The 57,333-nt window shown below is 42.5% G+C and carries 59 protein-coding genes and 3 pseudogenes; 26 read left to right on the top strand and 36 right to left on the bottom strand.

Translation table 11 applies throughout. The features are described 5' to 3' along the window. From L3J70_10810 to L3J70_10800, 3 genes are all read left to right on the top strand, one after another. On the top strand, positions 1-126 hold a 126-nt coding region (locus L3J70_10810; protein MCF6236841.1), incomplete at its 5' end, for a transposase. A 158-nt stretch (positions 127-284) separates the two neighbouring features. Beyond that, on the top strand, positions 285-545 hold the full coding sequence (locus L3J70_10805; GenBank protein MCF6236840.1) for a type II toxin-antitoxin system Phd/YefM family antitoxin: 261 nt from the start codon (positions 285-287) through the stop codon (positions 543-545). 26 nt (positions 546-571) lie between these two features. Next, entirely contained in the window at positions 572-856 is a 285-nt protein-coding gene (locus L3J70_10800; protein MCF6236839.1) for a type II toxin-antitoxin system RelE/ParE family toxin, read from the top strand. A 152-nt stretch (positions 857-1,008) separates the two neighbouring features. Here L3J70_10800 and L3J70_10795 read toward each other — a convergent pair whose 3' ends face one another. The 3 genes from L3J70_10795 to leuC all read right to left on the bottom strand — a co-directional run bounded on the left by L3J70_10795 (position 1,009) and on the right by leuC (position 4,205). Then, entirely contained in the window at positions 1,009-1,866 is an 858-nt protein-coding gene (locus tag L3J70_10795) for a hypothetical protein (protein ID MCF6236838.1), read from the bottom strand. Between the two features lie 287 nt (positions 1,867-2,153). Then, positions 2,154-2,798: a 3-isopropylmalate dehydratase small subunit gene (leuD, locus tag L3J70_10790; protein MCF6236837.1), complete on the bottom strand. Its 645-nt coding sequence runs from the start codon at positions 2,796-2,798 to the stop codon at positions 2,154-2,156. 3 nt (positions 2,799-2,801) lie between these two features. Next, on the bottom strand, positions 2,802-4,205 hold the full coding sequence (gene leuC / locus L3J70_10785; protein MCF6236836.1) for a 3-isopropylmalate dehydratase large subunit: 1,404 nt from the start codon (positions 4,203-4,205) through the stop codon (positions 2,802-2,804). Positions 4,206-4,312: 107 nt separating this feature from the next. Here leuC and L3J70_10780 point away from each other — a divergent pair, with 107 nt between their 5' ends. From L3J70_10780 to L3J70_10770, 3 genes are all read left to right on the top strand, one after another. Continuing rightward, entirely contained in the window at positions 4,313-5,176 is an 864-nt protein-coding gene (locus L3J70_10780) for a LysR family transcriptional regulator (GenBank protein ID MCF6236835.1), read from the top strand. 114 nt (positions 5,177-5,290) lie between these two features. Beyond that, the gene (locus L3J70_10775; GenBank protein MCF6236834.1) at positions 5,291-5,716 is read left to right on the top strand and encodes a putative toxin-antitoxin system toxin component, PIN family; all 426 of its coding nucleotides are present in this window, start codon (positions 5,291-5,293) and stop codon (positions 5,714-5,716) included. A 1-nt stretch (position 5,717) separates the two neighbouring features. Then, positions 5,718-5,942 (top strand): toxin-antitoxin system HicB family antitoxin, encoded by a 225-nt coding sequence (locus tag L3J70_10770; protein MCF6236833.1) that lies wholly within the window; start codon positions 5,718-5,720, stop codon positions 5,940-5,942. 106 nt (positions 5,943-6,048) lie between these two features. On the opposite strand, the pseudogene L3J70_10765 reads toward L3J70_10770, so the two are convergent. Continuing rightward, positions 6,049-6,809, bottom strand: a pseudogene (locus tag L3J70_10765) (IS1 family transposase). A gap of 36 nt (positions 6,810-6,845) precedes the next feature. Then, positions 6,846-7,370 (bottom strand): endonuclease, encoded by a 525-nt coding sequence (locus tag L3J70_10760; protein MCF6236832.1) that lies wholly within the window; start codon positions 7,368-7,370, stop codon positions 6,846-6,848. Positions 7,371-7,602: 232 nt separating this feature from the next. On the opposite strand from L3J70_10760, the gene folD reads away from it, so the two are divergent. From folD to L3J70_10735, 5 genes are all read left to right on the top strand, one after another. Beyond that, a complete protein-coding gene (gene folD / locus L3J70_10755) occupies positions 7,603-8,457 on the top strand; it encodes a bifunctional methylenetetrahydrofolate dehydrogenase/methenyltetrahydrofolate cyclohydrolase FolD (GenBank protein ID MCF6236831.1) in 855 nt (284 codons plus the stop codon). A gap of 124 nt (positions 8,458-8,581) precedes the next feature. Then, positions 8,582-8,965, top strand: a complete 384-nt coding sequence (locus L3J70_10750; protein MCF6236830.1) for a PilZ domain-containing protein — start codon at positions 8,582-8,584, stop codon at positions 8,963-8,965. A gap of 11 nt (positions 8,966-8,976) precedes the next feature. After that, a complete protein-coding gene (locus L3J70_10745) occupies positions 8,977-9,459 on the top strand; it encodes a CDP-archaeol synthase (GenBank protein MCF6236829.1) in 483 nt (160 codons plus the stop codon). A 15-nt stretch (positions 9,460-9,474) separates the two neighbouring features. Further along, positions 9,475-10,464 carry an ecdysteroid 22-kinase family protein gene (locus L3J70_10740; protein MCF6236828.1) on the top strand — a complete coding sequence of 330 codons (990 nt, stop codon included), beginning with the start codon at positions 9,475-9,477 and terminating at the stop codon, positions 10,462-10,464. After that, positions 10,461-12,977: a glycogen/starch/alpha-glucan phosphorylase gene (locus L3J70_10735; GenBank protein MCF6236827.1), complete on the top strand. Its 2,517-nt coding sequence runs from the start codon at positions 10,461-10,463 to the stop codon at positions 12,975-12,977. Before L3J70_10740 ends, L3J70_10735 begins: the two co-directional genes overlap by 4 nt. 81 nt (positions 12,978-13,058) lie before the next feature. Here the strand turns inward: L3J70_10735 and L3J70_10730 are convergent, their stop codons facing one another. From L3J70_10730 to L3J70_10720, 3 genes are all read right to left on the bottom strand, one after another. Next, on the bottom strand, positions 13,059-13,556 hold the full coding sequence (locus tag L3J70_10730) for a peptidylprolyl isomerase (protein MCF6236826.1): 498 nt from the start codon (positions 13,554-13,556) through the stop codon (positions 13,059-13,061). 176 nt (positions 13,557-13,732) lie between these two features. After that, positions 13,733-14,236 carry a methylated-DNA--[protein]-cysteine S-methyltransferase gene (locus tag L3J70_10725; GenBank protein ID MCF6236825.1) on the bottom strand — a complete coding sequence of 168 codons (504 nt, stop codon included), beginning with the start codon at positions 14,234-14,236 and terminating at the stop codon, positions 13,733-13,735. Between the two features lie 9 nt (positions 14,237-14,245). Further along, positions 14,246-15,004, bottom strand: coding sequence for an isocitrate lyase/phosphoenolpyruvate mutase family protein (locus L3J70_10720; GenBank protein ID MCF6236824.1), 759 nt, complete (start codon positions 15,002-15,004; stop codon positions 14,246-14,248). Positions 15,005-15,096: 92 nt separating this feature from the next. Between L3J70_10720 and L3J70_10715 the strand changes: the two genes are divergently transcribed. Then, positions 15,097-15,906: a helix-turn-helix transcriptional regulator gene (locus L3J70_10715; GenBank protein ID MCF6236823.1), complete on the top strand. Its 810-nt coding sequence runs from the start codon at positions 15,097-15,099 to the stop codon at positions 15,904-15,906. An 18-nt stretch (positions 15,907-15,924) separates the two neighbouring features. Here L3J70_10715 and L3J70_10710 read toward each other — a convergent pair whose 3' ends face one another. From L3J70_10710 to L3J70_10665, 10 genes are all read right to left on the bottom strand, one after another. Next, positions 15,925-16,821 (bottom strand): DMT family transporter, encoded by an 897-nt coding sequence (locus tag L3J70_10710; GenBank protein ID MCF6236822.1) that lies wholly within the window; start codon positions 16,819-16,821, stop codon positions 15,925-15,927. Positions 16,822-16,844: 23 nt separating this feature from the next. Then, a complete protein-coding gene (locus tag L3J70_10705) occupies positions 16,845-17,231 on the bottom strand; it encodes a hypothetical protein (protein ID MCF6236821.1) in 387 nt (128 codons plus the stop codon). 30 nt (positions 17,232-17,261) lie between these two features. Beyond that, positions 17,262-17,468 (bottom strand): hypothetical protein, encoded by a 207-nt coding sequence (locus tag L3J70_10700; GenBank protein ID MCF6236820.1) that lies wholly within the window; start codon positions 17,466-17,468, stop codon positions 17,262-17,264. Next, positions 17,458-18,261, bottom strand: coding sequence for a TatD family hydrolase (locus L3J70_10695; protein ID MCF6236819.1), 804 nt, complete (start codon positions 18,259-18,261; stop codon positions 17,458-17,460). The genes L3J70_10700 and L3J70_10695 overlap by 11 nt, the downstream gene beginning before the upstream one ends. Before the next feature lie 86 nt (positions 18,262-18,347). Beyond that, complete coding sequence (gene dnaE / locus L3J70_10690) at positions 18,348-21,818, bottom strand: DNA polymerase III subunit alpha (protein MCF6236818.1); 3,471 nt, start codon at positions 21,816-21,818, stop codon at positions 18,348-18,350. Between the two features lie 8 nt (positions 21,819-21,826). Then, positions 21,827-22,423, bottom strand: coding sequence for a ribonuclease HII (rnhB, locus tag L3J70_10685; GenBank protein MCF6236817.1), 597 nt, complete (start codon positions 22,421-22,423; stop codon positions 21,827-21,829). A gap of 17 nt (positions 22,424-22,440) precedes the next feature. After that, positions 22,441-22,929 carry a hypothetical protein gene (locus L3J70_10680; GenBank protein ID MCF6236816.1) on the bottom strand — a complete coding sequence of 163 codons (489 nt, stop codon included), beginning with the start codon at positions 22,927-22,929 and terminating at the stop codon, positions 22,441-22,443. Then, positions 22,926-25,079, bottom strand: a complete 2,154-nt coding sequence (locus L3J70_10675) for a YgiQ family radical SAM protein (protein MCF6236815.1) — start codon at positions 25,077-25,079, stop codon at positions 22,926-22,928. The genes L3J70_10680 and L3J70_10675 overlap by 4 nt, the downstream gene beginning before the upstream one ends. Positions 25,080-25,259: 180 nt before the next feature. Further along, complete coding sequence (locus tag L3J70_10670; GenBank protein ID MCF6236814.1) at positions 25,260-25,502, bottom strand: hypothetical protein; 243 nt, start codon at positions 25,500-25,502, stop codon at positions 25,260-25,262. A gap of 40 nt (positions 25,503-25,542) precedes the next feature. Further along, on the bottom strand, positions 25,543-26,649 hold the full coding sequence (locus L3J70_10665; GenBank protein MCF6236813.1) for an AAA family ATPase: 1,107 nt from the start codon (positions 26,647-26,649) through the stop codon (positions 25,543-25,545). A gap of 1,674 nt (positions 26,650-28,323) precedes the next feature. On the opposite strand from L3J70_10665, the pseudogene L3J70_10660 reads away from it, so the two are divergent. Then, positions 28,324-28,746 (top strand): annotated as a pseudogene (locus tag L3J70_10660) (methyl-accepting chemotaxis protein). A gap of 129 nt (positions 28,747-28,875) precedes the next feature. Then, positions 28,876-29,364 (top strand): bacteriohemerythrin, encoded by a 489-nt coding sequence (locus tag L3J70_10655; GenBank protein ID MCF6236812.1) that lies wholly within the window; start codon positions 28,876-28,878, stop codon positions 29,362-29,364. A gap of 23 nt (positions 29,365-29,387) precedes the next feature. On the opposite strand, the gene L3J70_10650 is transcribed toward L3J70_10655, so the two are convergent. Then, complete coding sequence (locus L3J70_10650) at positions 29,388-30,698, bottom strand: ATP-dependent 6-phosphofructokinase (GenBank protein ID MCF6236811.1); 1,311 nt, start codon at positions 30,696-30,698, stop codon at positions 29,388-29,390. A gap of 78 nt (positions 30,699-30,776) precedes the next feature. Between L3J70_10650 and ligA the strand changes: the two genes are divergently transcribed. Continuing rightward, positions 30,777-32,816 (top strand): NAD-dependent DNA ligase LigA, encoded by a 2,040-nt coding sequence (gene ligA / locus L3J70_10645; GenBank protein MCF6236810.1) that lies wholly within the window; start codon positions 30,777-30,779, stop codon positions 32,814-32,816. 22 nt (positions 32,817-32,838) lie between these two features. On the opposite strand, the gene L3J70_10640 is transcribed toward ligA, so the two are convergent. Beyond that, the gene (locus L3J70_10640; GenBank protein MCF6236809.1) at positions 32,839-33,228 is read right to left on the bottom strand and encodes a hypothetical protein; all 390 of its coding nucleotides are present in this window, start codon (positions 33,226-33,228) and stop codon (positions 32,839-32,841) included. 66 nt (positions 33,229-33,294) lie between these two features. Between L3J70_10640 and L3J70_10635 the strand changes: the two genes are divergently transcribed. Next, positions 33,295-33,975 carry a hypothetical protein gene (locus L3J70_10635; GenBank protein MCF6236808.1) on the top strand — a complete coding sequence of 227 codons (681 nt, stop codon included), beginning with the start codon at positions 33,295-33,297 and terminating at the stop codon, positions 33,973-33,975. 8 nt (positions 33,976-33,983) lie between these two features. Further along, a complete protein-coding gene (locus L3J70_10630) occupies positions 33,984-34,700 on the top strand; it encodes a sulfite exporter TauE/SafE family protein (GenBank protein MCF6236807.1) in 717 nt (238 codons plus the stop codon). Positions 34,701-34,798: 98 nt separating this feature from the next. Here the strand turns inward: L3J70_10630 and L3J70_10625 are convergent, their stop codons facing one another. The 10 genes from L3J70_10625 to L3J70_10580 all read right to left on the bottom strand — a co-directional run bounded on the left by L3J70_10625 (position 34,799) and on the right by L3J70_10580 (position 44,626). After that, positions 34,799-35,299, bottom strand: a complete 501-nt coding sequence (locus tag L3J70_10625; GenBank protein MCF6236806.1) for a hypothetical protein — start codon at positions 35,297-35,299, stop codon at positions 34,799-34,801. Further along, entirely contained in the window at positions 35,292-35,522 is a 231-nt protein-coding gene (gene ccoS, locus L3J70_10620; GenBank protein ID MCF6236805.1) for a cbb3-type cytochrome oxidase assembly protein CcoS, read from the bottom strand. The genes L3J70_10625 and ccoS overlap by 8 nt, the downstream gene beginning before the upstream one ends. Positions 35,523-35,543: 21 nt before the next feature. Beyond that, complete coding sequence (locus L3J70_10615) at positions 35,544-38,015, bottom strand: heavy metal translocating P-type ATPase (GenBank protein MCF6236804.1); 2,472 nt, start codon at positions 38,013-38,015, stop codon at positions 35,544-35,546. A gap of 15 nt (positions 38,016-38,030) precedes the next feature. Next, positions 38,031-38,573, bottom strand: coding sequence for a FixH family protein (locus L3J70_10610; GenBank protein ID MCF6236803.1), 543 nt, complete (start codon positions 38,571-38,573; stop codon positions 38,031-38,033). Positions 38,574-38,660: 87 nt separating this feature from the next. Then, positions 38,661-40,088: a cytochrome c oxidase accessory protein CcoG gene (gene ccoG / locus L3J70_10605; protein ID MCF6236802.1), complete on the bottom strand. Its 1,428-nt coding sequence runs from the start codon at positions 40,086-40,088 to the stop codon at positions 38,661-38,663. Positions 40,089-40,372: 284 nt separating this feature from the next. Further along, the gene (gene ccoP, locus L3J70_10600; protein MCF6236801.1) at positions 40,373-41,230 is read right to left on the bottom strand and encodes a cytochrome-c oxidase, cbb3-type subunit III; all 858 of its coding nucleotides are present in this window, start codon (positions 41,228-41,230) and stop codon (positions 40,373-40,375) included. Next, a complete protein-coding gene (locus tag L3J70_10595) occupies positions 41,214-41,432 on the bottom strand; it encodes a cbb3-type cytochrome c oxidase subunit 3 (GenBank protein MCF6236800.1) in 219 nt (72 codons plus the stop codon). Before L3J70_10595 ends, ccoP begins: the two co-directional genes overlap by 17 nt. Beyond that, entirely contained in the window at positions 41,432-42,097 is a 666-nt protein-coding gene (gene ccoO, locus L3J70_10590) for a cytochrome-c oxidase, cbb3-type subunit II (protein MCF6236799.1), read from the bottom strand. Before ccoO ends, L3J70_10595 begins: the two co-directional genes overlap by 1 nt. Positions 42,098-42,111: 14 nt before the next feature. Further along, complete coding sequence (ccoN, locus tag L3J70_10585) at positions 42,112-43,527, bottom strand: cytochrome-c oxidase, cbb3-type subunit I (protein MCF6236798.1); 1,416 nt, start codon at positions 43,525-43,527, stop codon at positions 42,112-42,114. A gap of 364 nt (positions 43,528-43,891) precedes the next feature. After that, positions 43,892-44,626 carry an SDR family NAD(P)-dependent oxidoreductase gene (locus L3J70_10580; protein MCF6236797.1) on the bottom strand — a complete coding sequence of 245 codons (735 nt, stop codon included), beginning with the start codon at positions 44,624-44,626 and terminating at the stop codon, positions 43,892-43,894. A gap of 104 nt (positions 44,627-44,730) precedes the next feature. Between L3J70_10580 and L3J70_10575 the strand changes: the two genes are divergently transcribed. The 9 genes from L3J70_10575 (at position 44,731) to L3J70_10535 (ending at position 53,568) form a co-directional block, all read left to right on the top strand. Beyond that, positions 44,731-46,002: an HDOD domain-containing protein gene (locus L3J70_10575; protein MCF6236796.1), complete on the top strand. Its 1,272-nt coding sequence runs from the start codon at positions 44,731-44,733 to the stop codon at positions 46,000-46,002. A gap of 295 nt (positions 46,003-46,297) precedes the next feature. After that, a complete protein-coding gene (locus L3J70_10570) occupies positions 46,298-47,086 on the top strand; it encodes a hypothetical protein (protein MCF6236795.1) in 789 nt (262 codons plus the stop codon). Continuing rightward, positions 47,083-49,902: a tetratricopeptide repeat protein gene (locus tag L3J70_10565; GenBank protein MCF6236794.1), complete on the top strand. Its 2,820-nt coding sequence runs from the start codon at positions 47,083-47,085 to the stop codon at positions 49,900-49,902. The genes L3J70_10570 and L3J70_10565 overlap by 4 nt, the downstream gene beginning before the upstream one ends. Beyond that, positions 49,874-50,506 (top strand): tetratricopeptide repeat protein, encoded by a 633-nt coding sequence (locus L3J70_10560; GenBank protein ID MCF6236793.1) that lies wholly within the window; start codon positions 49,874-49,876, stop codon positions 50,504-50,506. Before L3J70_10565 ends, L3J70_10560 begins: the two co-directional genes overlap by 29 nt. A 123-nt stretch (positions 50,507-50,629) precedes the next feature. Continuing rightward, positions 50,630-50,848, top strand: coding sequence for a hypothetical protein (locus L3J70_10555; protein ID MCF6236792.1), 219 nt, complete (start codon positions 50,630-50,632; stop codon positions 50,846-50,848). A gap of 75 nt (positions 50,849-50,923) precedes the next feature. Further along, positions 50,924-51,589: a MotA/TolQ/ExbB proton channel family protein gene (locus tag L3J70_10550; protein ID MCF6236791.1), complete on the top strand. Its 666-nt coding sequence runs from the start codon at positions 50,924-50,926 to the stop codon at positions 51,587-51,589. Beyond that, positions 51,586-52,074, top strand: a complete 489-nt coding sequence (locus L3J70_10545; protein ID MCF6236790.1) for a biopolymer transporter ExbD — start codon at positions 51,586-51,588, stop codon at positions 52,072-52,074. The genes L3J70_10550 and L3J70_10545 overlap by 4 nt, the downstream gene beginning before the upstream one ends. Further along, the gene (locus L3J70_10540) at positions 52,071-52,577 is read left to right on the top strand and encodes a biopolymer transporter ExbD (GenBank protein ID MCF6236789.1); all 507 of its coding nucleotides are present in this window, start codon (positions 52,071-52,073) and stop codon (positions 52,575-52,577) included. The genes L3J70_10545 and L3J70_10540 overlap by 4 nt, the downstream gene beginning before the upstream one ends. 7 nt (positions 52,578-52,584) lie before the next feature. Continuing rightward, entirely contained in the window at positions 52,585-53,568 is a 984-nt protein-coding gene (locus tag L3J70_10535) for an AgmX/PglI C-terminal domain-containing protein (GenBank protein MCF6236788.1), read from the top strand. Between the two features lie 111 nt (positions 53,569-53,679). On the opposite strand, the gene L3J70_10530 is transcribed toward L3J70_10535, so the two are convergent. From L3J70_10530 to L3J70_10505, 6 genes and pseudogenes are all read right to left on the bottom strand, one after another. Next, a complete protein-coding gene (locus L3J70_10530) occupies positions 53,680-54,420 on the bottom strand; it encodes a hypothetical protein (GenBank protein ID MCF6236787.1) in 741 nt (246 codons plus the stop codon). 204 nt (positions 54,421-54,624) lie between these two features. Further along, positions 54,625-55,338, bottom strand: a complete 714-nt coding sequence (locus L3J70_10525) for a c-type cytochrome (protein MCF6236786.1) — start codon at positions 55,336-55,338, stop codon at positions 54,625-54,627. A 466-nt stretch (positions 55,339-55,804) separates the two neighbouring features. Further along, positions 55,805-56,295: pseudogene (gene tnpA / locus L3J70_10520) on the bottom strand (IS200/IS605 family transposase). A 23-nt stretch (positions 56,296-56,318) separates the two neighbouring features. Then, positions 56,319-56,492 carry a hypothetical protein gene (locus tag L3J70_10515; protein MCF6236785.1) on the bottom strand — a complete coding sequence of 58 codons (174 nt, stop codon included), beginning with the start codon at positions 56,490-56,492 and terminating at the stop codon, positions 56,319-56,321. Positions 56,493-56,627: 135 nt separating this feature from the next. Further along, positions 56,628-56,999: a PIN domain-containing protein gene (locus L3J70_10510; GenBank protein MCF6236784.1), complete on the bottom strand. Its 372-nt coding sequence runs from the start codon at positions 56,997-56,999 to the stop codon at positions 56,628-56,630. Positions 57,000-57,066: 67 nt separating this feature from the next. Beyond that, positions 57,067-57,333, bottom strand: a 267-nt coding sequence (locus L3J70_10505) for an IS1 family transposase (protein MCF6236783.1), incomplete at its 5' end; no start/stop codon positions are given.

Below are 57,333 nucleotides of genomic sequence, written 5' to 3'. Positions count from 1 at the left end.
GGTCAGCATTTGTGGGCGAGAGGCTATTGGGTAGCTTCAAGCGGAAACGTGACAGACGAAGTCTGGAAAGCGTATATAGAAAACCAGAAGCCGAACGACCCCGATGATGATTTTAGTGTGCTGTAAGTCGCCTTTAGGCGAAATGACCGGCTTTCAGCCGTAACCTGAAACCACCTGCTTTAGCCGGTGGAGTATTCATTTGAAAAAAACAATATTAACGTATTTATCGTACCGATTAAATAGGCTAAAATAACCGAATCGAACGATATTAAAAGGTGATACTTATGCAAGCCATATCAGCAAATGATGCCAAAACACAATTTTGCGATATGTTATTGAAGGCACAACGTGCACCTATTCAAATCAACAAAAATGGTAAACCCGTTGCTGTCGTTATCTCCGTGGAGGAATATAAAAGCATCGAAGCTCTAAAGTTACAACTATTGCAATCCAAAGCGGCTAAAGCTAAAGACGACATTCATAATGGTAATATGGTAAACGGCGAATCATTTTTTGATGCGCTGGAATCCGGGCAACATGATTAATACGCCAATATACCGGCTTACTCCTGATGCCCAAGCAGATCTCATCAAAATTCGTCGCTATACCCTTAGTCAATGGGGGGAAAGACCAATCACAAAAATATCTCTCTGAACTGCGCCAAACTATCAAGCTTTTATCAGAAACACCAGCCATTGGAAAGCAACGTCACGAAGTTGGAACGGATGTTTCCAGCTTTCCTCACGCCAGCCATGTAATTTATTACACGCTACACGAACAACAGGTCGTGGTGTTTGGTGTGCTCCATAAAAGCATGATACCGCTCACTCATCTGGAAGACCGAAGTACAATCTAAACCAATCAAGTGGCTGTCATACAGCCACTTGACTGCCCAGTTCATGACATAGAAAACAACTAGGCCAAGGCTTTCTACGTTTTAGACTTTTCTCTCTGGGGATTGGGTATTCAGCCCTCGGCGGTGCCGCAGGGCTGAATTTCCCTAATTAATTAAAACTTATACAGCCCGACCCCTTGAATATCAATGACACCAGACTCTGTTCCATACATTTCCATATATTTATATTTTAAGGGCAACAGATCAAAGCCTATTTTTTTAGTCCAATAAGCCATGCATGTAATATCTCCCTGATCCCCTTTGGTGTTGAGTGGAAAGACAGAAGCAACCTTAACGGGATCTGACTCCATAAAATCAGAGTCTACATAAAAATCCACAGTCGCACCATCATCGCAACCACTAAAACCCACCTCTACTTCTACATCATCACCATCAAATTTAGCACTAAGTACCGTAGCAACACGGCCAAAATCCATAACTTTTAGGTCATCCACCCGTACAGGGGCACTATCACCGGATACAACACCTTCCAGAGTTCCACACTCGCCGTTAAAGCTTATTGCTGCTTTTTCCAAACCTGCAACACAAGCATTTCCAAAGGTTTTATAAACATGCGTAGGACAGGGCGCATTAATACACTCGATAGAAGTTTCTTGCTTGGCACAGACGGGATCATATTGCTTCGTGCAAGCCTCTAGACCTTCACACTCAACCTTAACATTCCTAACATCGCCATTAAAACTCCCCACACCATTACTCACATAGCAACTGTTCACACTCTCTGGCTGTTTAAGCACAGAGACTTGATAGTCACTTCGATATGAAAAATCCTTAGAAAATTCAAAAGCCCCATTTTGTTTAATAGCAACAGTAGAACCCGTGACATCCTCCATCAGTGTTATAGAGTCACCCTTTTCAAGACCGCTCACCTCCCCGCCTAATTTACATGCGGTTAAAAATAAAATGAGTATTAAAACTGCAGGTATTTTTATATATTTTAAATATTTCACAACAACCCCCTTATTAAAGGTTTAATGGAAATTAGATGTATCCGTCTATTATGAATATCCATGAAAAAGAAAGGCGTTCACGTAATGAATTAGACAGCACTATTCAAATTCATGAACTTTTTCATGTTAATAATATGACGCAACTAAAAATGTGTCGTACTGCACTATTCCAGCAACACTTTTACTCTAATGCTTGTAAACAGTGTATGTCCATTGAAAAAATGTATCACTATGTAGCACTAATCATTACTACACTATGAAATCAAATAAACCGATTTATAGATTGATTATGATAGTGCGAATAACCAAGGCGCATCCTTACCCCGCTTAGCTTCATAAATATCAATATCACTTACATGCTCCAAAGTCAGCGCAATATCATCCAGACCATTGAGCAAGCAGTATTTACGAAATTTATCAACCTCAAAAAGATAGCTCAACCCTTCTGGGGTCGATACAATTTGTTCAACCAGATTCACTTCCAGCTCGTACCCTTCATTGGGTTCTATATCGACAAACATCTTACCCACTGTTTCTGCATCAAGTACCACCGGTAAGATGCTATTTTTGAAACAGTTATTAAAAAATATATCCGCAAAACTTGGTGCAATTACCACTCGAAAACCATAATCAAACAGTGCCCACGGCGCATGTTCGCGTGATGATCCACAGCCAAAATTTTCCCGCGCCAATAAGATTTGCCCGCCTTGATAACGCTTTTGATTCAATACGAAATCGGGGTTCAAGGGGCGACCACTGTTATTCTGGTCCGGCTCACCGACATCAAGATAGCGCCATTCGTCAAAAAGATTCGGTCCAAAGCCACTGCGTTTAATTGATTTTAAAAACTGCTTTGGAATAATTGCATCGGTATCAACATTGGCACGATCCAAAGGCACAACAATACTTTTTAATGTTTTAAAAGGTTCCATATTTTATACCTGACTGATATCAACAAAATGACCTGCAATCGCTGCCGCTGCCGCCATCGCCGGACTCACTAAATGTGTGCGCCCACCCGCACCTTGTCGCCCTTCAAAGTTACGATTTGAAGTTGAAGCACAGCGCTCACCCGCTTCCAGACGATCTGCATTCATAGCCAGACACATCGAGCAACCCGGCTCACGCCATTCAAAACCGGCCTCAATAAACAGTTTATCTAACCCCTCATCTTCCGCCTGTCTTTTAACCAGACCAGATCCAGGAACAATCAGTGCCAATTTCACATTATCTGCCACACTTCTGCCTTGAATTACTGCCGCCGCTTCACGCATATCTTCAATGCGTGAGTTTGTACACGACCCGATAAAAACCTTATCTATCATTATATCTGTAATTTTAGTGTTCGCATCAACGCCCATATAAGCCAATGCCGCTCGAGTGCTCTCCTGCTTAACTGAATCTGTAATTTCATCAGGATTCGGCACACGACCATCGACTGCTAACACCATTTCTGGCGATGTTCCCCACGTCACTTGCGGTTTAATATCAGCTGCATCAAGCTCAACAACCTGATCAAAATAAGCACCTGCATCACTATGCAAAGTTCTCCACCACGCCATAGCAGAGTCCCACTGCTCTGCATTCGGAGCATAAGGCCGACCTTTGACGTATTCAATTGTCTTGTCATCCACCGCCACCATGCCCGCTCGCGCACCCGCTTCAATCGCCATATTGCACACCGTCATCCGCCCTTCGACAGACAACGCCTCAATCGCGTCACCGGCAAATTCAATCGCATATCCGGTGCCACCTGCGGTACCAATTTTGCCGATAATCGCCAAAACAATATCTTTAGCACCCACGCTGCTACGCACCTGACCATTGACTCGGATCAACATATTTTTCGATTTTTTCTGAATCAAACACTGCGTTGCAAGCACATGCTCCACTTCAGAAGTACCGATACCAAAAGCCAATGCGCCCAAAGCACCATGAGTTGAAGTATGAGAGTCACCGCAAACAACCGTCATACCCGGCAATGTCGCACCCTGCTCAGGGCCAATGACATGCACAATTCCTTGACGCGAATCATTCATATCAAATTCGGTAATACCAAATTCAGAGCAGTTTTTGCTCAATGTTTCTAATTGCAAACGTGCCACGGGGTCAGAAATTCCAGCACTGCGATCTGTCGTCGGAACATTGTGATCCGCCACCGCAAGGCTGGCATCACTACGGCGTGGTTTTCGCCCCGCCATACGCAATCCTTCAAAGGCTTGCGGTGAAGTCACCTCATGCACCAATTGGCGATCAATATATAAAAGTGTTGCACCGTTTTGATCTTCGCGCACCACATGCGCATCCCATAATTTATCGTAAAGTGTTTTTTCAGTCATTGATTGACTCCTCCTTGCCAAACATCATACGGCAACAAAAACACATTACACAAATTCATATTTTTTATATAATATATAACTATATTTCATAGATAGAATCTAAAGCCATGAATACGACTGACTTGAAAACCTTTGTAACGATTGCAGAGTGCGGCTCATTTTCAAAGGCCGCTTCGCTGCTTCACCTCACACAACCCGCCATCAGCAAACGCATTTCATCATTAGAACAATCACTCAACATTCGACTGTTCGATCGCATTGCACGTAAAACCAAGCTGACGGAAGCGGGACAAATGCTTTTGCAGCGTGCCCAGAAAATATTATTGGATCTGGAAGATACACGTCGCCTGATCACCAATATCAGCAGCCATGTGGGCGGTAAATTATCACTCGGTATCAGTCACCACATTGGCTTGCACCGTCTGCCGCCCATACTCAAACAGTACACACAGCAATACCCGGACGTTAAGCTCGATCTGAAATTTATTGATTCCGAAGCGGCATGTCAGGCGGTTGAAAAAAATGAGCTGGAAATCGCAGTAGTGACACTGCCTAACCAGCCATCAAACTCACTGAAATTGCTGCCTGTCTGGCAAGATTCACTGGCCTTTGTGACCGCGCCTGGTTTTCCACTGCAACATGCCACACCACAAACACTGGCCGCGCACCCCGCCATTTTGCCTGCTTACGACACCTATACGCGCGACATTTTGGAGCAACAACTCCACCCCTTTGGAATAAAGCTTAATGTGATGCTAGAAACCAACAATCTGGAAACGATAAAGATGATGGTTTCAATCGGGCTGTGCTGGAGTGTGTTACCTGAAACCATGCTGGATGAAACGGTCTGCGTTCATCCTGTAGAAGATATTGTTATAACGCGCACATTGGGGTTAGTGCACCACAAAGAACGAACACTCTCCAATGCGGCGAATGCATTTATAAAACTGCTGGAGAAAATAGAGGGTTAGCGGAATTTTTGTAGATTGCGCAAGGCGGCATCATATAGCACCTCGTCATCCGCAAGGCTATGATATGTTTCGGCAGCGGTTGCCACTGACTGCATATATGCTATCATTCAAAGTATGACAAAAATAGTAGTAATTGATACTAGCGTCGTAGTTAGTGCCCTGATTGGCGAAAGAGGACCCAGCAGGGTGGTACTTAGAAAGTGCCTCCATGGGGAATATAAACCCCTGATAAGTAATGCACTGTTTCGAGAAATTGAAGACGTAAGCCAACGAGAAAGAATACGGAAAAAATGCCCTTTGGCTGCCACTGAAATAAAAGAATTGCTTAACGCCTTTTACAGCGTTTGTAATTGGACTCCTATTTATTATCTGTGGCGACCAAATATTACAGACGAAGCCGATAATTTTTTGATTGAACTGGGGTTAGCCGGAAATGCCACACATATTGTTACCAATAACATTTCTGACCTGAGAAACTCCGAACTTAATTTCCCCGAATTGACTATTTTGAAACCTGAACAAATATTGAGAGGTGAGTGATATGGCCACATTAACCATTAGACTACCAGACGACAAGCACAACCGCTTAAAAGCGCTGGCTCAATACAGACATATAAGCGTTAACAAATTGGTTGAAGAGTTTTCAACCCAGGCACTCGCAGAATTTGATAGTGAAGTTCGTTTTAGAGCTCTTGCTTCTCGTGGCGATATCGACAAAGGCTTAAACCTGCTAGACAAGCTGGATAAACATTTTTCAAAAAGCTAATCGGGAATGAAAGATTGTACAGCATCACTAAAAACCCCCCACTACCCTCAAAATTTTTGTAGATTAGCGGTGAGCTTGCGAACCCCAACAAATTTATGGTAGTGGGTTAAACCTGAGAGTCAGCATGAATATCCCTGTTAAATTCCACTTTATTAATCAATAGCCCAATGACAATATCATGCATTTCGTCTGTTTTTGAAAAGCAGATTGTTTTGCGAGTCAGTCGTTTAATCCAGGTTCGAAAATTTAGATTTTTGCGTTCAATTTTTTGGGTGTTACGTTTGCCTACTTCATGGCTCTCCGGTTTTAGGTGACGTTCATAAGCGCCCCAGTCATCGGTGTAATAACGGCTGATTTCAAAAGGCTCCAACAAGACTTTAAGTTTTTTAAAAACGACATCTTTACGCCGACCCAACACATACGCCAGTATCGTATTGGTTGCGTGATCAACTCCATACCATAGCCAGCGTTGATTTTCTTTCTTCCCTACAAATGACCACTGTTCATCCAGTTCTGCCTCTTCACAGACAAGTTCAAGCCTCACTTCTCGTTCTTTGCTCACGTTAAATCTAGGATTCACTTGGACAAGCATTTTCGCTTTTTTTTTAGCGTACTGATCACTGTATTTTTATTGATTTTAAGGACTCGCGCCGTATCTCGAATACCGCTTCCATTCATCGCCATTTCTACCGCCTGTTCCTTGATGCCTGCCTCATACGCTCTATAGCGATAGGACAGCATGAATGTTTTTGTTTGACACTCATTATTCTCGCAACGATACCTGGGAATTCCGTGTACGCTTTCTCCCACCTTCTTGATTTCCGGGCTTTTGCACTTCGGGCATTTTATTTCTTCATAGCATTTCATAGCCTACATTATAAAATACTTTTCAAATTTAACCCACTACCATTTTTTACTCATGTAGAACATGGCACGGGCAATATCACCTCGCACTGCTGGACGCGGCTCTGCAAGCCTTTTTCTTTTATCGATTTCAAAATCACATGTGCCTTTTTTTGGCTCGCCAGGCAGTTCGGCAAATGCATATGCACTGCGCTGCCGATTGATTTTTGCCAGCGCCGGAAAAATATTGTGCATGTCAGCCACAATAACATTGAATTGGTGACTGTTACTGCGGCACTGCTTTCTTTTTCCGCATTTCAAGGATTTTGTGACCCAGGCCATCGGAAACACATGCTCAGCGTTAATATCGCGACCGTGACGACTACCGAATTCGCGTCCACAGTAGAGGGTTTTACCACCATTGGCATAGAGTGCTCCCCAAAATTTTGGCAGTGTTTTAAAGTATTCGGTATCTGGTTTTTTCCACGCAAAAGAGTTGCTACAGAAGAGCAGGAATAGTGTCAGCACAAGGATATGGGGTATATATTTAAAGGTGGAAATATAAAAAGGTGAAAAATTTTTCATGGTGTAACCATCCTTTTCTCCAAACCAGGTTTAGTCAATTATATAGCACTGAGCTCAATCTTTGGTGTTTGCAGATACATTCATAGGTTATGCACTTATTATACGAATTCAGGCAAATTATTCTAAAATAAATAAACAAATTGCTTCACCCTTAGAAGATATTGCTATTACATAAACATTAGGTATAGTAATTCACAAGGAATAAACACATTCATAAAATTGCTGGAAAAATATGACAGCCACTATTATTGACGGTAAAGCGATTGCTGAAAAAATCAAAAATGAAATTAAAGAAAAAATTGATCAGCGCTTAGCCAAAGCATTGCCACCACCAGGGCTGGCTGTGATCCTTGTGGGCAGCGATCCGGCATCTGAAATTTATGTTCGTAATAAGCGCAATGCTTGCGCTGCCACTGGTACGCTCTCTCGTGCTCATGATCTGCCTTCTGATATCACTCAAGAAACATTACTTGCGCTGATCGACGAATTAAACAATGACCCTGAAATTCACGGCATTCTGGTTCAATCTCCTTTGCCTGATCACATTGATGAAGAGATTGTTATAGAACGCATTCATCCTGATAAAGATGTTGATGGCTTTCACCCTTACAATATTGGCAGACTAGCAGTTCGTATGCCCACCCTGCGTTCATGCACTCCTTATGGCGTAATGATGTTGTTGGAAAATATCGGTTCAGAACTTAAAGGCAAACATGCGGTGATTGTCGGCGCTTCCAACCATGTGGGTCGTCCCATGGCCATGGAGCTGCTGCTCGCAGGCTGCACCATTACTGTTTGCCACCGTTTCACCAAAGATCTGGCCAAACACGTTGCTGATGCTGACATTCTCGTTGTTGCTGTCGGCAAGCCTGGCATCGTCAAAGGTGAATGGGTGAAGCCAGGAAGTATTGTTATTGATATTGGCATTAATCGCGCAGCGTCAGGGAAGTTAGTGGGTGATGTCGATTTTGATAGCGCCGCTGAACGCGCGGGCTGGATCACTCCAGTTCCAGGTGGAGTCGGCCCCATGACAGTCGCCATGTTATTAAGCAATACTCTGAAGGCTGCCGAACTTAATAGACTTTAGTATTGAAAAGCTATATAAGTTATTTGTGCGCATTCCTAAGTGAGTCGCGCCTAAGGTTGGGATCTAATCAGGACGCTAAATATCAGATCATATCAATTTAACTATCAAGACACGGATAATCACTATGACAAAAGAGTTTAAAGAGCAGCGCCATTTTCGAAGAATTCCCTTTGATACCCGAGTTATTCTTAAAAATGACCATCAGGAATGGTGTTGTCACCTCATTGATATTTCACTTCAAGGCGCATTAGTGGAAGTCAAAGACCCATGGACAGAAACATCCAGTGACCCATTCACTCTGGAATTTTTGCAATCAGGTATTGATGTGCTCATCCATATGGATGTATCCATCAAACATGTAACAGACAGGTTTCTGGGTTTGCAAGTCAAACATATTGACTTGGAAAGTATCAGTCACCTGAAACGCCTTGTCGAACTTAACCTCGGCAGCAGTGATGCAATTAACCGTGAGCTGACTGAACTTGGCAAACAGATGACCTCAGATTGATATAGAGGGCAATGTTATTAATACTGCAACTTCTCATTTTATTAATTGTTGCCAATGGCATACCCATTATTGCAAAGAATATTTTAGGGCAACATTTCAACTATCCAGTCGATGGAGGTATTCATTTTTTTGATGGAAAACCACTCTTTGGAAAATCAAAGACAATACGCGGAGTTGTTCTATCAATCATCATCACACCATTCTTTGCACTTCTTTTGGGACTCGACTGGTATATTGGTATAATCATTGCGAGCGCAGCCATGCTCGGAGACCTGTTCTCAAGCTTTATCAAACGCCGCATGAAAATGCCACCCAGCAGTATGGCACTTGGGATTGACCAAGTGCCGGAAACACTGTTTCCACTGTTAGCATGTCAAAGCCTGTTGAATCTGAGCGCTGAAGAGATAATTGCTATTGTCGTCATATTTTTTATTGTTGAACTCCTGCTCTCCCGTATTCTATATAAACTGAATATTCGTGATAGGCCCTATTAAATATTAAAGAGCCAAGTGAACCCGTATTTCAAAAATATCGTACTAGAATCTACCGGCGCTAAAAGTTTAACGCCTATTGAAGTCATACAAACACTCTGGAGTGGTTACGGAGAAATTGTGCGGGTCGCTCTTACTGGCACAGAAACAGAGTCCGCCGTACTGAAATATATTGTATTGCCTGAAAAGGCCGTACACCCCAGAGGCTGGAATACAAATAACTCTCATGAGCGCAAAATCAAATCCTATGATGTTGAAATGCACTGGTACAGAAACTGGAGCAAGCGCTGTCACTCGTCATGTAGAGTCGCTCAATGTTATGCGGCCACTTCAAAGAACCATGAACATATCATCGTACTAGAGGATCTGGACGCTGCAGGCTTTACTGCACGAAAAACTCGTTTAAACAAAGAAGAGACAAAAGTCTGCCTGAAATGGCTCGCCAATTTTCACGCTACTTTTTTAGGCGAAACCCCAGATGGACTTTGGAAAACAGGCACTTATTGGCATCTTGAAACTCGACCCGATGAACTTTCTGCAATGAAAAATGGCTCACTAAAAAAATCAGCCAAAATGATCGATGAATTATTAAATAAGTGCCGATACAAGACATTAGTTCACGGTGATGCCAAGGTGGCTAACTTCTGCTTCTCTGCAGATGGAAAGAACGTAGCCGCTGTAGATTTTCAATATACTGGCGGAGGGTGTGGTATGAAAGATGTTGTTTATTTCCTAGGAAGCTGCCTGAACGAAAACCAGTGTAAACAGTGGGAGTCTGAGCTATTGGAGTACTATTTTAAAGTGCTCAAGGCCGCATTATACACGACCCAAAAAGAGGTCAATTGGCATGAATTAAAATCAGAATGGCTGGCACTCTTTCCAGTGGCATGGACAGACTTTTACCGCTTTCTTTGCGGCTGGATGCCAACACACAGTAAAATCAATACATACACACAACAAATGGCCGAAAAATCACTCCATCAAATATCGAGAAATAACAACACATGAATAGTAAATTCACCCCCATACTCAACAACACCCATGTCCCTGAATTAACAGAGTTGCCTCCACTCAGCATGGACTGCAAAAGTATTACCGAAGATTTTCGGCGCTATTTTAACCATACGCTAGGAAGGGACAGACACTTCAAATACACACATTACCCTTACGATGCACTGGCTCTTACGTTACGTGATCGCCTCATGGAGCGCTGGAAACATACCCGTTATGCTCATGAAGAGGCTGATTGCAAACGTGCCCACTACATGTCATTAGAGTTTTTAATGGGCAGAGCTTTGGGTAACACCATGCTCAACCTCGACACCCATACCGCGTCCAGTCAGGCTTTGCACAGCTTAGGGCTTGACCTCGAAGAGATTGCCGAAGCTGAGCACGATGCAGGCCTTGGCAATGGTGGCCTGGGTCGTTTGGCGGCCTGTTTTCTTGATAGCTGCGCGACTTTAAATCTTCCTGTCATCGGCTACGGTATTCGCTATGAATATGGCATGTTCCGCCAAAAGCTTGAAAATGGCCATCAGATTGAAGAGCCTGACCATTGGCTGCGTGATGGCAGCTCATGGGAGCTCGAACGCCCTGAATACACTCAGCGCATCCAGTTTGGAGGCCGCAGTGAATATTACCGAGACGCTGACAACAAGATGCGGGTTCGCTGGGTTGATACTCATGATGTCTTCGCCGTTCCCTACGATGTTCCTATTCCAGGTTATCGTAATAATACAGTCAACACTCTGCGTCTCTGGAGCTCTACTGCAACGGATGAGTTTGATTTGGGTGAGTTCAATGCAGGAAGCTACCCTGAATCTGTTGCAGCAAAAAATCAGGCAGAGCATATCTCTATGGTGCTCTACCCCAATGATGCCAGCGAAAATGGCAAAGAACTCCGATTGCGCCAGCAGTACTTTCTCTCATCGGCCAGTTTGCAGGATGTCATGCGACGCTGGATCCGGGATCATGGTAAGGACTTCAGTCAAAATTTTACGGATAAAAACTGCTTCCAACTCAATGATACCCATCCAACCCTCGCCATTGCCGAACTCATGCGACTACTTATGGATGAATATAAACTTGACTGGGATGAAGCGTGGAGCATCACCAGTTCATCAATGGCCTATACGAATCACACACTTCTTCCAGAAGCACTGGAGAAGTGGCCCGTACGTCTGTTCCAGCAACTGCTACCCCGACTACTAGATATTATTTACGAAATCAACGCACGTTTTTTAGCCGAAGTGGCGACACAATGGCCCGGAGACACTGAACGCCAACGCCGTATGTCCATCATTGAAGAGGGTCCTGAACCACAAGTACGTATGGCCTATCTCGCCATCGTCGGCAGCTACTCAGTAAACGGTGTGGCAGAACTGCACTCCAAGCTGCTGCAAGAAGGACTATTCCGTGACTTTTACGATCTTTGGCCTGGAAAGTTCAATAACAAAACCAATGGTGTCACTCAAAGGCGCTGGATGGCCTGGTGCAATCCTGGTATGAGCGACCTGCTTAACGATACGATCGGTAAAAAGTGGATCACTGACCTTGCTCAAATCAGCAAACTAAAACCCTATGCCGATAAAGAAAGTTTTCGTAATCAGTGGCGGCAAATCAAACAAAACAATAAACAGCGATTAGTACAACTCGTTGAAAAAGAGTGTGGTGTCACATTCAAGACCAACGCAATGTTTGATGTTCAAGTCAAACGTATCCACGAATATAAGCGCCAACTATTAAATTTATTGCACATTATTCACCTGTACAAGCGCATCAAACAAGGCGATACAGCAAACTGGACACCCCGCTGCGTTCTTATTGGCGGTAAAGCAGCGCCAGGATACGCCATGGCAAAGCTTATCATCAAACTAACCAACAATATTGCCAACGTGGTCAACCATGACCCTGAGATTGGTGACCAACTAAAGGTGGCTTTTATACCGAATTATTGCGTTTCTGCCATGGAGATCATCTGCCCCGCGACAGACCTTTCTGAACAGATTTCCACGGCTGGAAAAGAGGCTTCAGGCACGGGCAACATGAAGTTCATGATGAATGGCGCAATCACCATTGGGACGCTGGATGGAGCCAATATTGAGATTCGTGAAGAGGTGGGCAATGACAACTTCTTTCTCTTTGGCCTCACCGCGTCTGAAGTTGAAGAAACACGCCATCATTACAACCCCAGCGCCATCATCAATGGTGACGAAGATTTCAAGCACGTCATGCAACTGCTGGAGTGCGGCCACTTCAACCAGTTTGAACCGGGCTTGTTTGATCCAATTATCCATGCCATCACCAGCCCTCATGACCCATGGTTGGTTGCGGCGGATTTCCGCAGCTTTATTGATGCACAAAAGTTAGCATCCGCAGCCTATCAAGATCAGGAACGCTGGACGCGTATGAGCATTCTCAACACCGCCAGCAGTGGAAAATTTTCCACAGATCGCACGATGAAAGAGTACAACGCTGATATCTGGAAATTGACCCCAATAGCGCCTCTTCCGATTAAATAAAAACTGCAGTCACAGCTCAAGTTGCACTATGAAACCCACTATTTCAGAGTGCAACTTGATCGTAACCGATTGAAATAAGTTTTAGTGATCGTGACCACCTTCACCATGTACATGTCTGTGTGCAATCTCTTCTTCACTGGCATCTCGCACGTTAACCACTTCAACGTCAAACTTTAATGTTTTTCCTGCAAATGGGTGGTTTGTATCAACGTCCAGATTTTTCAAGCCTACTTTAGAAACTACCACCTCGCGTGGCCCCTCATTTGTATTGAGTTGCACCACCATTCCAGGTTTGTATCTCACTTTCTTTTTCCCAGGATTCATCACATGTTTAATAGAAACACGTTGTATCGAATCATCTATTACGGAACCATAAGCCTTTTCAGGAGGAAGTATTGTAGTAAACTTGTCTCCAGACTGTTTGCCCGCCATCGCCTCTTCCAGCCCTGCTAACATCCCTTCATGCCCGTACAAATAAACCACAGCACTGCCTTCATAAGAGTCTTCAAGTACGCTCTCATCTCCCTCTTCTCTCAACCTATAATGAAAAGAAACCACTTTATTTACTTCAATAATCATAAATATATTCCAATCTGAATTCATATAATAAATGCATAACCGCTCATTGTGCATAAATACGATACTGTTTCAATAATAATTTGCATCACCAGCCAAAATCCTACCCCATCCATTCCACTAAAAATCCAGTGCCGATCATTGCAAATACACTTGGTTTTATGGTGGTGACTTTTTCATCATTCGTATTTGTAGTTAAGAGCTTTATCTTCTAAATCAAGCAAATATTTTTTATCACTCAAACCACTGGCATAGCCCGTTAATTGACCTGATTTACCGATCACTCGATGGCACGGCACAATGATTGAAATTGGGTTCAAGCCATTGGTTCGACCAATCGCCCTCACCGCTTTTGGATTCTTAACCATGTGTGCTTGCTCAGAGTAACTTCTCGTCTCACCATAAGGTATTTTAAGCAAGGCATTCCACACCGCCACTTGGAATGCTGTGCCTTCAAAATACAGTGGTAAATCAAAAATTATTCTCTGATGGGAAAAATATTCATCCAATTGCAGCTGTGTGCGCGATAAGACTTGATGTTCTTTCTCCACGACATCACTAAAACTACTTTTCAGCCGAGCCCAGTTGTTTCCATCAATTGCTAACACTCTCAAATTATCGCCATCTGTTGCGATATATATCGACCCTACAGGAGAGTTCAGTTTTTGATAGAACAGTGTCATACAGTTTCCTTAAAACAGAGAGTTAAACGATTGCTCTTCAACAATTTCATTGATTGTTTGCTCCAGGTTTCCCGCAATAAAGTGATGAATAAAATGCCCGGAACTGATGCGCCTCACCCCCAATTTTGTCAACGTACTGAAAGAGGGTAAATTTGGCATGCACAGAACATTAATGGGTAAAGAAGTTGATTGAACAACCTTGGCAATCTCCTTCTCATCAACAATACACGGTACAAAAACACCATCTGCGCCGCTCTCTTCATACCGTTTGATTCGCTCAAGCGTTTTTTCAAGTGGATGATCCAAACCCAAAATATAGGAGTCCGTGCGAACATTCAAAAAAATATTCATACCGTTTTTTAATAAATACGACTTCACTTTCAAAATCGTATCGCTAAAAATTTCAGCATCAAGAATTTCCCTTTTTTCGTACACTGCGGAATCTTCTATATTGATGCCTGCCACACCAATTTGGTGCAAAGTTTTGATATTTTCAATGATGTCATCAACATTTCGACTATATCCTCCTTCAATGTCAACGCTCAATGGAATATTGACTTTCGCATGGATTTTTTTCACCATCCACACCAAATCTTCAAAAGGCATATCTTCACCATCGTCATATCCTAATGATGCCGCAATAGCCGCACTTGAAGTGCCAACAGCTTTAAAGCCTAATTTTTGAAACAGCAATGCACTCTGAACATCCCAAACATTACCCAAATGAAAGGCTTTTTTTTGCTGGTGTAACACTTTAAATGGTTTCATGATAAGTTCCTTTAAAAATTAATAATAACAGAACGAATATTGAGCAATATAAGTGATACTCTCAATTACCTCGCAGGTAAAAAAATAGATCAATGGATAGAGAAAGTAGAAAAATATTGGATCAGTTTGGCCAACAACTGCGTTTCTGGCGGAAATCAAAAGGATTCAGTCAACTGGATTTGGCACTGGATGCAAATGTCAGCAGCAAACATATCAGTTTCCTTGAAACTGGGCGCAACAAACCCAGCCGAGAAATGGTTTTATTGCTAGCAAGCACTCTGGAACTGCCCTTGAGAAATCGCAATGAACTTCTTTTATCCGCAGGTTTTTCTGAAAATTACAGCCGCACACCCATCCACAAAAAAGAGATGGAAAATATTCAAAAAGTTCTGGCAATGATGCTTGAAAAACATGAACCTTATCCTGCCATCGTACTGGATTGGGGCTGGAATGTATTAATGGGAAACAGAGGTTACAACAACATGCTGGAGTCAGTGAAATCACTGCAAACTGACTTCTCCACCTCATCCAACATTGTCGAGTTAATATTTGACCCGAAAGGTTTAAAACCTTTCATAAGCAACTGGGAAGAGGTCGCAAGCACAGCGATTCAGCGCCTTCACCGTGAAATGATGGAGAATAAGAACAGGCATGAAAATTTATTGGCGCGTCTATTATCCTATTCCGACACACCTTCACATTGGCGAAACCTGAATTTCAAAAAAAGCCCCGAACCGATGATTTATGTGGAGCTCAAAATAGAAGATGCCTCCCTGAAACTACTCACGACATTATCATCTTTTGGAACGCCCATTGATGTTACCGCAGAAGAGATCGTGATTGAGCAATATTTTCCTGCCGATGAAGCAACAAAACAGTTTTTTGAAAGTAAACCATCTTAGGAACGAGCGCGAAATAAGTTACACTTTATTTTTTCCGTGTAAAAAAACCGATGAGCGACTCGATAGATAGGCCGCCAAAATGATCAGACCACCACCCACCCATTCACTAGGACTAACCACCTCTGCGGCAAGCAGTTGTGCTGAAATTGCCGCTGCGACTAACTCGAACAACAGGATCACTGCTGAGCGCTGAACCGGCATGTGAGTAACGCCATACTGCACCGCCAAGGTCATGCTGCTGATACCTAATATCCCCAGAAGCAAGGCCGCTGTCACGGGCTGCCAAGAGACTTCCGGCAGCGGCAATCCAATACTCAGAATCCAGATGGCAGCCAACAGGGTCGTCCCCCACCAACTCACCAACGTTTTGGTTCGCACCGAGACATCTTGCAATCTGCGAATCAAAACATTGCTTGCGGCGAAGGTCACTCCTGAACTGATCGCTAACCAGTCACTTTTTTCTTGCGGCCAGGGCGACCCCAACATGGGATCCCATAACATGATCAATGCACCAACCATGGCCAGAGCCAGGAGTGCCAATACACTGGCCGACAACCGTTCCCCTAAAAACAGCCAACTGAGCAGGGTTGCCCATAGCGGTGACAGGTAAAACAACAGAATCACCCGTACGACGTTGCCGTCCAGCAGTGCGAGGATAAATGCAATATTGGTCCAACCCACCAACACGGCCAGGGCGGCGAGTTTCCAAGGGTGGCGACGCCACTCGGCCCAGTGCCCCCGTGCCAGCACCATGCCCAACAGCAGAGCTGCAGAATAGATCGTCAAGCTGACCCATAAGCCACTTAGTCCCGCACCCTCTAGCAGACGTAGTGGATACCAGAGTACGCCCCACATGGTGGCTCCGTACAACAAACAGAGCACTGGCCATGAACCGGAAGAAGATTTAAAGAACATAGAGAGCTTGATACTTTCTCTTTCTAAAAGCCGAATGTTTCATCAATGAGCTTGCTGAGTACCTCAGGTTCATATAATTTATTAAGCACTCGCACCTTTTCGCCGTCTCCAGTGAAAAACACTGCGCTGGCCGATGAGGCGCCATAGGTACGCTCAAAACTCTGCCCAGCCGGTACTTTGGTGTCAGCAATAACAAACTCGACACGGTCTTCGTAATCCAAATGAACCTGATTAAAATTTTCCACCAACTCGTAACTGGCAGCATTATAAGAGTCGTAAACCATCACAATGACGGGTTTACCTTGACCAATGAGTGATAGATCGGTTTTGTAACTGGGCGGTAACAGCAACCAAACAGCCGTGATCATCCCAACAATAACAAACGGTATAATGATAAGTTTACGTTTCAAAGTACCCTCCTCCAAAGTGCTTTTAAAATTTTAATTATTAAGCTTTGTTTGTTCATATAACATGGCATCTTCGAGCTTGATGCCATATTTTTCCAAGCGGCTAAAATCAAGCTGAACATCAATATAATCTCCCCCAGAAATTTGCTCGGAAAGTACCGAGACAGTACCAGGAAAAGCGTTCAACAAGCCTTCGATTTTCTGACCTAACGCACTGAATACTTCAATATCATGTGTCAAACAGGGAAAGTGGCGGGATTGCTGATTTAAACAGTTCAAAAAAGTTACGACTAGTCGCCTCTGCAACTTCATCAACACTGATTCCACGAAGCTCGGCAATACATTCCGCAACATGCCGCACATAAGCAGGTTGATTCACTTTTCCACGAAAAGGAACAGGTGCCAGATAAGGTGCATCCGTTTCAATCAGCATGCGATCCAACGGAACCTGTTTTGCAACATCGCGCAACTCTTTTGCACTTTTAAAAGTCACGATACCTGAAAATGAGATATAAAAATTCATATCCATTGCTGCTTGAGCCGTCTCCCAATCCTCTACAAAACAGTGCATCACCCCCCCCACTTCAGAGGCACTCTCTTCGTGTAAAATTCGTAATGTATCTTCCCGTGCATCTCGACAGTGAATAATTAATGGTTTGTTACACTGTTTTGCTGCTGTAATATGCCGTCGAAAACGTGCCTGCTGCTCACCAGTATCCTCTGGCTCTGAACGAAAATAGTCCAGACCTGTTTCACCAATAGCAATGACTTTTGGAGTATAGGCTAATTCACACAACTCTTGGACAGACGGCTCATCAATATCACGCACATTCGGATGAACACCCACACTGGCAAAGACGTTATCAAACTGCTCCGAAATATTAAGTACATCAGGCAGTGATTGCATATCGACCGATACACAAAGAATATGGCTGACACCTTGCTCTCCCGCTTCAGCGATGGCAGATGTTGCATCTGAGGTCTTCTTGAAATCGGCCAGTAAATTGAGGTGGCAATGGGAATCTACAAACAGTTGAGTCATTATTCTTCTTGGTTAAAATATAGCTTGTGAAGCTGAGCTTATCTTACACTCAACATTCATTCAAGGCACTGACACAACTAATAAATAATTTGAACCTCATTGTCACCTGCCAGTTTTTTTATGCGCTGAATGAACTCGTCAGTCGGACTCACCCGCCAATCAGCCCCTAACACCAAACGTGCTCGGGCATTTTCACTTTGGTAGTTAATATTGACAGGGCAGATGCCTTCTCTAAAAGGATCAAGTGTTTTTTCAAGAATCGGTAGAAAATCGCTCTTTTGCTTTGACGAATCAAACTCAACTTCGATGCGTTTGGCGTACATTTCACGCGCCTGAGCAATGTTGTAGATTTTTTCAGCGCTCATTTTAAATCCACCGGAATAATCATCCACACTGATTGAACCACTGACAACGATCAATTGGTCTTTAATAATCAACTCACCATAATGGCTATACGCTTCAGGGAAAACGGCGAGTTCAAAACGGCTTGTGCGGTCATCCAGAATAATGAACGCCATACGGTCGCCTTTGCGGCTATTTCTTGTACGAATATCGACCACCAATCCAGCAATCGTCACGTTTTGGTCGCGGTTTGGTTGTAATTTATTTAACCTTGATGAGATAAACTGTTTCAACTCACTCTCATAACGATCAATGGGATGACCCGTCAGATAAAGCCCTAACGTCTCTTTTTCACCCGTCAGTCGAATTTCATCACTCCACTCTGCCTGAGCAATATAATATTCATCACTGTAGCTTGAATCACCCTCATCTTTCACCGCACTGCCAAACAGATCCGTTTGACCCGTGTCACTATTTTTCTGAGTTTGCTCGGCTAACTTAATTGCCTTGATCAATGTCGCCATGAGTGTTGAACGACCGGCACCCAATTGATCCAGTGCTCCCGAACGCACCAAAGTATCCAGAACCCGGCGATTCGCTTTGCGCAAATCAATACGCTGGCAAAAGTCGAATAGACTTTTATAGATGCCTTCTTTGTTTCGGCTATCAACAATGCTTTCAATAGCGGCTGCCCCTACGCCCTTTATAGCTCCTAAGCCATAAATGATTGAATCATTATCGGGAACGGCAAATGCATACTTACAAAGATTAACATCCGGCGGTAACACATTGATTTTCATGGCTTGACACTCATCCACCAGCATCACAACCTTATCCGTATTATCCATATCCGCTGACAACACGGCCGCCATAAACTGTGCAGGATAGTGTGTTTTTAACCAAGCTGTTTGGTAGGAAACCAAAGCATACGCCGCAGAGTGTGATTTATTAAAGCCATAACCGGCAAACTTTTCCATCAAATCAAAGATGTAGGTGGCCGTCTCTTCTTTGACACTGTTTTTTACCGCGCCCTCAGTAAATATCACGCGCTGCTTTGCCATTTCAGCAGGGTTTTTCTTGCCCATGGCTCGGCGTAACAGATCTGCCGCACCCAGTGAAAACTTAGCAAGCACCTGAGCAATCTGCATCACTTGCTCTTGATAAAGAATCACTCCATAAGTGGGACTTAAAACAGGCTCTAGATCAGGGTGCGGAAATTCAACTTTTGCACGGCCATGTTTACGATTAATAAAATCGTCCACCATGCCCGATTGCAATGGCCCCGGCCTGAACAGTGCAACCAAAGCGATGATCTCTTCAAAACAGTCCGGCTGCAGTCGTTTGATCAAATCTTTCATTCCGCGTGACTCAAGCTGAAAAACAGCCGTCGTCGCACAGTTTTTTAATAAAACAAAGGTCTCTTTATCATCCAAAGGAATTTGAGTGATATCCAAAATATCCTCACCCTTCTCGGATTTTTGTCTGTTTATTGTTTTTAACGCCCAATCAATAATGGTGAGTGTTCGCAGCCCTAAAAAGTCAAACTTAACCAAACCCACGGCTTCAACATCATTTTTATCAAACTGGGTGACTGTGCCCGAAGCGCCCTCCTCACAATAAAGAGGTGTAAAGTCAGTCAGCGCGGAAGGTGATATCACCACGCCTCCCGCATGTTTACCGGCATTACGGGTCACGCCTTCCAGAGAGAGTGCTAAATCAAATAGTGTTTTAACTTCATCCTCTTCGTCATAACGTCTTTTGAGCTCTTCTTCTTGCTCCAGCGCGCCTGTCAACGTGATACCCAATTCAAAAGGAATCAGTTTGGCCAGTTTATCCACCAAACCATAGGGATATCCCAATACACGCCCCACATCTCGCACCACCGCTTTAGCCGCCATCGTGCCATAAGTTATGATTTGTGAAACGCGATCACGACCATAAGTCTGTGCAACATACTCAATCACCCGATCCCGCCCTTCCATACAGAAGTCGATATCAAAATCGGGCATGGAAACACGTTCTGGATTCAAGAAACGTTCAAACAGAAGCTCATATTCAATGGGGTCGAGATCTGTGATTTTAAGCGCATACGCAACAATCGAACCTGCACCAGAACCACGCCCCGGCCCCACGGGAATATCTTGATCTTTCGCCCATTGGATAAAATCGGCCACAATCAAAAAATAACCTGGAAAGCCCATCTTAATGATGACATCAAGCTCAATTTTCAGGCGTTCATGATAAATTTTATGTTTTTCCTGGAAGTCTGGCGCTTGCTGACCAAACAGTAACTCTAAACGTTCATCCAGGCCTTTAGCTGAGATGTCACGAAAATGCTCATCGACGCTCACTCCTTCTGGCACAGGAAAATCAGGCAGTACATTTTTCCCAAGGGTTAATTCGATATTGCAACGCTTTGCAATTTCCACCGTATTTTCCAGCGCTTCAGGAATGTCCGAAAATAGCTCGACCATCTCTTCAGGGGTACGCAGGTATTGTTGTTCACTGTAGTCACGCGGACGGCGCGGATCATCTAGCACTCGTCCTTGATTGATACAGACACGCGCTTCATGTGCATCAAATTCATCCGATTTAATAAAACGTACATCATTGGTCGCCACCACAGGCATTTGAGCTTTGATCGCCAAATCAACAGCCGCATGAATATATTCATCTTCACGCTCCCGCCCCGTACGTTGCAGTTCCAGATAAAACCGATCGGGAAACAGTTCGCACCATTGGTTCAGTAAAGCGGCAGCTTCATCTTGCCTTTTAGCAAGCAATGCCACACCAACATTACCTTCACGCCCTCCTGAAAGCGCGATCAAACCTTCTGTTGCACCGTTTAACCACGATTTTTGAATGATTGGAACACCTTGATGCTGCCCTTCAATATAGCCACGAGAAATTAAACGCGTCAGATTCAGATAACCTTCACGATTTTGAACTAATAACACCAGACGTGATACCGGATCACTGGGGGAGTCACCACTGACCCACAGGTCAACCCCGACAATAGGTTTGATTCCCGCAGCCATTGCAGCGCGATAAAATTTAACCAGACCAAACAGATTATTTTGGTCTGTCACCGCCACCGCTGGCATTCCTGCGGCCGCTATTTTTTTTACCAGCGGTTTGATACGGACAATACCGTCAACCAGAGAAAACTCGGTGTGTACTCTTAAATGGATAAATTTTACAGACATAATTTATATTATAAACACTTACGTACAGGTGCAAAACTACGCCGATGAACCGGTGTAACTCCCAGCGTTTGTAACGCTGCGATATGTGCCTTGGTAGGATACCCTTTATGACCCGCCAACCCATAACCAGGATATTTTTGATCCATCTCAATCATCTCATGATCCCGAGCCACTTTAGCGATAATAGATGCGGCGCTGATTTCAGCCACACGTTGGTCGCCTTTCACTACAGCGATTGATTGACAAGGCAAATCGACGGGGCAACGGTTGCCATCAATCAGAGCAATATCAGGCATTACATTCAAAGCGTAGACCGCTCGGCTCATCGCTAACAAGCTTGCATGAAGAATATTGATCTCATCAATCTCTTCAACTTCAGCCCGACCCAAAGCCCAACTTAATGCTTTTTCTCTGATTTCCAAAAAGAGCACTTCACGTCGTTTCTCACTGAGTTTTTTTGAATCAGCCAAACCTTCAATGGGACTGTTTTGATCAAGAATGACCGCCGCTGCAACAACCGCACCCGCCAAAGGCCCCCGACCCACTTCATCGACACCGACGATCACTTTCCCGCTTTCCAGAATTTTTAGTAGTGGATCAGACATTAATCAAAAACCCCATATTATTTACACCTTTTCGCCAAGCGCCAATGAATGAAAAATACAACACCAGAAACAAGTAAAATAATCAGCATCTGAATCAAACTACGCTTGGCATCATTTTGCTCGTACTTCAATGCTCGCTCTACTCTCTGCTGCTTCTTTTTTTCAAGTTCTTGTGCTGAAATTCCAGGCACTGTTGGGGGCGCTGAAAACAGTTGTTCTCCCCATTTAGCCTCTGGTGGGAGTGGCGGTGGCAACATATGTGGAGGAGTCGATTTAGAGTGACCAGAGTCAACATTGACAGCTTCAGTAGTGACCGAACTACGGCCATGCATTACCATTGGATAGGGTGCTGAAAAAGGACCTTCCAGCTTATATGAGTCAATGGTTATCTCTGGGTATGCAATCTGGGCGAGATCATAAACAATAACCCCAGATGATATGGATATACAAATCATTGAAGCAAAACAGACCGCCAGCGCATAGGTTTCCATCAGTGTTTTTTTCATTTTTTTGAACGCCTTTTATTGAATTTTCGACCCACGGCAACCTTACCATGTGTATGTTGCGTACGTGCTGGCCTGGATTTTTCTGTCCCTTTCCCATAAAAAGTTCTTTTAGTTTTTTGACCACTCCCATCCGGCTGCCAACTTGGAATCAAATGGCGCTTGCCATTTCCAATCAGGTCAGACCGCCCCATATTTTTAAGTGCTTCCCGCAGCATGGGCCAGTTGTTTGAGTCGTGATAACGAAGAAATGCTTTATGCAATCGCCGTGCTATGTCACCCTTTGCTGTAGAAACCGTTTCACTGCGATAGTTCACTCGTTTCAGAGGGTTTCGCTCTGAATAGTACATGGCAGAAGCCACCGCCATCGGTGAAGGCAAAAAGTTTTGAACCTGATCCAGCCTAAAATTGTTTTTCTTCAACCAAAGTGCCAAGTGCAGCATGTCTTTGTCTGTTGACCCTGGGTGTGAGGCAATAAAATAGGGAATCAAATATTGCTCTTTATTGGCCTCTTTTGAATATTTTTCGAACATTTTTTTAAAACGTTCGTAAGTGCCAATACCTGGTTTCATCATCTTACTGAGCGGCCCTTCTTCCGTATGCTCAGGTGCAATTTTGAGATACCCGCCCACATGATGTGTCACTAATTCTTTAACATATTCCGGTGACTCCACCGCTAAATCATAACGCAGCCCAGACGCAATAAAGACTCGTTTAATACCCCGTAACTTGCGTGCTTTTTTATAGAGTTGAATCAACGGCGCATGATCTGTTTTCAAATTGGAACAGATACCCGGATAAACACAAGAGAGTTTACGGCACGCAGATTCAATTTTTGGGGACTCACAATGCAAACGATACATATTGGCCGTCGGGCCACCAAGGTCTGAAATATTGCCAGTAAAACCCGGTGTATGATCTCGAATATTTTCAATCTCATTCAGAATCGATTTTTCGGAACGATTTTGAATAATTCGTCCTTCATGTTCAGTAATCGAGCAAAACGTACATCCGCCAAAACAGCCACGCATAATATTGACTGAAAAACGTATCATCTCATACGCAGGAATATGTGCCTTTTGATAACGTTCATGAGCCACTCGCGTATAGGGCAGCTCAAAAACAGCATCAAGATCTTCGGTTGTTAACGGGATGGGCGGTGGATTCAGCCACACATCACGTGGCCCGTGGCTTTGGATTAAAGCCCGAGCATTTCCTGGGTTTGTTTCCAAATGAAAAATTCGTGAGGTATGCGCGTAAAGGATCTTGTTATTTTTGACTTTTTCATACGATGGCAAACGTATCACTGATTGAGCGCGCTGTTTGATACGGCGTTCAAATTGAATTTCTTTGGAAGGTTTTTCCTTCTTTTCAGCACAGGCCGCCCCACCCTCTTCATTCATGGCATAAGGATCGCGATGAGACTCTATTCGCCCAGGTGTATCAACATCCGTTGAATCAATTTCCAGCCAATCATCAGGAATGCCTCTGCACATAAACGCTGTGCCACGTATATCGGTAAGACTATTCACCGCTTCCCCAGCCGCCAGACGATGCGCAATTTCAACGACTTGCCGCTCACCATTACCAAACACCAACAGATCCGCTTTTGAATCGGGCAAAATAGAACGCCGTACTTGGTCTGACCAGTAATCATAATGAGCTAATCGCCGTAAACTGGCTTCAATACCACCAATAATGATGGGCACACCTTTGAATGCTTCCCGGCAACGCTGAGCATAAACAGCCACAGAACGATCTGGCCGCTTTCCGCCTTCTGCATTAGGGGAATAGGCATCATCAGATCGAAGGCGGCGATCAGAGGTATAACGATTCACCATCGAATCCATATTGCCTGCAGTCACGCCCCAAAATAGATTGGGCTTGCCAAGCACTTTAAATGCTTTTGCGCTTTTCCAGTCTGGCTGCGAGATAATCCCGACCCGAAAACCTTGCGCTTCCAGTAAACGACCAATAAGAGCCATACCAAAGCTTGGGTGATCTACATACGCGTCCCCCGTCACCAAAATCACATCACAACTGTCCCAGCCTAGAACATCCATTTCTTGACGAGACATCGGTAACACGGGCGCAGCGCCAAAGCGTTTAGCCCAATAGGGGCGGTAAGAGAAAATAGAGGGGGCTAATTGCATAATGTTATAAATGATTTTCTTCGTAGATTATTTCATTTGGCAAAGATTATATGAGATTCCAAGTATTTTAATCATATCAAGTCTCATTGAAACATACCGGCTAAAGTAAAATTTCAACAGCAACTTCGTCACTTCTCCCCCTGTTCATCCACCACGAGGATCACATAATGCCCAGACTTATTAAAAATATTTGACTGGTTCGCTATCAAGGTCAAACAGCTTGGAAAAACGCTGTTTGACTTGCTCTAACTCTTGTCCATCCAGGAGCTCACCATTCACAGTAATTTTATATATTGACATTGTACGGCCTTCTTTATTTTCATTATTAAACTGACTGATTGTGTCGGGCTTTACGCGGTGAAAATCGACATCCACCGTGTTATCAACTTTTTTGTTGGTATTAATGATAGCGCGCTTAAGCATGATGGGAAGAATTTGACACTTTTAGAGGCTGTAAATCCTGTTACAGCTCTGTTAATAATTTATGAACCGGAAGATGTTCGACCCCTTCGCTATTGATAAAATCTTTTTTACCTTTCAAGTGAACAATGGTCGCTCTGGTATCTGGAAATTTTGATTTCAAATAACTGAGCCCTTTTGTTATCGAAGAATCTGAAAGTTTGGCCTCAATAAAATGGATGGGACGACCATTTTCAGTAATAACAAAATCAACTTCTCGGCCATATTTGTCTCTGTAGTATCTTAGATCAACATCTCGGCCATTGATGTCCTGTTCATAATAGATCCATTTTAGCAGATGAACTGCGATAAAATTTTCAAAGCGATTACCTTCATCATGCACCGCATTCCAATCATAGAGAAAAACTTTTTGTAGTTTTTTTAGTGCCTTTATTTGTGGCGACCCAAACGGAGAGAGCCGGAATATTGCATAGAGCCGCTCAAGGGCATCAACCCATTTTCCAAGTGTTTTGTTGGATACCTGTATATTTTCAGCAAGAGAGTTGATCGAAAGTGTTCCACCCGCCAAGTCTGGAAGACGGTTATACATGATCTCAATTGTTGCCAGATCATTGAATTGCTCATTGGAAGATATCTCCTCTCTGACGACTCTTTGACGATAAAATCGTGACCATCTATTTGCATTTGATTTGCTCCCTTTTAAAAAAGGCTCAGGAAACCCTGACAGATGATAGAGGTATTGAGCATCTTTTTGCGTAGACATTTTAAGCTCAGAAAAGGTCAAAGGCATTAATCTTAAAAAATAGTAGCGACCTTGAAGGCTATCGCCCCCTTTTCTGAGAATATCCAGCTGAGCACTTCCTGTGACAAGAATTTTTTGTGACGTTCCCGTTTTATCGTAGATACCTTTTAGATAATTTCGCCACTTTAAATATTTATGTACCTCATCGAAAATCCACAGTGGTGCTTTTTTGAACTCCTTATCCAGAATCCTTGTTCTATCCTCGTCTATATCCCAGTTCATATAGTCGGATGTTTTATAGAGTGACTTTGCCAATGTTGTTTTTCCAACTTGCCGAGGGCCGGCAAGCAAAATCATCTTGTAATCATTCAAGTCAGCGTAAATTTGTTTTTTTAACAGGCGCTCCATAACTGCATTATGGCCTATTTAGGATAGGTGTAAAAAAATAGCCGTTCTTTTTGGGATAAGTGTAGAAAAAAGTACATTCACCCTGGCTTCACTCAACAAAACCGATTATTCATTACTATTTATAACCCCTTAATTAGCTGCATATTTTTTTAAGCTCTTTACCATACTGGCCGATGTTTCTATTCAAATACAAAAGCTACGCCTTTTATTTAACAAAATAAATTATAAGACAATCTAATTATGAATACTTTTCTATCACCTGCCACCGCCCTTTTTGATAAATTCAAATTTGCTACCAAGTTTGCGATTATCATCTCTATCTCAATGTTATCAATGCTTTTTTTTGCTGTTATCGTATTAAATAGTGTCAGTGAAAAGGTCAGCAGCAGTGAGCTTCAAGCAGAAGGGCTGAGTTATTTGCTGCCACTGAAACATCTTGGTGAGCATGTGGCTCAGCATCGCGGCATGACCAACGCCTACCTTAATGGTGACAAAAATTTTAAAGATAAAATCATGGCTAAGCGCCAGCAGGTTAACCAAGATTACACAGAGCTGTTAGCACTGGATAAAATCCTGGCCAAAAAATTTGGCTTAAGTGATCAAGTGACCCAATTAGAACAGCGCTGGAAAACCTTAAGCAAAGAATCTTTTTCAATGCAAGCCAAGGCCAGTTTTACAGCCCATAGCATGTTGATCAAGGATATTTTAACCCACATGAAAACCGTCGCTGATGCCACCAACCTCAGCACTGAATCAGCGTTAGATCTGCACTATATTAATATTTCCCTGATTGACTACCTTCCTGTGTTAGTAGAAACACTGGGTAAAACCCGTGGGTTTGGTGCGGGACGAGCAGCAGAAAAATCCATGAATGATGCACAACGTTTGCATATTACCTCTTTGCTGAGCAATATAGAATCTATCAACGAGCACCTTGCGACTGGTCTATATATCGCCTTTGATGGCCACCCTGTTATTAAAGAAAATCTGGCCAGCCTATTGGCAGAGGTTGAAAAAAACAATCAAACCTTTATTGAATTAAGTATTAAAGAGTTAGTTAGCACGCCAAACATTAATATCGACTCAAAACAGTATTTTTCAGAAGGCAGTAAAACAATTGCAAGTAACCTAGCACTTTATGGTGAAATGAGTCAGGTCGCTGCCCAACTTCTGAATGAACGCAAACAAGCCGCAAAGAACCAGAAGCTATCGGTTGTTATAGGGCTTACTACAGCCTTCTTTGTATTACTTTATCTGTTCGCAGCTCTTTTTATCTCTATCAGAAACAACATTGCACAGATCAGTCGCTGCGTCTCTAAACTGGCTGAGGGTGATTTTCAAAAGCTTCCCGAGTTTAACTCACATGATGAGTTAGCAGAAATTGGCAACTCACTCAATTATTTGCGAATACGTGTGGCGAAACGTGTGTCAGGAGTTTTACAATCATCAAGCTTGCTTGTTGGACAGTCTGAAAAAATGATGAAGGTTAGCAAAGAAGAGCGTCAGAAAATAGAGATGCAAAAAGGTGAAATCATAGGGGTATCCAATGCAGTTTCGCAAATGAATATAGCCATTCAGGACGTAGCCACCACTACAAGTAAAGCGGCCGAAACGGCACAAAAAGCAAACCAGTCAGCCAATGAAGGCACTAAAACGGTTCAGCTGATGATTACTGATATTGAATCATTAAATAAAGAGGTTGATGAAGCCAGCCATGTTATTGAACAGCTTGAGCAAGGCAGCAACGACATCAGTAAAATTTTGGAAGTCATCCGAAATATTTCAGAGCAAACCAACCTGCTTGCTCTTAATGCCGCTATTGAAGCTGCACGTGCGGGTGAGCAAGGGCGTGGCTTTGCCGTTGTTGCCGATGAAGTTCGCATTCTGGCCCGACGTACCCAGGATGCGACACTTGAAATTCAAAGCATGATTGACCAATTGCAAAGTGGCTCTCGTTCGGCAACAGCGGTGATGCTTAAAAGTAGCCAAAGTGCCAAAGAAACACTTCAGCAAGCCACCAATACCAGCGAAATGTTTTCTAAAATTGCAGACAATATCCAACATATCAATGATGTAACAAGGCAAATTGCCAGCACCACTGAAGAGCAATCAGCCATGGCTAATGAAATTGACAATAACGTTGCAACCATTACCCAATACGCCAATGAAACCGCCTCAATTGGCTTCCAGTCCTTTCTTGCTAACAACAAAGTGGCTTCACTATCGATGGAAGTAAGAACCCTGCTGAATAGTTTTGTGATTAATGAAGCAGAAATTAGCCACTCTAAATCGACAGATGTCGAGCCTCTATTTGTCTGGGGCGATCAGTATTGCATTGGCGTCACAGAAGTTGATCGCCAGCATCAAATATTGGTACATCTTATCAATGATTTGAATCAAGGAATTGCCGAAAAACATAGTATGGATTCCATCCAGAAAGCACTTGATTCTCTTGTGCAATATACCATTAGCCACTTTGCCTTTGAGGAAGAGTTGTTTGCTCACTCTGAGTACCCTGATGTTGAAGCACATAAACAGTCCCATAAAAAACTGGTTGGCCAAGTCATTGGCTTTGTTGATCGGGTCAAGGCCGGCGATCACAGCGAGCAGTTATTTAATGAGCTGCTTACTTTCCTTAAAGAGTGGTTAATTCACCATATTCAAGGGACAGATAAAAAATATGTTCACCATTTTAAGCAACATGGGCTTATGTAGGCTCTGGCTTCAGTATCTCGCAACTATTGATCGGTATTTTGAGATCCGAAATATTGTGGCTGCCCCGTACTCTCTCGCACGCTGAACCACAGTTCACCATCTATGTTGATCTTACGGCTTTGATTTTCCAGAGTATGAAATGGAACATGGGTAAGCAAATCATACCAATGCCCAATCAGCATGCCTGTTTTCCCTGACATGGCTGCGTGCGTAGCTGCGCGAGCCAGACGGCTACAGTAAAGTTGATCGGATGAGTTAGGGCCTGTCGCACGAATCATATAGCTGGGATCAAAGTATTTCATTGATACTTGAATTCCGTAATTTGTCAGGTGTTGTTTGAGCTCTTTTTTAAGGAAGAGTCCAATATCGCCCAGCTTAATATTTCCTGATGCATCAGTTTCATTGATTGCACGGGATACAAAATTTTGCCCAGCACCTTCTGCAACAACAATAACAACATGATCTTTGACGCTTAGACGCTTTTCAATCAAGTCAAATAGACCACCATCACCCTTTAGGTTAAAAGGAAGTTCTGGAACCAAACAGATATTGGCATTACCCGATGCAATGCTTGCAGTTGCAGCAATAAAACCTGCATCACGCCCCATCAGCTTAACCAGGCCTATTCCATTCAGCATGCCTTTAGCCTCAATTTCTGCGGCATTAATCACATCGGCTGCTTTTTCAACGGCGGTTGAAAAACCAAAGGTGCGACGTACAAATGGAATATCATTATCAATAGTTTTGGGAATGCCAATGATTGAGATGGCTTTTTTACGTTGTTTGATCTCCTTCCATATGGATGTTCCGCCGCGCATGGTGCCATCGCCACCAATAATAAAAAGCATATTGATATCCAGCCGTTCCAGCGAATCAACAATTTCCTTGCTCAATGGTGTGCCTCGTGATGAACCAAGAATAGTCCCTCCTTGAGATTGAATGTTTGAAACAAAATCAGGTGTCAATACGATAGGTTCCATCGCCCCTTTCATCGCTAACCCCTGATAACCGTAACGAATACCCATGATATTCTGGCATTGGTATACATACCAAAGCTGCATCACTAATTCACGAATCACGGCGTTAAACCCAGGGCACAATCCTCCACATGTCACAATCGCAGCACGAACATGTTTCGACTGAAAAAAAAGTTTTTCACGAGGCCCGGCTAACTCAAATGTTTCGGTCTCAATATCTCTGATTTTTTCACATTGTGTTGCGATCAAGGGCAGGCGTTTATCATCCGTTTGATAAGAAATTTTTTGCTGCTTGCTAATAGGGTTAGGGTATTTACAGGAACCTAAATGGTCGATTGTAAAAGTTGTTTTTGACATTTTGATGACTCTAAATTCCGAATAAATGGTGAAATCTTGATAAGATAGTCAGTATTCCACACCCCCGACTCAATAATTATGACAGATTCAGCAACAATACCCACTCTGATAAATTCAATCGAAAAATTACGCAAAGAAATTCGTTATCACAACCATCGTTACTACGTGCTTGATGAACCCGAAATTTCAGATGCACACTATGATCGCCTGTTAGTTGAACTGGTTGCGCTAGAGCACTCCCACCCTGATTTGATTACAATCGATTCACCGACCATGCGTGTCGGAGCAGAGCCACTTTCAGCATTTGGGGAAGTCAAACATAGCGTTCCCATGCTTTCTCTCAGCAATGTTTTTTCTGATGAAGAGTTTCAGGACTTTAATCACCGCCTGTGTGAAACATTGGATGTTAAGGAAATTGATTACGTGGCAGAGCCTAAACTTGATGGCCTGGCCATCAGCTTGCTGTACGAAAAAGGGGTATTAATACGCGGTGCGACACGGGGTGATGGCATGACGGGTGAGAATGTCACACAAAATATTCGTACGATTCAATCCATACCACTTAAATTACAAGGGAAAAATTACCCTGAAACTTTAGAAGTGCGCGGTGAAGTTTTTATGCCTAAAGAGGGGTTTGAAAAGCTCAATGCCAAGCAACTTGAAAATGGCGATAAAGTTTTTGTCAATCCACGTAATGCGGCGGCGGGAAGTTTGCGTCAACTGGATTCAAAAATTACCGCAACAAGGCCTCTCTATTTTTATTGCTACGGTTGGGGCAGCGTTAATGGCCTGACGCTTCCCGAGCTTCATAGCGATATGATGAACCATTTATATCACTGGGGACTCCCAGTTCAACAGGAGATGGAAATCGTTAACGGTGTAAAAGGTTGCCATGATTATTATACTCAATTAGCCGAAAAACGTAATCAACTGCCTTACGAAATTGACGGAATCGTTTACAAGGTCAACAAACTTGATCAACAAGCAGATCTTGGTTTTGTTTCTCGTGCGCCACGCTGGGCAACGGCGCGTAAATTTCCACCGCAAGAGGAGATGACGCGTGTATTGGCCATCGACATTCAAGTTGGACGCACTGGCGCACTGACCCCCGTGGCGCGTTTGGAGCCCGTTTTTGTAGGAGGCGTTACGGTAACGAATGCAACGCTTCATAACGAAGATGAAATTCAGCGTAAAGATGTTCGTGTGGGAGATTATGTGATTGTGCGTCGTGCAGGCGATGTGATTCCTGAAGTGGCCGGGCCTGTTATTTCACAGCGCAATCACAGCAATAAACCTTTCAAAATGCCGTCACATTGTCCTGCTTGTGGTTCAGATGTTGAACGTGGTGAAGGTGAAACGGTATCCCGTTGCAGTGGAGGGCTTTATTGCCCTCAGCAGAGCATTGAAGCGATTAAACATTTTGCATCGCGTCGAGCAATGGATATTGAGGGATTAGGGGATAAGCTGGTTGAGCAACTGGTTGAAAGCAGGTTAATCAGTGATGTTTCTGGGCTATATACGCTAACAGTTCAGCAGCTATCCGAGTTAGAACGTATGGCAAAAAAATCGGCAGATAACTTGATTGCAGCATTGGAAAAAAGCAAAAGCACAACACTCCCTCGATTTTTATTTGCACTGGGTCTTCGTGGAGTGGGAGAAACAACGGCACGTAATCTAGCTCACTTTTATGGGTCACTGGAGAAAATCAGACATGCCTCAGAAGAGAAGTTACAAGAGGTCTCTGATATTGGCCCCATTGTCGCTGCACATATCGTCACTTTTTTTCATCAGTCTCACAATATGGAAGTCATTGATCGTTTGATTGAAGCCGGTGTCAATTGGCCTGATATTCAAGTGTCAAACAGCAATTACAAACCACTTACAGGAAAAACCTTCGTCGTCACAGGAACCTTGAATCGCTTCAGCCGACAGGAAGCGAAAGAGCTGCTTCAAGGGCTTGGAGCAAAAGTAAGCGGCAGTGTATCTAAAAAAACAGACTACCTGCTTGCTGGAGAAAAAGCAGGCTCAAAGCTCGGCAAAGCCGAGACACTGGGTGTAAAAATATTAGATGAAAATGGCTTTTTGAGCATCATACAGAAAGCTGAAACCGAATCTTGATTCTAAAGATACAATTAAGCCGCTATTCAGGGAACCGCCGCGCATCATTCCGAGGACGCGGTGGGCAGTTAGGAGGCCCCCAGTTTTTTTCAACAAATAGATGGATTAACAATACACTCGCCCACAGCGTAGCAAGCACACCATGAGACCAAACCAATAAGTTCATCCCATAAACAACGGCACTGATTTTAAACAACATAATCGTTACCACACATAAAATACCAGCCGTCTGATATAGCCACCATTTACAGTCACCAAACACGAACCAGAAGGTAACAAAAAAATAGATCACCCCCATCACCCCCATCACCCAGTGAAAGCTATAGAACATCGCTTCTGATAGAAAGAGTAACATTCCGATTTCAACAGCACATAATGTAGCCACTGTAAATTTGTGATAAAAAAAGCTCATCGATTTCCTATCTATTTGGGGTACAATATCCTTCATTTTAAACGAACAGGCTTTCTAAAAAAACTGATGAACAGCAAAACCACCTTATTCTTGGTCGCTCCTTTAGCTATCTGGGCACTCTGGACGCTTTTTTCACCTTCAGACAGTGACAATAAAAAACCTGAAAAACGAATGTGGAATGCTACAGTAAACGAACAAGGCCAGCTCTCTGTTTTAGGGGTCACAATTGATCAGACCACTCTCAAAGAAGCGACAAAAATACTCAATAGCCACAGCGAGCAAGCTCTTTTTATAAGCCCCAAAAATAGTGATAAAAAACCTGTTATTGAAGCATTTTTCCCGAAAATGCCAGATGGCAGCAAGATGATTTTAAATTTGGCTGCAAGTGATGAACTAATCGAAAAAATAATTAATAGTGCGTACAGCCCAATGGCTTTTCCTTCAGGAAATATAAAATTCAAAATTGCTGAAGAGCACATGCAGGCCATTGAAACTCTAAAAGTCAGTAGCATGACCGCAATTCCTCGTATCAAAATCACCCAGAAAATGCTCATTAACCAATTTGGCTCTCCCGAACAACAAGTCCTTGACGGTGATATTATGCATAACCTTTACCCCCAAATAGGACTTGATGCTATTTTAGATCAGAGTGGCGAAGTTATGCTGCAATTTGTTGCTCCAGATAGTTTTCAGAAAATATTAACATCATTAGGTGTAACACCTGATTTAGGAACGAGCACGGAATAACTTATATCATGACAGAGCTCTTCATTTCAGCCATTGCAATTGGCTTTTTTGGCAGTCTGCACTGTATTGGAATGTGTGGTGGATTGGTCAGCGCACTCTGTATGACACGCCCTAAGCTTTGGTGGCCTGGATTACTCAGCTACCAATTGGGGCGCGTTTTTACGTATACCGTTTTGGGATTTATTGCGGGGTTCTTGGGTAGCAGCCTTGGTGATATTGCATGGTTCAAACAGGCTCAATGGTTACTGACTCTGTTGGCGGGCGGACTTATGATTCTCTTTGCCTGTTATTTAGGCGGCTGGCTCCCTGATCCGTTTTCTAGGCTCACCGCAAAAATATCACAGGCAACAGGCATGACTTTCTGGATAAAAAAAGCATCAAGCAGCAACAGACTTGATGCCTGGCTGATTGTCGGCATGCTTAATGGCCTGTTGCCATGTGGTTTGGTATATGCTGGTTTAGCGCTAAGCTTAACCGTCTCATCACCATATTATGGTGCGATAACAATGTTTCTTTTTGGCTTGGGCACTGTTCCCGCCATGCTTGTCACCCCGACACTACTGCGAAAAATAACCCCGGTGAAACGTGGACATTTTTTGAAAATTGCAGCTCTGTTATTAATTGCTTTAGGTCTATTGACTATGTTACGCGGTAATCTACACCATCATGATCATTCCGCAACTAGCCAGCTGAATGATCATAGCACCCATACCCAACATCACTAATTATTTTCGTTATAAGCATGTGGCTCGCATTGATTGAACTCACAGTAATTATTGTACTCTTCGTGGCTATTTATTGGCTTATTCGAAAATAACTCCCTTCATCCCTCTTCAACCAGATCGTTTTTTTCCTTATGTGAATCCGGAGTACGACCGTGCATAGCATGCCCCAATGTTTCCGATTCCATCACAGTCAGCACCAGAACAGTGACCATAACAGGCAAAATACCTAAACCACCGACAACAGCAAAAGCAAGCTCCTTCATGATACCTGCGTAACTATAAAGCAACCATGCGATTGTTCCTCCAATAAAAAGCGCAATATAAGTAATTAAAAATATTTTGGTTCTTTTAACAACAACTTGCCAATGGCTTCTTATAAGCAAACACTCAGACTTCACCTCTGATTTTCCACGAATCAATGTATATGAAAAAATTAATAGAGCAATCACTGGAACAATTGCCGTCACCCATAAGTGAGACGAATTGCTTGCAGTAATAATTGATAGCAAAATATGGTTGCCAACCATATTAAAAAGAAACAGTTGATGCGGCAGTTGTGCTATTTTCAACTCTTTTTTTGAATAGCTGTGTTTACTCATCATCACTCCCTTTTTTGATCATGTTTTCTGATTTCTGGGCTTTTTGGGCTGTATACTTTCGATGTACTTCAGGTAATAACGGGTCATCATCATCGGTTAAAATACGATGCCGTGGCCCTTCCATATCATCATATTGACCACTGCGTGCTGACCAGAAAAATACGGCTATTGCGCCAACAGCAAGCAAAATCATTGCCGGAATCAAACTATAAATTACATCCATAATGCCTCACCCTTAATACTTTTATGTTTTGCACCGTTTTCGAATCAACATTGCATTGCCAATCACAAGTAAAGAGCTAATTGGCATGGCAATCGAAGCAAAAACAGGCGTTAAATTTGCCGACATTGCTAATGGAACAAGAATAATATTATAACCAAAAGATATATAAATATTCTGTCGAATGGTGCGAATGGTCTGACGCGCCAGATTCAGAGCAAATTGAATCTTTAACAGTTCATTACTCATAAGCACAATATCGGCAGAGTCCATAGATATATCCGTACCACAGCCCATAGCGATTCCAACATCAGCGCGACTTAATGCAGGCGCATCGTTCACACCGTCGCCCACCATAACAACACACTCACCACGGATCTGTAAATCAGCGATGATTTTCTCTTTATCTTCAGGCCGCACATGCGCAATGACTTCAATATCACCACCCAAGGACTCTGCTACATATTCAGCCGCTCCCTGGCTGTCGCCTGTCAACAAAGTAATACCTACCCCTTCTGATCGCAATGCACGAATCAACTCACTCGCGTCATCCCTGACTTTATCCTGAACTACAATCAAGGCGGCCAGTTGTCCATCAATGGCAACAAAAACGGCCACTCCCATCGCATGCTCCACGGCATATGATTTTTTCTCTAATTCTGCGGAAATAACAATCCCTTGCTCTTCCAGTATCGCTCTATTACCAATTATCATTGTATGATTGGCAACGACAGCCGTGACTCCTCGACCCGGTATACTTTCAAATTCAGAAATTTTTTCTTTTTGAAAACTCTTTTTTTGTTGTTCATTCGTTTCAATTGACTTAGCCACAATCGCTTTGGCAATTGAGTGCTCTGAATGTGATTCCACTTGTGCTGTCAAACTTAATAGCTCATCCACTTGCAATAAACTTTTATCGCTCAAACAAATTTCGGATACCACCATACGCCCTTCGGTCAATGTGCCTGTTTTATCAAATACAATATGTGTCGCGCCAGCGAGTGTTTCTAATGCAGCGCCGTTTTTCACCAGCACTCCATTTCCAGCACCATGCCCGACACTCACCGCCAAGCTCATTGGTGTCGCCAAACCAAATGCGCATGGACAAGTAATAATCAATACCGAAACAGCAGCCAGAAGTGCAGTATCAAAATCAGCATGATGAGACCAAAAGATAAAGGTTGCTGTTGCCAAGCCTATGATGACGGCAATGAACCAGGGAACAATACGGTCAGTGAGTGATTGAATCGGTGCTTTTGAGCCTTGAGCAGATTCAACCAAATGAATAATTTTGGCCAGCGCAGTATTTTTTCCAAGCTGATTGACTTCAACGGTCAATGTTCCTCGACCATTGACTGTACCTGCTGCAACTTCATCACCGATCTGTTTTTTTACCGCGCGTGACTCTCCTGTCAGCATTGATTCATCAAGGCTTGACTTCCCTTCGACAATCAACCCATCAACAGGCAATTTTTCACCTGGACGAACCAATACATGATCACCTAATGCCAAACGACGTACACTGACGAGTGTCGGTTCACCATTTTCAATTCGCATTGCAGAGCGCGGTTGCAATCCCATTAGGCGGCTGGTTGCTGATGTTGCATTGCGCCGTGACATCCCTTCCAGATAGCGCCCAATCAGAATAATAAAAAGAAATGCAACCACAGTATCAAAATAGGCATCCCCTACTCCAGAAATCGTAACCCATACGGAATAAGCATAAGTTGCAATAACACCAATGCTGATAGGAAGATCCATATTCAGCTGACGGTGTATTAAACCTAATAGAGCCCCTTTTAAAAAAGGCCAGCCAGAATAAAGAAGTACAGGCGTTGCCAAAAATAGACTTACCCAATGAAAAAACTGTTTATGCTCAGGGTCAATCCCGGAGGCGGAAAGCTCGCCTGCATAAAGGGAAATTGAAATCCACATAATATTGGCCATACCAAAACCGGCAAAAGCCATACGATAAAGCATGGATTTATTCTGTTTTACAGCCAAACCTTCAGCGCGCTTAGCATCAAAAGGAGTCGCACCATACCCTAAAGCATTTAATCGTTTTAAAATCCGAGACAGTTTGATTAGGGATTGATCCCAGCGGAGTCGCAAGCGGTGGTGGGCTAAATTAACTTCAGCAACAAGAACTCCATCAAGAGGTTCCAACGCACGCTCAATAAGCCAGACACAAGCTGAACAATGGATGCCTTCAATTAAAAGGGTTGCTTCAGATTCATTGCCTGCCGTGATCACAAACTCTGCTTGCACATCATCCAGATCAAACTGTTCAGGGTCTTGATTCTGCTGTGGGGGTGGCGCTATTTCTGCTGATTGTAGGCGTTGATAAAATCCACCCAGACCTGAATCATAAATTGTCTGGCAAACAACAACACACCCTGAGCAACAAAACTCATGCTTTTCACCTGCAACTTCGGCTTCTTGCCTACCCTCTTCCGTCACAGGTAAACCACAATGAAAACAGCTATGCGAGTTCATAGTATGATGATATCTTTACTTTTCGATAAAAACTCGCTTGGCAATATCCATCTCATCTTCTCCCTGCTTTACAACAATGAGTAAATCCCAATGACCTGGCAAGGGAAATGACACTTTAGCACTGTACATAGTTTTGGACTCTACAGACATTTCCATAGAAAAATCCTGATTTACGTTGTCAGGGCGATATGCCAAAAACTGGGCAGTCGTATCGGGAATAGGGTACCCATCAGAGTCAACAACTTTTAAACGATAGTTTTGAGGTGTATTCATTCGTGGCTCGGCTGGTACTAGTAAATTCATCTTCCACCCTAGGCGATTTTCTGTCTCCTGACGGTCACCTTCTGCCTCAAAATAATTTTTTCCTCGCTCATAAAAGTCATCAACAACCAATCCATGCGCTGTTTTAGACCCCATGTAAATCATAAACATATTGACACAGATCATGACGACAATAAGGCCAGTCATCCCCCAAACCCAAGGGCTTTTCCAGCCTGGAGTGTATTCTTCACCTGAACGGTGCGAAGATTTATTGTTTTCTTGATTATTTGATGACATAAAGCACAACTCAATTCAATTACAAAAAATATCCGATTAAAGCAAAACCCAAAAAATATTTATGCTTTCAGGGTTCTGGTTTTAGAATCAGGGTTTGGCAAAAAAGTTTTCATATCGCTCAGAAATTTTAATGTCACTGTCTACCGTTGTAATTGTAAAATACACAGGGACTTTTTTATCTACCACCTTATCAGGCATGGCTTCCAACCGGACACTGAAAGGAATCATCTTATTTGGTTTAAGTATAACAAATTCACCCACCCCCTTCATGACAATACCATCAATACCCTCAACAGAAATTTTCACATTGAGCGCTTCAGGTGTTTTATTCAAAATTTTAAATGTATAACTATTGCGTATAGATCCATCAGACATAGTGACATACATAGGCTGACGCTCATGAATAACCGTTACTGCCAGTGGCGGAATATTCAGCAAACCCATTACAATTGCCATGATTGCAATCAAACTGATGCCTGCATATATTATGACCCGAGGTCGTTTATATACTGGAGGCAAATCAATACCTTCAATTTCTTTTTCAGAATTGTAACGAATCAGACCCCGTGGTCTATTCACTTTATCCATTATGTCATCACAAGCATCAATGCAGACACCGCACATGATACAGCCTTCTTGCAACGCTGAGTTACGTATATCAACCCCCATTGGACACACCGCAACACAGACTTTGCAATCAATACAATCTCCATGCTCCGAGTCAATCACCCCTTTTTTAGCTTTACTTCTAGGTTCACCTCTTTTTACATCATAGGTTGGCAAAATTGAATCTTTATCAATCATCACAGATTGAATTCGAGCATACGGGCAGAGCCATAAACAGACCTGATCTCTCATAAAACCGGCAAACAAAAATGTACCGACAAAAAAGGCCAGTAAAGTCACCCATACATAGAGGTGTGCCTGGAGAGTAAAAATATCAACCCATAATTGATAGGCATCCGTAAAATAAGCCGCGAAGGTAATTCCCGTAAGCAGTGAAATCAAAATCCAAATCAAATATTTAAATGATTTTTTTCGGATTTTTTTCGCGCTCCAGGGAGCATCATCCAGCTTTCTTCTTTGTGTGGGATTCCCTTCAATCCAACTTTCAATTTGAACAAACCAATCGGTCCATACTGTTTGAAAACAGAAATAACCACAAAAAACACGCCCTGCAATTGCGGTGATCCCAAACAACATCATTGCGAGCAGAATCAACAAAAACGCCAACATCCATATATCTTGCGGGTAAACAGTGATAGAAAACAGATGAAATTGTCGCTTTGGAATATCAAAAAGAATCGATTGCTGGCCATCCCAACGCAGGTAAGGTAATAAAATATATCCAATCCAGAAAACCCATGCAAAATTCTTATAGTTCCTAAATCGTCCAGAAACTTTTTTAGGGTGAATTTTTTTACCGCCCAAATTCACATCAAAGTGCTCAGCACTTTCATTGTAAATTTTTTCTATATTATGGATATTTTCTAAATTGTTTTTTTCTTCACTCACACTTTTATTTTTCCATTAAAAATTATGTACGAGATTTTAAAAAAAATAAAAAGTAAAGGGGCAAAATGCCCCTTTACTTTTTCCAAAGATTTTTATAACTAACTTTTATCAGAATCGTCATTCATCAGTTTGTAACCTTTAATGAACATATATACAACAATGATAACGGTAGCAACAACAGTAAGAATTGCACCAATTGCAACTGCGTCCATAATGAACCTCCTAAAATTTTAGTGTTAGAAAGGAAGAGATACAATCCCTTCCTTAAAAGGTTATGGAAGGGATTACTCCGATTGGCCTCCGCCAAGAGACCAGACCTTAACGGTTAACAATTTAATGTCATTTGTCGATAGTCTGTCACCAAATGCTGGCATGACACCATCTACAGTACCATCAACACCGTCTTGATTAACACCATGTTTAATAACATTCATCACAGCTTCACGATCACTGCCAAAGCGCCAGATACCATCAGTCAGGTTCGCTGAACCCATCCATTTGTTACCTTTTGCATCAGCACCGTGACATGCAAAGCAACCTGCCGCCTGGTAAGCATCCCAACCTTCCTGGGTTGCACTCCCTGCTGCTGCTGCAATCACAAAATCAGTCAAAAGATTGATTTGCGTGTCATCAAGAGTACCTGTATGAGCTGGCATATTTCCTTTACGACCACTGGCAATTGTAGTGGTGATATCTGAAACAGTACCCCCATACAACCAGTCATCATCCAGCAGCACAGGAAACATACCTGCTATGCCTTGGCCATTTGAGCCATGACAAGCAGCACAGTAATCACCAAATAACGCTTTGGTTGATGAGTTAGCAAAATTAAGCATTTCAGGGTCATTGATAATATCCTGAGCACTCATTGTTTCCAACTTATCGAGATAAGGTTTACGAATCGCATCATTTGCAGCAACCGCTTCCTTATACTCACCAATTGCAGTCCAGCCAATCACACCTTTAGTATGGTCTGTTACCAAAGGAATTGATGGGTAGATGATTAAATACACTATTACCCAAACAGCACTTAGGTAAAAAGCAATTGTCCACCAACGTGGTGGCGGGTTAGTTAATTCCCGAATACCGTCCCACTCATGTCCGGTATCAGGCACCTGATTTTGGCTATTTTTTATCGCCATGGTTATCCTCTCCAACAGTCGAGTTATCTTTTAATACGAAATCACGATGACTTTCGAGCTTATCTTTATTTTTAGGATTAAATACATAAAAATAAAGAATAAGCATCAAAACGCTTAGGATAATGACGGCCACAAGCCCGAACCAATCGGTATCAGTCATAGCCGCCCAATCCGTGTGAAAATACTCCTTCACGGATTCAATCATTGACGGTAATCCTTTCCTTCCTGGAAATTTACCATCGTACCCAATACTTGCAAATAAGCGATCATGGCATCCATTCCTGTTTTGCCTTGAACCGCATCAGCTGCTCCATCCATATCTGCTTGAGTATAAGGAACCCCAACTATCGATAAAGCGTTCATCTTTTTTGCAGTCATCGTATGATCTATTATTTCAGTTGCTAACCACGGATAAGCAGGCATCACAGTTTCAGGTACAACAGACTTAGGCTCCATCATATGCTGATAGTGCCACTCGTCTGAGTATTTACCACCGACACGAGCCAAATCAGGTCCAGTACGTTTTGAACCCCATTGAAACGGATGATCGTACTTGGATTCCACTGCCAAAGAGTAGTGTCCATAACGCTGTTTCTCATCACGGAAAGGACGAATCATTTGCGAATGGCAAGTGTAACAACCTTCACGAATGTAAATATCACGACCCTCCAGTTCGAGCGCTGTGTAAGGACGAATACCATCTTCTTCTTCAGTCAGCGTTTCATAGGTACTATCGAGATAGCTAAGCGGCAAAATCTGTACAATACCCGCAACTGAAAGCCCTAATGCCAGACAAATAACCAAGAGCCAGACCTTTGTTTCCGTCTTTTCCTGGAAAGACATTTTTTCATTGCTATTATGAGCCATTGAATTCTCTCCTCTTATGCGTTGGCTGTTGCCATATTTGTTTCACTCTTGGCACTGCGAATAGTCATCACAATGTTATAGAGCATAAGAATAGCGCCGAGCAAGAAGAGTGCTCCACCAATTGCACGCATTACATAAAACGGATGCATTGCGGAAACAGATTCAACAAACGTATAAACCAGATTGCCATACTCATCTGTCGCACGCCACATCAGCGCTTGCATAATACCGGACACCCACATTGCACAAATGTAAATAACAGCACCGATTGTTGCCAGCCAGAAATGAACGCCCAACAACGTTGTTGAGTACATTTCACGACCCCATAAACGAGTCACCATATGGTAAATACCACCAAAAGAGACCATTGCAACCCAACCTAATGCACCTGAGTGAACGTGACCTATAGTCCAGTCTGTATAATGAGACAATGCATTAACCGTCTTGATTCCCATGACAGGGCCTTCAAAAGTAGCCATTGCATAGAAAGCCAGAGAGATAATCAAGAAACGAAGAATGTAGTCATCACGTAACTTGTGCCATGCACCAGAAAGTGTCAACAGACCATTCAATGCACCACCCCACGAAGGAATAATCATAGCAATAGAGATTGCAGCACCTAAAGATCCAGTCCAGTCAGGAAGCGCGGTATATTGCAAATGATGCGCACCCAACCAAGCATAACCGAACATCAGAGCCCAGAAATGAAGCACCGACAAACGATATGAGAAGATCGGAAGATTTGCTTGCTTGGGAATGAAGTAATACATAATCCCAAGGAAACCAGCTGTCAAGAAATAACCTACTGCATTATGGCCATACCACCATTGAATCATCGCATCTTGAACGCCTGCATAAGCAGAATACGATTTCATCATTGAAACTGGAATCGCTGCCGAGTTCACGACATGCAGGTAGGTGATCATGATCATCATACCTAGGAAGAACAGATTCGCCACATAAATGTGGGATGTTCTCCTGATCACCAACGTCATAATAAAGTTGATCATGTAAGAGAGCCATGAAAGGGCAAGGATGATATCAATCCACCACTCCAGCTCTGCATACTCTTTACCTTGCGTGTAACCCAAAGGCAATGTAATTACTGCACATACAATGACGAAGTTCCAGCTCCAGAAAGTAAACCAAGCCATCTTATCGCTCCATAACCGTACATGACATGTACGTTGAACGATATAGAATGCGGTCGCCATTAAAGTACAACCACCAAAAGCAAAAATAACCGCATTTGTATGCAATGGTCGTAAACGACCAAAAGTCAAATATGGGCTATCGAAATTCAGTGCTGGCCAAGCCAACTCTGAGGCAATATAGACACCAATAGAAGCACCCACCACCAAATACACTACAGCGCAGATGGTAAATGCTCTAACGATATCGAAGTTGTATGTCTTTTCATCTGTTGTGATAGCAGACACGTAACCCCCTCCATTTTTATTAATCAAAAGAAGTGAACTTAACGAACTGTCATGTAGCAACGAACTGAAAGCCACTCAACAACCGCAAGCCCCGCCAACCCCCACATATAATGGCTACTTAGAATTAAGGTATAACATACCAAAACACTCAGGAACCTTTTATATATTGAGGTGTCGAGATGGGAGCGTACTTGATTTTAGATAGGCGCGCAAGCTTGTGACTCACTTCACAAACAAGCAGCAGATATGACAAAATATGGGGTAAAAATCACCCGGAATTTTAACTATAAAATTCAATGACCTACACTCCAATACCGTGACCATTAATTTATATAAATATTCCCTGAAATTACCCCTATAATCTGGCCATAGGGCGAACTGTAATATCAGTAACCTCAGCCGTTCTCGGTGCACTCAGCGCATAAACAATTGCGTCAGCCACATCGGAAGACTGCATCAAACGCGCACTATCATAATTTCGTTTTTCCATTTTATGAATCGCCTCTTGCATCGGGCTTGCCGTTCGCCCTGGGTAAATAGAAAGCACTCGCACCCCGTCTGGGTTGACCTCCTCCCTTAATGCATCAGCAATCGCTTTCAATGCTGCTTTGCTTGCAGCATACTGTGCCACTCCCGATTTTGCTGCCAGACCCACCGTTGAGTTAACAAAAACAATCTGGCCTTGTTGCTGTTTCAACGAAGGCAACAAATGCTGAGTTAACAAATAAGGCGCTCTTACATTTATTTTATATTGCCAATCCAGGCGTGCCACCGACTCTGTTTCCACTGCACCCATGGCAAATACACCGGCACAATGCACTAATGCATCAAGCCCATCAAAATCTTGTTTCAACAAAACCAATAAATTGCTCTGCGCATCATCATCCGTTAAATCTGCTTCATAACACTGTGCACCAACCACATACTCACGCACCTCAGACAACACACTATTCAATGCATCAATGCGCCGCCCAATCAAACAAGGAATTCCACCTTGCCTTGCAACCTCAAGCGCAACTGCACGGCCAATTCCGCTACTGGCACCTGATATCACAACAACTTTTCCTGCAAGCACTTGACTATTATCCATAAACTTTCTCCTCTCAATATTTTTTTAAATAACCCCTAAGTTCAAATAACTTTCTTCCGATATTTATATTAATCAACCATCTATTCAACACGGATCGTTACAGCATGACAATGACAGCGGCTCAACCTAAAATCACACTCGATTTTTTCCTGACGTTAAGACCCCTCCGCGAATTGTCGCGCGATGAAGCAAAACAATTTGCTTCAAAATGTACTTTTATTGAACGCCCCGCAAACTTTCGGTTGCGTCAAAAATACCAAAACAGCATGTATGACTTTTACATTATTACCGGCACCGCTGAGCGACTTGATGATAACGGTGAAATCAAAACAATCATTGGCGGTACGGAGTCAGCATTATCCCCCCTTTATGGCAACAGCACACACCCAGCCGATGTCACAACAAAAACAGATACAAAACTTATTCAGGTAGAGTCATTGTTACTAGAAAAAATTTATAAAAAGGCTCGAGACAACTCATCCATCTCAACCCAGGTTTTGAAAAATGAAAAAATAACTGCAGAAAATGTAACGACAGAGAATCAGCTGTTTGCACAAATAAATAAAGATTGCCTTGAAGATAAACTGGAGCTCCCCAGCTTGCCTGATGTGGCCTTACGGATTCGGCAAGCCATACAAGACCCAGAAAAAGGTGCGAACGATATTGCTAAAATTATTCAGTCCGACCCTGCTATTGCCACTCGACTGATCCATGTTGCCAAAAGCCCACTCTACCAAGCCTCCAATGCAATTACAGACTGTAAATCTGCAATAATACGCTTAGGCTCCACTACAGTTCGAGATATTGTCACTACATTTTCATTGCAACAGCTATTTAAATCAAATTCCCCTCAAATTACAGAGCGCATGAAAGAGTTGTGGTATCACAGCACCCATGTCGCATCAATAAGCGCTATTTTATCCAATTCAGTCAAAGGTATTAACCCAGAAATAGCGATGTTAGGCGGCCTGCTACACGATATAGGCACACTCGCCATACTCGGTTACGCTGAACGCTATCCAGATTTGGTGGAAGACAGCAACGCCCTAAACCACGTTATTTACCAGCTTCGCGGAGAAATTGGTGCGATGATTTTACGCAAATGGGAATTCCCTGCCGAATTACTTTCCGTTCCACTGGAAGCAGAGAACTGGCAAAGAGACTCAGGGAGCACCCCAGATTATAATGACATTATTATTGTTGCCCAACTTCATAGCTATTTTGGCACCCCCCAGGCAGCCACCCTACCCACCATGATAGAGATTCCAGCGTTCCAAAAACTACCCCTCAGCGAAGACGGCCCATCTAAAAGCCTGGAAATTCTTGTTGAAGCACGCAGTGAAATCGAAAAAACACGACAATTACTCAATGGTTAAGTTAAAATTTCATTTTATTATTTCGGATGAACTGATCGCGCCAAATATTGTTATTTTCATCAGAATGAGTTATCAAGTGATAAAAAATAATAATTAATCGGAAAATAACATACTAAAAATGCGTATGTATAAATTTTTACTTCTCAAAAATACAAGCTTGCTTAGCCTGTTTTTGCTTTGTTTTTTATCATTTTCATATAGCACCAGTAACGCAGAGGAGAGCACCAAGCTCCAAAAACTTAACTTACTCATTCAAACAGATCAGCTCTCACAGGCAGCCCAAATACTCGCCACCATGGACCAAAGTATAATCCAGTCGGCTTATGGGCATTACAATCTTGGTATTGCGCTTATTTCTCATCAAAAAATTAAAGCGGGTATCGCACTGCTAGGTGAAGTGATACGTCGAACTGCATATGGTGAGGAACAGCGTGCACTAAAAGAGAAAGCACACCTCATATCAGGCCAGACTCTGCTAAAGAATAAAAAGCCATTTTTAGCCAGGAAACATTTCATTGAGATCCCCAATTACAGTCTATTTTATAGCGAAGCCCTGCTTGGGTCAGGTCAAACAAGCTTTGCACTAAAACAGTATCAACAAGCACTTGAATCCTGGTCCATACTTCAAAAACAACCCATTAATAGCGCTGTACTGGAATCACTTTACTTAATTCCTGATCTACTGTTTAAACTAGGTTTTTATAACAGGTCGCTCAATGAATACCAATATGCAATCGAACAATATAAAACAAGAATCCATACACTGGAATCTGCAATCACCGACCTAAATAACCTAAGTATGACACCTACTGGAAATATTCAACCAAACACACTATTCAAACCTTATATTAACCACTATTTAATCCCATTACTGGCTAGCCACTCTTTTCAGCAAGAGATTGAACACCTTAATAAAAAAACACAATCTGAGCGTAAAATACAGATAAAAGCTTTAAATCAATCTGCAATTTCAATATTGGAAAAACAGAAAAAACAACTCAACAACTACCTTGCCGACGCTTATCTTGCAACCGCTCAAATCTATGATAAAAAAGCGAGCCGTGCATCAGGAGGCGCGCGATGAAAAGGCAATTTATATCAGCTTTATGCTTGATTATTATGCTCACTGCATGCACTGGAGGGGCTCTCCAACAAAAAAGTGAAAAGTCCAACAATAAAAAAAGTATGAATGAGTTGGCCTTGTTTAATAAACCACTCAAAATTGATACAAAAATTTCACCTATCGAGTCACAAAATAGAGCCATAAAATACTACCAAACCTATCTTGATATGACCGACAACAGCCATAGAAAAATCGACGCAATACGCCGATTGGCTGACCTGAAACTCGAAAAATATGAAGAGAGAATCGCAGTTAATCAAGATGCCGAAACATCACCCTACCAAGCCATTAAGCACTATGAATCGTTAATAAAAAACAACCCTGACTACGAACATATAGATAGCGCACTTTACCAGTTAGCTCGTGCTTATGATCTGAGCGGAGAACTGATTAAAAGCTTGCAAATACTTTTAAAGCTCATAGAAAACCAACCTGATAGCCCGTACACTGCTGAAGCTTACTTTCGACTGGGAGACACACTATTTACACTTGAACGATACCAGGAAGCAGCACACGCCTATCAGAAAATCATTCAAAAAGGTCAACCTTCCATATTTTATGAAAAAGCACTCTACAAGCATGGTTGGAGTGAGTTTAAATGGGGGCAATACCAATCGGCACAAAAATCGTTCATCAAACTTCTTGACATCATATTATTTGATACGGACACCTCATTACTGTGGTCCATTGCATCACTTGAAAAGGATGCAGACAGAAAGCTGGTCGATGATATTTTCCAGGTATTAACCTTCAGTTTTTCCTATCAAAATGGCGCGTCATCTGTCAATGATTTTTTCAGTCGCCAAGGTCGTCGTGACTATGAGTTTCGCATTTACTCACTTCTGGGAGAACACTATTTAAAACAGGGAAAAACTGCTCAGGCAGCACGAACCTATGACGCTTTTATTCAACAATCTCCCTACAGCATTCACACCCCTCACTTCTTCGCAAAAAAAGTGGAAGTCTATCGACAAGCAGGGCTGAGTAACAAGCTTCTTGATGCAAAAGTAGACTTTATAACACGTTACGACATCAACAGTGATTATTGGACTGATCGCAATCAGTCAGCACGCCACCAGATCATGGATGACCTGAAATCCAACACAGAAGATGTTGCTCAACATTACCATGCCATTGCACAAAAAAATAACAGCTCAGAAGCCTATCGCCAAGCAACACACTGGTATCAGCTTTTTATTCGTAACTTTCCAAACGATAGCAAGACACCGTCTGTCAATTTTTTACTGGCAGAGCTGCTCTTTGAAAGTAAGCGTTATGCCGATGCCATCAAAGAGTATGAAAAAACAGCCTACGATTACCCCACCCATAAAAATTCTGCAGATGCAGGCTATGCTGCACTGATTGCACAAAAACACTATAAAAAAAGCCTGGGATACCAGCAAAAATTGCAATGGGAAAGCGAAGCAGCGCTAAGCTCATTACGTTTCTCTGAAACTTTCCCGCAAGATCCGCGAACAACACAAATTACAATTAAGGCCATTGAGCAGCTATATGCATCAGGTGAATACGGAAATGCAATTAATGCGGCACAGAAAATTATCGACACATCCACATCATTGAAACCTGAATTAAAACAGATTGTACTCACTGTAATCGCTCACTCTCAATTTGAGATGAAAAACTACACTGATGCTGAAGCCACCTATAAAAAAGCACTGGCACAACTTCCGGCTGAGAGTATTCAAAATCGGCAAAAACTGGATGAACGACTCGCAGCGACTATTTACAAACAAGGCGAAATTCAACATAAACAACAAAAGTATCACAATGCGATCAAGCACTATTTGCGCATTGAACGCATCACCCCTAACGCCACATCAATTATTGCAACAGCAACCTTTGATGTCGCAGCCAGCTATATCGCTCTTAAAGACTGGAAAAATGCCATTCGTATTTTAGAAGTTTTTCGCCGGAGTTACCCCAATCATCCCCTGCAAAATGAAGTGCCTAGCAAACTGGCTGTCGCCTACATGGAAGGCGGGCACCCTCTTAAAGCCGCAAAAGAATTTAGTGACATCATAAAAAAAGGAGGTACAGTCGAACGTGAAGCATTGTGGCTCACGGCAGATTTATATCAAAAAAATGGCAAAAAACAGGATGCAATCTCGATTTATGAGCGCTACATCACGCTCTACCCTGACCCTTTCGAGCAAGCTATTGAAGCACACAATAGAATTGCAGTACTTTACAGCCATGGTGAAAATCCGCTCGCTCATCAGAGCTGGTTAAAAAAGATTATTGAAGCAGATAAGAATGCAGGAAAAAAACGCACAGATCGAACCCGTTATATCGCATCACAAGCAGCGCTCACACTGGCAAAATCAACACTCTCTTCCTATCAAAGAATCAAGCTGGTTGCGCCACTTAAAGATAATTTACATAAAAAGAAAAGATACATGCAAAGCAGCTTGAGTGCCTATACACAAATTACTAACTACGCTATTGCTGATTCCACAACTGCAGCCACTTATAACATCGCCAATATTTATTACGATTTCAGCCAGGCCTTGTTAAAATCAGAGCGCCCACAAGAGTTAAATGCTGAAGAGCTTGAACAATATGACATATTACTGGAAGAACAAGCCTTTCCTTTCGAAGAGAAAGCCATTGAAACACATATTCAAAACACCCGTAGAACCCGTCAAGGGGTATACAATCAATGGATAGAAAAAAGCTTTTCGGCACTCCAAATACTTATGCCCGCACGTTATAAAAAAGTAGAACACAATGAAACAGCCATTGACCGCTTACATTAAACCTTTATTACTTACAACACTGCTTTTAACCGGATTAGCAGGCTGTAGTAGTACGCCTATATCTAAAACAACCGCGCAAACACCTGGTTCAGAAAAAACCGGAAATACTTCGGCTCCACCCGAAGCACAAAATGCTTTTAAACGTGCTAAAAAAGCAATGAAAATACAAAATTACCGAAAGGCTGAAAAGTTATTGGTTGAAATAATCCAAAAATATCCAAATTTTTCTGGGCCTTACGCAAACCTGGGGATCATCTATGCCCGTGATGGTCGTGATAGTGAGGCTGAAAAACAGTACAAAAAGGCAATTAAACTCAATAAAAACAGCCCCGCCATATACAATCAACTGGGTATATTACACAGACAAAATGGTCGTTTCGATGAAGCAGAGTCAGCTTATAAAAAAGCACTAAAACTTGATGAAAACTATACTAATGCTCACATCAATCTGGGAATTCTTTATGATCTATATATGGGAAACCTGAAAAAAGCGCTAGACCATTACAAGCGCTATCAGGAGCTATCTACTGAAAAAGATAAAAAAGCCGCTATATGGATACTCGACCTTCAACGTCGAATTAAATCTGAAATGTCAAAAATCTAACTTCTTTGAACACATAAACCAATGAAATCAATGCAACAATATTCGATACAAACCTGCTTCTATAAAAAAATGTATGCTCTACTCATTTTAGTGCTCATACCATTTAACAGCAGTTTTGCCGAAATGCCTCAAAAAAGCTCAACCAATACGGAGCTGCCGACTGTCTCCTACATCATCCCCTGGAAATCGCCTCCCATGAGCAAAATATCAGGCAAACCGCTCGAAAGCCTGGCTAATAAAGATGTGTTGCAACCACTCGACAGAGAGGTTTTTCAACGACAGCTCAAATACTACAAGCTGTTTAAAAACGAACACAAAAATCAGCACGAAACGAAACCTTAACAAAATTATTCAGTCAGTTATAATGCCCGGTTTTTTTATGTCAAAAACAAACTATATTCAACTCAGGAGATCAATATGGATGCCATAACAACCATTGTTCGCTTTTTGCAAGAAGGTGGTGCGTTTATGTATCCCATCATACTCATCTTAGCTTTAGGCCTTGCCATTGCTGTTGAGCGCTACTTGTATCTTACTTCTGTCAAAAACAGAAATATGAAGGTATGGAAAGCACTCATACCGCAGCTTAAATCAGGTGCTTATGATAAAGCAGCCAATATTGTTGTTAAATCAAAAACTGCCATGGCAAGCATCGTCTCATATGGTTTGGCGCGCTTACAAACCTCCCAACACCGTGACGATATTGAAACCGCCATGGAAGAAGGGTTAATGGAAGCCATTCCAAAAATAGAAAAGCGAACCCACTACTTAGCAACTCTAGCTAATATCGCAACACTCATGGGGCTACTAGGCACAATTATTGGCTTGATCCAGGCATTTACTGCAGTTGCTCAAGCCGACCCAGCCCAAAAAGCTGATCTGCTTTCATCCAGTATCTCTATCGCCATGAATACGACCGCATTTGGCTTGATTGTCGCGATCCCCCTGATTTTAATGCACGCTTTTTTGCAGACAAAAACCACAGATATCATTGACAATCTAGAGATGGCCTCGGTCAAAGTTCTTAACGTAATAAGCACTAATACGCGCCGCGCCGCAGCAAATAAAAGACCACAACAATGAGAAAGCGCTTGCGCCGACATGGCAAAGAGCCGGCTGAGCTGGATATCACCGCATTCTTGAACCTGATGGTCATTCTCATACCATTTTTACTCATTACTGCTGTGTTTTCCCAGATTACAATACTCGAGCTTAACCTGCCACCTGCTGACAGTGTTAATGTTGAAAACGATGAAAAGCCTGAATTTTTACTGGAGGTCATCATTCATCCAGATGCACTGCAAGTCTCTGATCGCCCAGGAAGGTTACTCAGAATGATCCCTTTAAAAGAAGGACAACACGATTACAAAGCACTCACCGATTTATTAAGCGCACTAAAAACCCGCTTCCCTGACAAACAGGAAGCGATGATTCTATCAAAACCCGAAACGACTTATGACACATTAATTCAGGTTATGGATAATACGCGCATGGTCGAAATTTACCAGGCGGGCTCTGTCGTGCAAGCTGAGCTTTTCCCTGATATATCGCTTGGTGATGCACCATGAAAATGTCCAGACGTGCGCGCCGCATGGAGCGACACCATAAACGAAAATATCAAGGAAAAATTAATTTAGTCTCGTTGATGGATATATTTACCATTCTTGTTTTCTTTTTATTAGTCAACTCATCCAATGTTGCGGTGCTCCCAAGCACAAAAGATATGAAACTTCCTAAGGCATCAGTGGAACAATTGCCTAAAGAGACTTTAGTTATTGTCGTCAACAACCGTGACATATTAATTCATGGTAAAAAAGTGGCCTCTATTCGCGATGTAATGAATAGCTCCGAACCCATGATCAAACCACTACAGGATGAACTGAACTATAACGCCGCACGATCCATAAAAAATCTGCCAGATGACCAACCTTTTAAAGGTGAAATTACCATTATGGGCGACAAACAGATTCCATACTCACTGCTTAAAAAAATCATGGCCACTTGTTCGCGCTCAGGCTACAGCAATATCTCATTGGCTGTCGCTAAAAAAATGATAAAAAAACAGGACTAATTAAAACGTGGCGACATTGACTCCTTACGAATTATCATGGACAGCCAATCAATTTGATGAACGCAGATTTCGTCAAGTTGTCGCTATTTTTTTGATTGTATTTTTAATCGGAAGTATTTCCGTATCTTACATTACAGTGCCCAAACAAGAGCGCTCACAAGCCGAAAAACTTCCTCCACGCTTGGCCAAGATGATTCTTGAGCGTAAAAAAATCGCACCACCACCTAAACCTGAAATCAAAATAGAAAAACCTGAGGTTAAAAAAGAGGAACCCAAAAAAGAACCGGAAAAGAAGAAACCAGAGAAAAAACCTGAAAAAGAAAAAATTGAAAAAAAAGAACCGCCTAAACCTATAAAACAAAAAACACCCGAACAACGTGTTGAAGCGGCTCGCGAAAAAGCAGCAAGTTCTGGATTGCTTGCATTTTCAGATGATCTTGCTGACCTTCGAGAGACCCCCGTGTTTAACAACACAGCTCCACTCGCAACGGGACAGCCTAAAAGCTCAAGTATAGAGCGCTCTATGATGACTTCTATGGCAGAAAAAAGCAGTGGAGGCATCAGCACAAGCCAACGCCCTCTCAATACAGGAGGTGTTCAGCTCACTGACCGCTCTACAACTGCGATGGAAAGCCCAATTGAGCTCGCTGCTCGTGATGCGGTGGCAAACAAAAAGCCTACAAAACAAGTTTCCAAGATAAAAGAGCGTTCCAAAGGAGCCGTTATTCTTAAACTCAGTCAAAATAAAGGTGCAATTGATTCAATTTACCGGCGAGCATTAAGAAAAGACCCTACCTTGCAAGGTAGAGTCAATATTGAGATTGTCATCGCACCGTCAGGGAAAGTCATAAAGTGTGAAATTATTTCCAGCGAATTTCAGTCAGAAGAGGTTCTGAAAAAAATTCGCTCACGTATCAAATTTATTAATTTTGGTGCGGAAAATGTTAGTGAATTTACAATTCAATATAACTTTGATTTTCTACCGACATAGAAAGCTCTCAGTATAGTAGAAAATGAACATGTAACTGGTTCAGCTCACCCCTGAAATTCGCCAGTTCAAGGAGAAAGAAGTGGCAAATTTCAGGGGTGAGCTTAATAGTGACTAAAAACCCAAGCTAACTTTAGCACTATAAGATGTGTTATCACCTATTTTATCCGCTTCTACAGTAAGATTTAAAATTAACAAATTCATACTGATACCCGCAAACAATTTATTCTCCGCAAAGCTTTCGCTTTCCAGACCCGCGACACTCTTTGCAACACCACCAGGGTCACTATTCACCCAAACTTTTCCTACACCACCGTAAGGAGTCAATATGGCAAAGCCTTTTGACAGAGAAAGCTCAAGCCCTTTGGTTTCAAAGTCTAATTCATCAATTCCATTTATGCGGGAGTAAGTTCCCCGCACAGCAAGAGCCGGAGTTGCAATACTGCCTTCCAGGATGGCATAACGCACCTCTGCACCCATCATGCTTATATCAGTTGATGGGAGCGCTGAATATGAAGCCCCTATATCAAAACCAAAAGGTAAACCTTTATGTGCGTGCAGTTTAGGCAAATACAGCACGCTAGACGAACCATTCGAGCTTGCTGCTTTTTTCCATATATCTGAATGCTCCATTTGCGTGGCCGTCACTTCCACCCCGACATCAAATCCCAAAATCCCCATGGGTTCTGCAGGAACAATTGATTTATAGCTGAAAGCTGCGCCTAAATCTTTTGATAAAGAGAGAAATTCATCTTGACTTGTCAATTTTTCCAACTGATCAATATCTCCACCTGCAAACGCAGGCGAAACGAATATTGTTGACAGTGCATATACAACCAAATGACTATTTTTCATTAAATATCTCCAGCTTCAAAAATATGATCTCAAGCTTATTATCACCCTATTTATGTAAAACATTAAATTTTATTGAAAAAAATATTATATTTTGAGACCTTTGTACGAAAAATACTTTTCGTTCCAGTAAGGGAAACTGGAAATAACAAAACAAAAAAAGGGGCTATAAAGCCCCTTTTTAAGAAAAACTGTATTTATATACTTTTAGTGACTTTTTGAAAGCATATAAGCTACAGCTGCTTTTACTTCATCATCTGTAAGGCTCGCTTTACCACCTTTTGCAGGCATTCCACGAATACCATTGATTGCATTCGCATTGATTGCATCCATACCTTGAGCCATACGAGCGCCCCAATCACCTGCATCACCCAATTTAGGTGCGTCCATCATGCCAGTATCATGGCACAATTTACAGGTTGCAGAGTAAATTTCCTCTCCTTTGGCCAAATCAGCACCTGAGGCTTTTTGAGAAGAAGCTGCCGCTAATCCAGCAACAGCCGCCGTTGCACCAGCTACTTTTTCTTTAGTTCCGTCAACAACTCCAGCTGTCATGTCCTTGGAACCAGAAAGTGCATCTGCGCCCATTTCTTTAGTGCTATCAACTGCCTTGGATGTCATATCCTTAGCACCATCAAGCATACTGGCTCCTGCTTCTTTAGTTGACTCAACTGCACTGGAAGTCGCATCTTTTGCAGAGTCCACTATATTAGAACCCACATCTTTAGCACCCTCTACAGCACCATTGGCTGTTTCTTTTGCTGCATCTAAAACATCAGCACTTGTTTCTTCAACGGCAGAGACTGCGTCTTTAGCGGCATCAGTTACAGTAGAGCTTGCTTTATCAACGGCATCATTAGCCTGTTCGCAACCCATTAAAGCTGCTGCCATAACAGTAGTTAATAAAATGGCTTTTTTCATTTTTATACATCCTAAGTTTTCAAAAAATTTAAAATGGAACACTTTTACCTATCCACCCTGCAATTCTCAATGAAATAAAAATATTTGTAAAGTTTTCTGATAATTATTATTAAAAATAACTCTCTATTGGCAATATAAACCTAGATTATATGCCACCATTCACAGGCAGGTTCGGTTTCTTAAATAGCAACTATAGCCTTCAAACATCTTAAAATATTTATCTTGAGACCTTTGCGCGGTACCACCAGTCATGCGTAATCGTCAAAGGCAACCTGTCTCCCAAATCCCCAGGTAGGGGGCATCATGACTCCAAGAGACCTTGAATCCCTCTTTCAGGTTTTATTGCTGACCGTCACCGTGTGTGTGAGGGGTGAGGTTAGTCAAAAACCGTTCCTCGATGCCTATTCAGTAGTCAATTGGCCATTTTGGACGGATCTATCCTGTAACAAGCTGTGTTTGTATCGTTTCAAATTGGCGGCGGCTCAAACTCCTTCAGTGCGATAAGCACTTGCTCCAGTAATATTCGATGTTTTTCTTTTAGTTTTACAAATAATTGCCGCCCCGTCTTAACCACTTTATAGGCCTTCCAGACTTCGTCTGTCACGTTGCCACTGGAGGCAACCCAAAATAACCCCTCGCCCACAAATGCTGACCCCAGTACCGCTTCCTTAATTGTGGAAACTCCGAAAGCATCTTGTGAGAACTCTTCCCTTTCAGAAACTGAACCGCCTTGGATACAGACAAACTCGGTGGAATGCCTATCAGCATATGCACGTGATCCCTGTTGATTGCTCCCGCATAGATGATCATCTCTTTGCTTCGCGCAATCTCTCGCAACAACTCTCGACACCTCTGCCCTACATCTCCATCCAATATCGGATAACGATATTTCGTTACCCAGACCAAATGATATTTGCAATCCCAAATAGTGTGTCCGCCATGCTTATAATTCTGCATATCACAAGCATACCATGCTGACCCTAGCCACCTGAAGGCGTGGGATTTACAGATCCCCTATCGGGGACTTTAAAACGCATCACTTGAACACCATCAAGTTCTTCGATAAAAAATGGCTTTTTTAGAGTATGGTCTGGCGTACAAACAGTCACTTCATGGCCTTGAGCTATTAACTCTAATGCTAGGTCATGCATCATGACTGCTGCTACCTTAATGCTACTCGGCAAATAATCATCAACACATCTGAAAATAGCTTTTAGTTCTACCTGGACCAATAATCGACTGCCTTCAAATAAACTGCCATCCACCCATCAACAAAGGAATCAAATCAATTACCCCTTTGATAATCCCTTTGCTATCAGCTTGACTCGCTTATCTAGGTTTTTATCCATGGCAAGCAGCTGCAACTGATAGCAAAGCGCAGTTGCAGCTATCATTGCATCAGGAAGCTTCCCACCTTGAGATCTTCTAAACTGAATCACACCTTCTTCTATTCTTTCATCAAAATTCAAGACCGTTATAGTATCTAGAAATTTTTGAATTGCCTGCTCTTCATTAGCCTGCAATGATGGAAAACTCAACAATTCCATACGAGTAATCTGGCTGACAGCACATTCAGAAAGCACGCACCTTGAATCAAAAAATAGCTGGATTACGGCATTATTTCCTTTAAGCAGACCATATAAGTCCGCCCCGTATTGCAAGAAAAAAATTCGTTTGAGACAAAAGAAATGGCATTGCTAAAGTAGTATAGCCTAGTTAGAGGCATTGCTAATCTAGTATAGTTAGTGTTCCATTTCTCTTATGCATTAACAACAATGTTGACAATTCCAGCATACGTACACTTTTTGTATAACATTTTGTTTTCCGACCCATTCGTGCAAGAAAGTGTCTGAAGATGCTGTTGTAGTCTTCCACCGTGTAGGTTTCAGCTTTCGATTGGATGTGTTTTTCTTTTGGGATAAAGTTTTCATAGGGTTTCCAGTAATCCGTTGCTATTTTTCCGGCAAGTTTCTCTTTGATCTTGCTCCATAGCTC

Source organism: Gammaproteobacteria bacterium, assembly GCA_021648145.1.
Lineage (GTDB): Bacteria > Pseudomonadota > Gammaproteobacteria > JAADGQ01 > JAADGQ01 > S141-38.
This window is presented reverse-complemented; position numbering and strand designations above follow the sequence as displayed.

Coding starts and splice junctions, on each gene's coding strand:
- L3J70_10805 (MCF6236840.1), top strand. CDS start 285: ATGCAAGCCATATCAGCAAATGATGCCAAAACACAATTTTGCGATATG.
- L3J70_10800 (MCF6236839.1), top strand. CDS start 572: ATGCCCAAGCAGATCTCATCAAAATTCGTCGCTATACCCTTAGTCAAT.
- leuD (MCF6236837.1), bottom strand. CDS start 2,798: ATGGAACCTTTTAAAACATTAAAAAGTATTGTTGTGCCTTTGGATCGT.
- leuC (MCF6236836.1), bottom strand. CDS start 4,205: ATGACTGAAAAAACACTTTACGATAAATTATGGGATGCGCATGTGGTG.
- L3J70_10780 (MCF6236835.1), top strand. CDS start 4,313: ATGAATACGACTGACTTGAAAACCTTTGTAACGATTGCAGAGTGCGGC.
- L3J70_10775 (MCF6236834.1), top strand. CDS start 5,291: ATGACAAAAATAGTAGTAATTGATACTAGCGTCGTAGTTAGTGCCCTG.
- L3J70_10770 (MCF6236833.1), top strand. CDS start 5,718: ATGGCCACATTAACCATTAGACTACCAGACGACAAGCACAACCGCTTA.
- L3J70_10760 (MCF6236832.1), bottom strand. CDS start 7,370: ATGAAAAATTTTTCACCTTTTTATATTTCCACCTTTAAATATATACCC.
- folD (MCF6236831.1), top strand. CDS start 7,603: ATGACAGCCACTATTATTGACGGTAAAGCGATTGCTGAAAAAATCAAA.
- L3J70_10750 (MCF6236830.1), top strand. CDS start 8,582: ATGACAAAAGAGTTTAAAGAGCAGCGCCATTTTCGAAGAATTCCCTTT.
- L3J70_10745 (MCF6236829.1), top strand. CDS start 8,977: ATGTTATTAATACTGCAACTTCTCATTTTATTAATTGTTGCCAATGGC.
- L3J70_10735 (MCF6236827.1), top strand. CDS start 10,461: ATGAATAGTAAATTCACCCCCATACTCAACAACACCCATGTCCCTGAA.
- L3J70_10730 (MCF6236826.1), bottom strand. CDS start 13,556: ATGATTATTGAAGTAAATAAAGTGGTTTCTTTTCATTATAGGTTGAGA.
- L3J70_10725 (MCF6236825.1), bottom strand. CDS start 14,236: ATGACACTGTTCTATCAAAAACTGAACTCTCCTGTAGGGTCGATATAT.
- L3J70_10720 (MCF6236824.1), bottom strand. CDS start 15,004: ATGAAACCATTTAAAGTGTTACACCAGCAAAAAAAAGCCTTTCATTTG.
- L3J70_10715 (MCF6236823.1), top strand. CDS start 15,097: ATGGATAGAGAAAGTAGAAAAATATTGGATCAGTTTGGCCAACAACTG.
- L3J70_10710 (MCF6236822.1), bottom strand. CDS start 16,821: ATGTTCTTTAAATCTTCTTCCGGTTCATGGCCAGTGCTCTGTTTGTTG.
- dnaE (MCF6236818.1), bottom strand. CDS start 21,818: ATGTCTGTAAAATTTATCCATTTAAGAGTACACACCGAGTTTTCTCTG.
- rnhB (MCF6236817.1), bottom strand. CDS start 22,423: ATGTCTGATCCACTACTAAAAATTCTGGAAAGCGGGAAAGTGATCGTC.
- L3J70_10680 (MCF6236816.1), bottom strand. CDS start 22,929: ATGAAAAAAACACTGATGGAAACCTATGCGCTGGCGGTCTGTTTTGCT.
- L3J70_10675 (MCF6236815.1), bottom strand. CDS start 25,079: ATGCAATTAGCCCCCTCTATTTTCTCTTACCGCCCCTATTGGGCTAAA.
- L3J70_10670 (MCF6236814.1), bottom strand. CDS start 25,502: ATGCTTAAGCGCGCTATCATTAATACCAACAAAAAAGTTGATAACACG.
- L3J70_10665 (MCF6236813.1), bottom strand. CDS start 26,649: ATGGAGCGCCTGTTAAAAAAACAAATTTACGCTGACTTGAATGATTAC.
- L3J70_10655 (MCF6236812.1), top strand. CDS start 28,876: ATGGAAGTAAGAACCCTGCTGAATAGTTTTGTGATTAATGAAGCAGAA.
- L3J70_10650 (MCF6236811.1), bottom strand. CDS start 30,698: ATGTCAAAAACAACTTTTACAATCGACCATTTAGGTTCCTGTAAATAC.
- ligA (MCF6236810.1), top strand. CDS start 30,777: ATGACAGATTCAGCAACAATACCCACTCTGATAAATTCAATCGAAAAA.
- L3J70_10640 (MCF6236809.1), bottom strand. CDS start 33,228: ATGAGCTTTTTTTATCACAAATTTACAGTGGCTACATTATGTGCTGTT.
- L3J70_10635 (MCF6236808.1), top strand. CDS start 33,295: ATGAACAGCAAAACCACCTTATTCTTGGTCGCTCCTTTAGCTATCTGG.
- L3J70_10630 (MCF6236807.1), top strand. CDS start 33,984: ATGACAGAGCTCTTCATTTCAGCCATTGCAATTGGCTTTTTTGGCAGT.
- L3J70_10625 (MCF6236806.1), bottom strand. CDS start 35,299: ATGAGTAAACACAGCTATTCAAAAAAAGAGTTGAAAATAGCACAACTG.
- ccoS (MCF6236805.1), bottom strand. CDS start 35,522: ATGGATGTAATTTATAGTTTGATTCCGGCAATGATTTTGCTTGCTGTT.
- L3J70_10615 (MCF6236804.1), bottom strand. CDS start 38,015: ATGAACTCGCATAGCTGTTTTCATTGTGGTTTACCTGTGACGGAAGAG.
- L3J70_10610 (MCF6236803.1), bottom strand. CDS start 38,573: ATGTCATCAAATAATCAAGAAAACAATAAATCTTCGCACCGTTCAGGT.
- ccoP (MCF6236801.1), bottom strand. CDS start 41,230: ATGGCGATAAAAAATAGCCAAAATCAGGTGCCTGATACCGGACATGAG.
- ccoO (MCF6236799.1), bottom strand. CDS start 42,097: ATGGCTCATAATAGCAATGAAAAAATGTCTTTCCAGGAAAAGACGGAA.
- L3J70_10580 (MCF6236797.1), bottom strand. CDS start 44,626: ATGGATAATAGTCAAGTGCTTGCAGGAAAAGTTGTTGTGATATCAGGT.
- L3J70_10575 (MCF6236796.1), top strand. CDS start 44,731: ATGACAATGACAGCGGCTCAACCTAAAATCACACTCGATTTTTTCCTG.
- L3J70_10570 (MCF6236795.1), top strand. CDS start 46,298: ATGGACCAAAGTATAATCCAGTCGGCTTATGGGCATTACAATCTTGGT.
- L3J70_10565 (MCF6236794.1), top strand. CDS start 47,083: ATGAAAAGGCAATTTATATCAGCTTTATGCTTGATTATTATGCTCACT.
- L3J70_10560 (MCF6236793.1), top strand. CDS start 49,874: ATGAAACAGCCATTGACCGCTTACATTAAACCTTTATTACTTACAACA.
- L3J70_10555 (MCF6236792.1), top strand. CDS start 50,630: ATGCCTCAAAAAAGCTCAACCAATACGGAGCTGCCGACTGTCTCCTAC.
- L3J70_10550 (MCF6236791.1), top strand. CDS start 50,924: ATGGATGCCATAACAACCATTGTTCGCTTTTTGCAAGAAGGTGGTGCG.
- L3J70_10545 (MCF6236790.1), top strand. CDS start 51,586: ATGAGAAAGCGCTTGCGCCGACATGGCAAAGAGCCGGCTGAGCTGGAT.
- L3J70_10540 (MCF6236789.1), top strand. CDS start 52,071: ATGAAAATGTCCAGACGTGCGCGCCGCATGGAGCGACACCATAAACGA.
- L3J70_10530 (MCF6236787.1), bottom strand. CDS start 54,420: ATGAAAAATAGTCATTTGGTTGTATATGCACTGTCAACAATATTCGTT.
- L3J70_10525 (MCF6236786.1), bottom strand. CDS start 55,338: ATGAAAAAAGCCATTTTATTAACTACTGTTATGGCAGCAGCTTTAATG.
- L3J70_10515 (MCF6236785.1), bottom strand. CDS start 56,492: ATGATGCATGACCTAGCATTAGAGTTAATAGCTCAAGGCCATGAAGTG.